60 protein-coding genes and 1 tRNA gene (1 of these 61 only partly in view) are annotated in these 54,996 nt (G+C 59.5%); 27 read left to right on the forward strand and 34 right to left on the reverse strand.

The features are described 5' to 3' along the window. Positions 1 to 93: 93 nt before the first annotated feature. The 8 genes from B1722_RS25190 to puuE all read right to left on the reverse strand — a co-directional run bounded on the left by B1722_RS25190 (position 94) and on the right by puuE (position 8,286). On the reverse strand, positions 94 to 879 hold the full coding sequence (locus B1722_RS25190) for an outer membrane protein OmpK (protein WP_041068818.1): 786 nt from the start codon (positions 877 to 879) through the stop codon (positions 94 to 96). Between the two features lie 373 nt (positions 880 to 1,252). Continuing rightward, entirely contained in the window at positions 1,253 to 2,038 is a 786-nt protein-coding gene (locus tag B1722_RS25195; RefSeq protein WP_086794739.1) for an outer membrane protein OmpK, read from the reverse strand. Between the two features lie 159 nt (positions 2,039 to 2,197). Next, positions 2,198 to 3,550 (reverse strand): nucleobase:cation symporter-2 family protein, encoded by a 1,353-nt coding sequence (locus tag B1722_RS25200; RefSeq protein WP_041068823.1) that lies wholly within the window; start codon positions 3,548 to 3,550, stop codon positions 2,198 to 2,200. Between the two features lie 192 nt (positions 3,551 to 3,742). Then, complete coding sequence (locus tag B1722_RS25205; protein WP_086794740.1) at positions 3,743 to 5,059, reverse strand: urate hydroxylase PuuD; 1,317 nt, start codon at positions 5,057 to 5,059, stop codon at positions 3,743 to 3,745. 51 nt (positions 5,060 to 5,110) lie between these two features. Next, positions 5,111 to 5,614 carry an ureidoglycolate lyase gene (locus B1722_RS25210; RefSeq protein ID WP_041068829.1) on the reverse strand — a complete coding sequence of 168 codons (504 nt, stop codon included), beginning with the start codon at positions 5,612 to 5,614 and terminating at the stop codon, positions 5,111 to 5,113. Positions 5,615 to 5,764: 150 nt separating this feature from the next. Next, a complete protein-coding gene (gene alc, locus B1722_RS25215) occupies positions 5,765 to 6,760 on the reverse strand; it encodes an allantoicase (protein WP_041068832.1) in 996 nt (331 codons plus the stop codon). Positions 6,761 to 6,847: 87 nt separating this feature from the next. Further along, positions 6,848 to 7,363, reverse strand: coding sequence for a 2-oxo-4-hydroxy-4-carboxy-5-ureidoimidazoline decarboxylase (gene uraD, locus B1722_RS25220; protein ID WP_041068835.1), 516 nt, complete (start codon positions 7,361 to 7,363; stop codon positions 6,848 to 6,850). After that, positions 7,360 to 8,286: an allantoinase PuuE gene (gene puuE, locus B1722_RS25225; protein ID WP_039769896.1), complete on the reverse strand. Its 927-nt coding sequence runs from the start codon at positions 8,284 to 8,286 to the stop codon at positions 7,360 to 7,362. Before puuE ends, uraD begins: the two co-directional genes overlap by 4 nt. Positions 8,287 to 8,706: 420 nt before the next feature. Here puuE and uraH point away from each other — a divergent pair, with 420 nt between their 5' ends. Further along, entirely contained in the window at positions 8,707 to 9,060 is a 354-nt protein-coding gene (uraH, locus tag B1722_RS25230; RefSeq protein ID WP_007913983.1) for a hydroxyisourate hydrolase, read from the forward strand. 183 nt (positions 9,061 to 9,243) lie between these two features. Here uraH and B1722_RS25235 read toward each other — a convergent pair whose 3' ends face one another. The 3 genes from B1722_RS25235 to B1722_RS25245 all read right to left on the reverse strand — a co-directional run bounded on the left by B1722_RS25235 (position 9,244) and on the right by B1722_RS25245 (position 12,071). Beyond that, a complete protein-coding gene (locus B1722_RS25235; RefSeq protein ID WP_003223174.1) occupies positions 9,244 to 9,870 on the reverse strand; it encodes a LysE family translocator in 627 nt (208 codons plus the stop codon). 89 nt (positions 9,871 to 9,959) lie between these two features. Next, entirely contained in the window at positions 9,960 to 11,309 is a 1,350-nt protein-coding gene (locus B1722_RS25240; protein WP_041068843.1) for an NCS2 family permease, read from the reverse strand. 315 nt (positions 11,310 to 11,624) lie between these two features. Continuing rightward, entirely contained in the window at positions 11,625 to 12,071 is a 447-nt protein-coding gene (locus tag B1722_RS25245; protein ID WP_041068928.1) for a MarR family winged helix-turn-helix transcriptional regulator, read from the reverse strand. A gap of 82 nt (positions 12,072 to 12,153) precedes the next feature. Here B1722_RS25245 and B1722_RS25250 point away from each other — a divergent pair, with 82 nt between their 5' ends. Continuing rightward, complete coding sequence (locus B1722_RS25250) at positions 12,154 to 13,320, forward strand: PLP-dependent aminotransferase family protein (RefSeq protein WP_086794741.1); 1,167 nt, start codon at positions 12,154 to 12,156, stop codon at positions 13,318 to 13,320. 165 nt (positions 13,321 to 13,485) lie between these two features. On the opposite strand, the gene B1722_RS25255 is transcribed toward B1722_RS25250, so the two are convergent. The 5 genes from B1722_RS25255 to B1722_RS25275 form a co-directional block, all read right to left on the reverse strand. Then, on the reverse strand, positions 13,486 to 13,857 hold the full coding sequence (locus B1722_RS25255; RefSeq protein ID WP_041068931.1) for a glutathione S-transferase N-terminal domain-containing protein: 372 nt from the start codon (positions 13,855 to 13,857) through the stop codon (positions 13,486 to 13,488). Between the two features lie 102 nt (positions 13,858 to 13,959). Further along, positions 13,960 to 14,505 (reverse strand): GTP cyclohydrolase I FolE, encoded by a 546-nt coding sequence (folE, locus tag B1722_RS25260; protein WP_003204506.1) that lies wholly within the window; start codon positions 14,503 to 14,505, stop codon positions 13,960 to 13,962. Positions 14,506 to 14,582: 77 nt separating this feature from the next. Continuing rightward, entirely contained in the window at positions 14,583 to 15,140 is a 558-nt protein-coding gene (locus B1722_RS25265; protein WP_041068854.1) for a Smr/MutS family protein, read from the reverse strand. 74 nt (positions 15,141 to 15,214) lie between these two features. Continuing rightward, entirely contained in the window at positions 15,215 to 15,535 is a 321-nt protein-coding gene (locus B1722_RS25270; protein ID WP_041068857.1) for a hypothetical protein, read from the reverse strand. 130 nt (positions 15,536 to 15,665) lie between these two features. Continuing rightward, positions 15,666 to 16,256 carry a cysteine hydrolase family protein gene (locus B1722_RS25275; protein WP_003223193.1) on the reverse strand — a complete coding sequence of 197 codons (591 nt, stop codon included), beginning with the start codon at positions 16,254 to 16,256 and terminating at the stop codon, positions 15,666 to 15,668. Positions 16,257 to 16,495: 239 nt separating this feature from the next. Between B1722_RS25275 and prmB the strand changes: the two genes are divergently transcribed. Then, on the forward strand, positions 16,496 to 17,404 hold the full coding sequence (prmB, locus tag B1722_RS25280) for a 50S ribosomal protein L3 N(5)-glutamine methyltransferase (RefSeq protein WP_086794742.1): 909 nt from the start codon (positions 16,496 to 16,498) through the stop codon (positions 17,402 to 17,404). Between the two features lie 157 nt (positions 17,405 to 17,561). Here the strand turns inward: prmB and B1722_RS25285 are convergent, their stop codons facing one another. Continuing rightward, the gene (locus B1722_RS25285) at positions 17,562 to 18,353 is read right to left on the reverse strand and encodes a hypothetical protein (RefSeq protein ID WP_047292952.1); all 792 of its coding nucleotides are present in this window, start codon (positions 18,351 to 18,353) and stop codon (positions 17,562 to 17,564) included. Between the two features lie 99 nt (positions 18,354 to 18,452). Further along, on the reverse strand, positions 18,453 to 19,406 hold the full coding sequence (locus tag B1722_RS25290) for an alpha/beta hydrolase (protein WP_086794791.1): 954 nt from the start codon (positions 19,404 to 19,406) through the stop codon (positions 18,453 to 18,455). A 130-nt stretch (positions 19,407 to 19,536) separates the two neighbouring features. On the opposite strand from B1722_RS25290, the gene aroC reads away from it, so the two are divergent. From aroC to mtnC, 5 genes are all read left to right on the forward strand, one after another. Further along, positions 19,537 to 20,628 carry a chorismate synthase gene (aroC, locus tag B1722_RS25295; protein WP_086794743.1) on the forward strand — a complete coding sequence of 364 codons (1,092 nt, stop codon included), beginning with the start codon at positions 19,537 to 19,539 and terminating at the stop codon, positions 20,626 to 20,628. 31 nt (positions 20,629 to 20,659) lie between these two features. Next, on the forward strand, positions 20,660 to 21,805 hold the full coding sequence (locus B1722_RS25300; RefSeq protein ID WP_086794744.1) for an MFS transporter: 1,146 nt from the start codon (positions 20,660 to 20,662) through the stop codon (positions 21,803 to 21,805). Next, entirely contained in the window at positions 21,802 to 22,428 is a 627-nt protein-coding gene (locus B1722_RS25305; RefSeq protein WP_041068872.1) for a methylthioribulose 1-phosphate dehydratase, read from the forward strand. The genes B1722_RS25300 and B1722_RS25305 overlap by 4 nt, the downstream gene beginning before the upstream one ends. A 92-nt stretch (positions 22,429 to 22,520) precedes the next feature. Further along, positions 22,521 to 23,066 carry an acireductone dioxygenase gene (locus tag B1722_RS25310; protein WP_041068937.1) on the forward strand — a complete coding sequence of 182 codons (546 nt, stop codon included), beginning with the start codon at positions 22,521 to 22,523 and terminating at the stop codon, positions 23,064 to 23,066. A gap of 4 nt (positions 23,067 to 23,070) precedes the next feature. Beyond that, complete coding sequence (gene mtnC, locus B1722_RS25315) at positions 23,071 to 23,754, forward strand: acireductone synthase (protein WP_086794745.1); 684 nt, start codon at positions 23,071 to 23,073, stop codon at positions 23,752 to 23,754. A gap of 171 nt (positions 23,755 to 23,925) precedes the next feature. Here mtnC and B1722_RS30205 read toward each other — a convergent pair whose 3' ends face one another. Continuing rightward, positions 23,926 to 24,204 carry a DUF3509 domain-containing protein gene (locus B1722_RS30205; RefSeq protein ID WP_086794746.1) on the reverse strand — a complete coding sequence of 93 codons (279 nt, stop codon included), beginning with the start codon at positions 24,202 to 24,204 and terminating at the stop codon, positions 23,926 to 23,928. Positions 24,205 to 24,581: 377 nt separating this feature from the next. Between B1722_RS30205 and B1722_RS25325 the strand changes: the two genes are divergently transcribed. The 10 genes from B1722_RS25325 to B1722_RS25370 all read left to right on the forward strand — a co-directional run bounded on the left by B1722_RS25325 (position 24,582) and on the right by B1722_RS25370 (position 33,904). After that, on the forward strand, positions 24,582 to 26,420 hold the full coding sequence (locus B1722_RS25325; RefSeq protein WP_086794747.1) for a long-chain-acyl-CoA synthetase: 1,839 nt from the start codon (positions 24,582 to 24,584) through the stop codon (positions 26,418 to 26,420). Positions 26,421 to 26,516: 96 nt separating this feature from the next. After that, on the forward strand, positions 26,517 to 27,035 hold the full coding sequence (locus B1722_RS25330; protein WP_041068881.1) for an ankyrin repeat domain-containing protein: 519 nt from the start codon (positions 26,517 to 26,519) through the stop codon (positions 27,033 to 27,035). Positions 27,036 to 27,238: 203 nt separating this feature from the next. Then, complete coding sequence (locus tag B1722_RS25335) at positions 27,239 to 27,769, forward strand: hypothetical protein (protein WP_047292960.1); 531 nt, start codon at positions 27,239 to 27,241, stop codon at positions 27,767 to 27,769. A 71-nt stretch (positions 27,770 to 27,840) separates the two neighbouring features. Then, on the forward strand, positions 27,841 to 28,032 hold the full coding sequence (locus B1722_RS25340; RefSeq protein ID WP_007960694.1) for a PLDc N-terminal domain-containing protein: 192 nt from the start codon (positions 27,841 to 27,843) through the stop codon (positions 28,030 to 28,032). A 237-nt stretch (positions 28,033 to 28,269) separates the two neighbouring features. After that, positions 28,270 to 29,145, forward strand: a complete 876-nt coding sequence (gene speE, locus B1722_RS25345) for a polyamine aminopropyltransferase (protein ID WP_041068886.1) — start codon at positions 28,270 to 28,272, stop codon at positions 29,143 to 29,145. Positions 29,146 to 29,401: 256 nt separating this feature from the next. Further along, positions 29,402 to 29,635, forward strand: coding sequence for a hypothetical protein (locus B1722_RS25350; RefSeq protein ID WP_041068889.1), 234 nt, complete (start codon positions 29,402 to 29,404; stop codon positions 29,633 to 29,635). Positions 29,636 to 29,849: 214 nt separating this feature from the next. After that, entirely contained in the window at positions 29,850 to 30,197 is a 348-nt protein-coding gene (locus B1722_RS25355) for a ribonuclease E inhibitor RraB (protein WP_041068892.1), read from the forward strand. A gap of 534 nt (positions 30,198 to 30,731) precedes the next feature. Next, a complete protein-coding gene (locus B1722_RS25360; protein ID WP_041068899.1) occupies positions 30,732 to 32,141 on the forward strand; it encodes a circularly permuted type 2 ATP-grasp protein in 1,410 nt (469 codons plus the stop codon). A 12-nt stretch (positions 32,142 to 32,153) separates the two neighbouring features. Further along, positions 32,154 to 33,104, forward strand: a complete 951-nt coding sequence (locus B1722_RS25365; RefSeq protein ID WP_007960702.1) for an alpha-E domain-containing protein — start codon at positions 32,154 to 32,156, stop codon at positions 33,102 to 33,104. Beyond that, the gene (locus tag B1722_RS25370) at positions 33,101 to 33,904 is read left to right on the forward strand and encodes a transglutaminase family protein (protein ID WP_041068903.1); all 804 of its coding nucleotides are present in this window, start codon (positions 33,101 to 33,103) and stop codon (positions 33,902 to 33,904) included. Before B1722_RS25365 ends, B1722_RS25370 begins: the two co-directional genes overlap by 4 nt. A 121-nt stretch (positions 33,905 to 34,025) precedes the next feature. Here the strand turns inward: B1722_RS25370 and B1722_RS25375 are convergent, their stop codons facing one another. Then, positions 34,026 to 34,847, reverse strand: a complete 822-nt coding sequence (locus B1722_RS25375) for a cytochrome c (protein ID WP_041068907.1) — start codon at positions 34,845 to 34,847, stop codon at positions 34,026 to 34,028. A gap of 584 nt (positions 34,848 to 35,431) precedes the next feature. Here B1722_RS25375 and B1722_RS25380 point away from each other — a divergent pair. From B1722_RS25380 to B1722_RS25390, 3 genes are all read left to right on the forward strand, one after another. Continuing rightward, positions 35,432 to 36,637 (forward strand): acetyl-CoA C-acetyltransferase, encoded by a 1,206-nt coding sequence (locus B1722_RS25380; RefSeq protein WP_086794748.1) that lies wholly within the window; start codon positions 35,432 to 35,434, stop codon positions 36,635 to 36,637. 24 nt (positions 36,638 to 36,661) lie between these two features. Further along, positions 36,662 to 38,806 carry a 3-hydroxyacyl-CoA dehydrogenase NAD-binding domain-containing protein gene (locus B1722_RS25385; protein WP_086794749.1) on the forward strand — a complete coding sequence of 715 codons (2,145 nt, stop codon included), beginning with the start codon at positions 36,662 to 36,664 and terminating at the stop codon, positions 38,804 to 38,806. 94 nt (positions 38,807 to 38,900) lie between these two features. Then, on the forward strand, positions 38,901 to 39,623 hold the full coding sequence (locus tag B1722_RS25390; RefSeq protein WP_041068915.1) for an amidotransferase: 723 nt from the start codon (positions 38,901 to 38,903) through the stop codon (positions 39,621 to 39,623). A 99-nt stretch (positions 39,624 to 39,722) separates the two neighbouring features. Here B1722_RS25390 and B1722_RS25395 read toward each other — a convergent pair whose 3' ends face one another. The 3 genes from B1722_RS25395 to B1722_RS25405 all read right to left on the reverse strand — a co-directional run bounded on the left by B1722_RS25395 (position 39,723) and on the right by B1722_RS25405 (position 42,458). Further along, positions 39,723 to 40,694: a magnesium and cobalt transport protein CorA gene (locus B1722_RS25395; protein WP_027613314.1), complete on the reverse strand. Its 972-nt coding sequence runs from the start codon at positions 40,692 to 40,694 to the stop codon at positions 39,723 to 39,725. A 134-nt stretch (positions 40,695 to 40,828) separates the two neighbouring features. After that, complete coding sequence (locus B1722_RS25400) at positions 40,829 to 41,551, reverse strand: 1-acylglycerol-3-phosphate O-acyltransferase (protein WP_041068918.1); 723 nt, start codon at positions 41,549 to 41,551, stop codon at positions 40,829 to 40,831. A 217-nt stretch (positions 41,552 to 41,768) separates the two neighbouring features. Further along, positions 41,769 to 42,458, reverse strand: coding sequence for a crotonase/enoyl-CoA hydratase family protein (locus tag B1722_RS25405; protein ID WP_086794750.1), 690 nt, complete (start codon positions 42,456 to 42,458; stop codon positions 41,769 to 41,771). A 295-nt stretch (positions 42,459 to 42,753) separates the two neighbouring features. On the opposite strand from B1722_RS25405, the gene B1722_RS25410 reads away from it, so the two are divergent. From B1722_RS25410 to B1722_RS25420, 3 genes are all read left to right on the forward strand, one after another. Next, positions 42,754 to 42,843: transfer RNA gene (locus B1722_RS25410), tRNA-Ser, on the forward strand. Positions 42,844 to 43,037: 194 nt separating this feature from the next. Further along, entirely contained in the window at positions 43,038 to 43,256 is a 219-nt protein-coding gene (locus B1722_RS25415; protein WP_086794751.1) for a hypothetical protein, read from the forward strand. 29 nt (positions 43,257 to 43,285) lie between these two features. Beyond that, positions 43,286 to 44,047: a hypothetical protein gene (locus tag B1722_RS25420; protein WP_140396048.1), complete on the forward strand. Its 762-nt coding sequence runs from the start codon at positions 43,286 to 43,288 to the stop codon at positions 44,045 to 44,047. Positions 44,048 to 44,201: 154 nt separating this feature from the next. Here the strand turns inward: B1722_RS25420 and B1722_RS25425 are convergent, their stop codons facing one another. The 8 genes from B1722_RS25425 to B1722_RS25460 form a co-directional block, all read right to left on the reverse strand. Continuing rightward, positions 44,202 to 45,386, reverse strand: coding sequence for an Arm DNA-binding domain-containing protein (locus B1722_RS25425; RefSeq protein ID WP_086794753.1), 1,185 nt, complete (start codon positions 45,384 to 45,386; stop codon positions 44,202 to 44,204). Between the two features lie 265 nt (positions 45,387 to 45,651). Then, entirely contained in the window at positions 45,652 to 45,900 is a 249-nt protein-coding gene (locus tag B1722_RS25430) for a hypothetical protein (RefSeq protein ID WP_086794754.1), read from the reverse strand. A gap of 65 nt (positions 45,901 to 45,965) precedes the next feature. Next, positions 45,966 to 46,259, reverse strand: a complete 294-nt coding sequence (locus B1722_RS25435) for a hypothetical protein (RefSeq protein ID WP_086794755.1) — start codon at positions 46,257 to 46,259, stop codon at positions 45,966 to 45,968. A 15-nt stretch (positions 46,260 to 46,274) separates the two neighbouring features. Further along, on the reverse strand, positions 46,275 to 49,070 hold the full coding sequence (locus B1722_RS25440; protein WP_086794756.1) for a toprim domain-containing protein: 2,796 nt from the start codon (positions 49,068 to 49,070) through the stop codon (positions 46,275 to 46,277). A gap of 2 nt (positions 49,071 to 49,072) precedes the next feature. Continuing rightward, positions 49,073 to 49,306: a hypothetical protein gene (locus B1722_RS25445; protein WP_086794757.1), complete on the reverse strand. Its 234-nt coding sequence runs from the start codon at positions 49,304 to 49,306 to the stop codon at positions 49,073 to 49,075. A 74-nt stretch (positions 49,307 to 49,380) separates the two neighbouring features. Then, entirely contained in the window at positions 49,381 to 49,746 is a 366-nt protein-coding gene (locus tag B1722_RS25450; protein ID WP_086794758.1) for a hypothetical protein, read from the reverse strand. Continuing rightward, complete coding sequence (locus B1722_RS25455; protein WP_086794759.1) at positions 49,743 to 50,222, reverse strand: YmfL family putative regulatory protein; 480 nt, start codon at positions 50,220 to 50,222, stop codon at positions 49,743 to 49,745. Before B1722_RS25455 ends, B1722_RS25450 begins: the two co-directional genes overlap by 4 nt. Positions 50,223 to 50,251: 29 nt before the next feature. Continuing rightward, the gene (locus B1722_RS25460; RefSeq protein WP_025111111.1) at positions 50,252 to 50,464 is read right to left on the reverse strand and encodes a DNA-binding protein; all 213 of its coding nucleotides are present in this window, start codon (positions 50,462 to 50,464) and stop codon (positions 50,252 to 50,254) included. Positions 50,465 to 50,547: 83 nt separating this feature from the next. On the opposite strand from B1722_RS25460, the gene B1722_RS25465 reads away from it, so the two are divergent. Both B1722_RS25465 and B1722_RS25470 read left to right on the forward strand, forming a co-directional pair. After that, positions 50,548 to 50,898, forward strand: a complete 351-nt coding sequence (locus B1722_RS25465) for a helix-turn-helix domain-containing protein (RefSeq protein ID WP_086794760.1) — start codon at positions 50,548 to 50,550, stop codon at positions 50,896 to 50,898. Positions 50,899 to 51,000: 102 nt separating this feature from the next. Next, positions 51,001 to 51,186: a hypothetical protein gene (locus tag B1722_RS25470; protein ID WP_025111113.1), complete on the forward strand. Its 186-nt coding sequence runs from the start codon at positions 51,001 to 51,003 to the stop codon at positions 51,184 to 51,186. A 40-nt stretch (positions 51,187 to 51,226) separates the two neighbouring features. Here B1722_RS25470 and B1722_RS25475 read toward each other — a convergent pair whose 3' ends face one another. The 3 genes from B1722_RS25475 to B1722_RS25485 form a co-directional block, all read right to left on the reverse strand. Then, positions 51,227 to 51,484 carry an ogr/Delta-like zinc finger family protein gene (locus B1722_RS25475; protein WP_081794887.1) on the reverse strand — a complete coding sequence of 86 codons (258 nt, stop codon included), beginning with the start codon at positions 51,482 to 51,484 and terminating at the stop codon, positions 51,227 to 51,229. A 74-nt stretch (positions 51,485 to 51,558) separates the two neighbouring features. Then, complete coding sequence (locus B1722_RS25480; protein WP_176393388.1) at positions 51,559 to 52,428, reverse strand: phage portal protein; 870 nt, start codon at positions 52,426 to 52,428, stop codon at positions 51,559 to 51,561. Further along, a complete protein-coding gene (locus tag B1722_RS25485; protein WP_086794762.1) occupies positions 52,340 to 54,382 on the reverse strand; it encodes a terminase large subunit domain-containing protein in 2,043 nt (680 codons plus the stop codon). Before B1722_RS25485 ends, B1722_RS25480 begins: the two co-directional genes overlap by 89 nt. A 162-nt stretch (positions 54,383 to 54,544) precedes the next feature. Here B1722_RS25485 and B1722_RS25490 point away from each other — a divergent pair, with 162 nt between their 5' ends. Then, positions 54,545 to 54,996 carry the beginning of a GPO family capsid scaffolding protein gene (locus B1722_RS25490; protein ID WP_086794763.1) on the forward strand. The gene runs 472 nt beyond the window's last position, so the window shows 452 of its 924 coding nt (coding positions 1–452); it begins with the start codon at positions 54,545 to 54,547; the stop codon falls past the right edge of the window.

Below are 54,996 nucleotides of genomic sequence, written 5' to 3' on the forward strand. Positions count from 1 at the left end.
GTTTGAGATTCTAGGGTTGCTGAGCAACATAGAATCTCCCACATTGGAACTCGGTCGAATGTGGGAGCGAGCCTGCTCGCGAAGCTTTTAAGATCAGAAGTGGAACTTCACCAGGAAGCTGGTCACGTTCTGATTGGTGGTGAAGCCACGGGTGTCGTCGATCCCGTACTTGTCTTTCCAGTAGTCGTATTCAACACCGACGTACAGCTGCTTCTCGCCGAAATGCAGCGCCTTGCCCAGGTCGTATTTGACCTGTGGGTTGAAGTGCAGGTTGGCGTGGTATTCGCCTTTGCTGTTGACGTCGTTGTCGACCACCCAGTCCATGTAACCGTCGATCAGCACGTTCGAGCTGCCGACCGGGATGGTGTAGGACCAGACCGGCGTGATCTGCCAGACGTTATCACCCGGACGCGAGCCGTCGGTGTGGCGCTGGTAGAAGTTCAGCTGGAAGTAGTCGAAACCCGGGATCGCCAGGTCGAAGCCAGGACCGATCAGGTACGACTCGACGTCGCCTTCACCGAACTCGTAAGTCATCGCCAGCAGCACGTCTTTGATCGGACCGAATTCGAGCTTCTGGTCGAGGACTTTGCCCAGCGAGATGCGCGGCTGGAATTCACCGTAATAGGTGTTGTTGCCGACGCCACCGTCTGGCTTGCCGTTGTAGAAGATCTTGTCGATGAACAGGAAGTTATCCCCGTACTTCCAGGCATCGGCGTGCTCGAAGGTGACGGTCTGCTGGATCGCCGGGTTGACCTTGAAGTCTTTGCCGTAGAGGTAGGTCAGGCTGTTGTTCTGCCATTGCAGCAGGCCGTCGGCCATGGCCTGGCCGCCGGCCAGCATCGATCCCGCGAGCATCAGGCTGGTGCACATACGTTTCATTCGGTTGCTCCCAAAGTAGGTGTTCCACGTTTATTTTTTTAAGATCGGCGCTCTGGTGTGGCGCCTTTTTTCGTTGCTGAAAAAGTCATCCGATCGGTCAGCTTCGCTGGTGATAGCAAGAGCTGGGCCAACGCTTTCGAAAAGCAAAAAAACGCCCGTTCGGCTGCTGAAAAACAGTCGATTGCGCGTGTTTTCGGGATGCCTCGGTACTGACCGGGGCCGGGATAAGTTGGCTTGTCGGTCAGGAATTAAATCCGGGCTTTTTTTTAGACCGAATTCAAGAGGCCGCGGAGAATACTGACTCCTCGGCCAGCTCTCAAGTGCCCCGCAACAGAGCACCGACGACAGGTATGGGGCACGGTTGCGGGCCATCTCAGAAGTGCACCTTCACCAGCAGGCTGGCGGTGTTCTGGTTGGTGTCGAGGTTGTGGCTGCTTTCGACACCATATTTGTTCTTCCAATAGCTGTATTCGGTGCCGACGTACAGCTGCTTCTGGCTCCAGCCCAAGGCTTTGCCGAGGTCGTATTTGATCTGCGGATTGATGTGCAGGTTGGCGTGGTAAGTGCCGCGCGAGTTCTGATCGTTGTCGACCACCCAGTCCAGATAGCCATCGATCAGGAGGTCGGAATTGCCCAGCGGCACGCTGTACGACCAGCCCGGAGTGATCTGCCACACGCCGTCGCCGGGGCGCGGGCCTTCTGTCTGGCGGCGGAAAATGTTCAGGGTCACGTAGTTGAAGCCGGGCACTTTCAGGTCGAAGCCGGGGCCGATCAGGTAGGCCTCGCTGTCGCCTTCGCCGTACTCGTAGGTCATCGCCAGCAGCACGTCCTTGATCGGCCCGAACTCGATTTTCCGGTCGAAGATCTTGCCAAACGAGAAGCGCGGGGTGAATTCGCCGTAGAACGTGTGCGGGCCTTTGTTGCGGTCTTCCTGGCCGTTGTAGAAGATCTTGTCGACGAACAGGAAGTTGTCGCCGTACTTCCACTTGTCGGCGTGCTCGAACGTCACCGTCTGCTGGATCGACGGGTTGATCGCGAAGTTCTTGCCGTACAGGTAGCTCAGGCTGTTGGTCTGCCACAGCAGTAAATCGCCGGCCATGGCCTGACTCGCGGCCAGCAGGCCGCCACTCAACAGAACGTTGGTTTGCGTGCGAATCATCGGTTGCTCCCTCTTGTTTTTATTGTTGAGGCAGGGTGTTGCACAATCCCTGTGGGGGCGAGCTTGCTCGCGAAAGCGGTGTGTCATTCAACAGTGATGTTGACTGACATGGCCTCTTCGCGAGCAAGCTCGCTCCCACAGGGATAATCGGTAATGCTGTTAATGCGCGTGGCAGTCGTTGATCGCGGCGCGTTCGGCGCCGCCGAGGATGTTGAACAGCAGGTTCAGCGTCAGTGCGCTGAGCGTGGCCATGGCGATACCGCTGTGGGTGATCGGGCTCATCCACAGCGGCAGATGCGCGAAGAACTCCGGACGCACCACCGGGATCAGGCCCATGCCGATGCTCACTGCCACCAGCAACTGGTTGCGACGGTCACCGATGTCGGCTTCCTGAAGAATCTTGATCCCGGTGGCAGCGACCATGCCGAACATCGCAATCGCCGCTCCACCCAGCACTGCCGGTGGAATCGATGCGACGAGGAACGCCGCTTTCGGCAGCAGGCTCAGCACGATCAGCAGACCACCAGCGACGATGGTCACCGAGCGGCAGCGCACGCCAGTCATCTGCACCAGGCCGATGTTCTGTGCGAACGAGGAGTGGGTGAAGGTGTTGAAGAAACCGGCGACGAACGAGGCCCCGGCATCGCACAGCAGGCCGCGACGCAGCATGCGTGGGCAGACTTCCTGACCGGTGATCTTGCCCAGCGCGAGGAACATCCCGGTGGACTCGACGAAAATGATCACCACCACCAGACACATCGACAGGATCGGCGCCAGTTCGAATTTCGGCATGCCGAAGTGCAGCGGGGTGACGAACTGAACCCATGGCGCGTTGGCCATGCCGCTCAGGTCGACCATGCCGATGGCGCCGCAGAGCACGTAGCCCAGGCACATGCCGATCAGCACGGAAATATTGACCCAGAAGCCGCGCATGAAGCGGTGGATCAGCAAAATGGTCGCCAGCACCAGCGCGGCGATGGCCAGATAAATCGGTGAGCCGAACTGCGCCGCAGCGGCCCCGCCACCGGCCCAGTTCACGGCCACGGGGAACAGCGACAGACCGATCGAAGTGATGACCGTGCCAGTCACCAACGGCGGGAAGAAGCGCACGACTTTGGACATGAACGGAGCGATCAGCATGCCGAAGAATCCGGCGGCGATGGTCGCACCGAAGATCCCTTGCAGACCAATACCGGGCATGCCGGCCATGGCGACCATGCTGCCGACCGCCGCGAAACTGGCGCCCATCATCACCGGCATGCGGATGCCCATCGGGCCGATCCCGAGCGACTGGACGATGGTGGCGATACCGGCGACCAGCAGGTCGGCGTTGATCAGGAAGGCGATTTCTTCACGACTCAGGCCAGCGGCCTGTCCGATGATCAACGGCACCGCGATGGCACCGCCGTACATCAGCAGAACATGTTGCAAACCGACCAGGATCAGTTGCAAAAGGGGCAAACGCTGAATGGCGGGTGCGTCGGGGATGCGCGCTTTGGACAGCTCGGACATGCAACACCTCGGATCTTTTTTATTCTTGTGATTAACAGCTGCCGGGTGGCTCACAGCTGTTTCTTTGCATCAGGTCTGTGGCGAGGGAGCTTGCTCCCGCTGGACTGCGTAGCAGTCCCTGCTCTTCAGGCAAAGAGAGGGGCCGCTTCGCGACCCAGCGGGAGCAAGCTCCCTCGCCACAATTTGTGTTGCTTAGTTGGTCTGGGCTCCCTGGGCGATCCATGCACCGATCAGGTCACGTTCCTGCTGGGTCATCTGCGTGATGTTGCCCAGTGGCATGATCTGCGTGGTGATGGCTTGCGCCTGGATCCGCGCCGCGTTCTGACGGATCTGCTCGGGGGTGTCGAACATCACACCGGCCGGTGCCGCGCTGAACAACGGGCTGGTCGGTTTGGCCGAGTGGCAGACCGCGCAGCGTTCCTGGATCACGTTGTGCACCTTGTCGAAGGCCGGACCGGCGTTGGACGCTTGCGCCGGTGCCGCAGCCGAGGCTGCTGCTGGCGCTGCAGGTGCCGCCGCTTCAGCCGGTTTCGCGCCGCCGCCCAGTGCCGTTTCCGGCAGCGGTTGGTACTCGATTTTCGCGGGTGCCTTGGCCACGTCCGGTGCGGTCGGCATCGGCGCCGGGCCGGTGACGTACGCCAGGGTGATCATGCCCACCGCTGCCACGGGCAGGGTCCAGGCAAACTTGTGGCTGTCGTGACGGGTGTTGAAGTAGTGACGCACCAACACCGCCAACACCGCGATCCCGGCCAGGATCAACCAGTTGTACTGGCTGCCGTAGGTGCTCGGGAAGTGGTTGCTGATCATGATGAACAGCACCGGCAGGGTGAAGTAGTTGTTGTGACGCGAACGCAGCAGGCCTTTGGCGGGCAGCGCCGGGTCCGGCGTACGGTTCTCGGCAATCGCCGCCACCAGTGCACGCTGTGCCGGCATGATGATGCGGAACACGTTGCCGACCATGATGGTGCCGATGATCGCGCCGACGTGCAGGTACGCACCACGACCGCTGAACACCTTGCTGAAGCCATACGCCGCGCCGATGATCAGCACGAACAGGATGAAGCCGAGCAGGGCGGGTTTCTTGCCAAGGGCCGAATCGCAAAGGAAGTCGTAGATGAACCAGCCGGCGATCAGCGAACCGATGCCGATGGCCACGCCTTCAGGGCCGGTCAGGCCGCTGCCGGGTGCCACGAGGTAGAGCACGGGATTGGAGTAGAACACCACGCACAGCAGCGCGATCCCCGACATCCAGGTGAAGTAGGCTTCCCATTTGAACCAGTGCAGGTTCTCCGGCATCGACGGAGGGGCCAGTTTGTATTTTTCCAGGTGATAGATACCGCCGCCGTGGATTGCCCACAGATCACCGGCAAGACCGGTTTTCGGGTTGACGCGGTTGAGGTTGTTCTCCAGCCAGACGAAGTAGAACGACGCGCCGATCCAGGCCACGCCAGTGATCATGTGAACCCAGCGCACGCTCAGGTTCAGCCATTCCAACAGATGTGCTTCCACAGTCTTTACCTCTCGCCTGTCACCCTTGTTGTCGAGTGATCAGACCTTCTCTTATTGGTGGGGGGCGAGGATCAAACGCTCATCCTCTTTGAAAAAATGCTCATCGCAGTTATTGCCTGTGCCACTGCGATCAACCACCAGGAAGTCATCCCGCTTTTCGATCGTCAGCACCGGGTGGTGCCAGACGCCGCGATGGTAATTGATGCCCTGCCTGCCGTTGGTGACGAAGGCGCGGACCAAGCCTGATACAGGTACATCGCCAAGTGGCGCGACCACGATCAGAAAGGGGTTGCCGAGCAGCGGGATGAAAGCCTGGCTGCCCAGCGGATGGCGTTCCAGCATGCTCACGGTCAGCGGCATGTCCTGCGCGTCGGCGCGGAAGATGCTGATGATCGCGTTGTCCTCAGGCGTAGCGGTTTCGACCGTCGCCAGTTTGTGGAAGCGCATGGTCGAACCGTTGTTGATCATGAAGTGGTCGCTGCCGTCGGTTTCGATCACGTCACCGAAGGGGGCGAAGGCTTCTTTGGTCAGCGGTTCAATCTGTAGTGTGCGCATGCTGTTCTTTTCCGAATTCTGTGTTGTTCAACTTTTAAGTGCGTCTTGCGCGATCCCTGTAGGAGCTGGCGAAGCCTGCGATCTTTTGATTTTGCTTTTAAGATCAAGATCAAGAGATCGCAGCCTGCGGCAGCTCCTACAGGCTCAGCATTACTTCGCGACCTTGCCGAGTACGCGCAGGCGACTCACACCACCGTCCGGGAACACGTTCAGGCGGATGTGGGTGATTGGGCCCAGTGCCTTGATCTGCTCGACGAAGGTGTGTTCGGCGTGCATTTCCAGCTTCTGGCTCGGCAGCAGTTCGCGCCAGAACAGCGACTGGGTTTCGATCTGGCTGTCGGTGCCGCCTTTGACGAACGCGCCCTGGATCGAGCAGGTGTCCGGGTAGTTGCCCTTGAAGTGCAGGGTGTCGACGATGATTTTTTCGATCTCGCCCGGATGGCCCAACGCGACGATCACCCAGTCATTGCCCGGGGTGCGACGACGTGCTGTTTCCCAGCCGTCGCCCATGTTGATGCCACGGCCTGGGTTGAGGATGTTGCTCATGCGGCCGAAGTGTTCGTCGGAGCAGGCGAGGGCGCGGCCGCCGTTGAGGGCTGCAGCCAGATCGACTTGCTCGTTGTCGCCCACCGCGGACCAGTCGCGGAACGGAATACCGTACACGCGCAGACGGGCCACACCACCGTCCGGGAAGATGTTGAAGCGCAGGTGACTGAACGCTTTGTCGCTGCTGATTTCATGGTAGTGGTGGCTGTTGCCCTGCAGCTCGACGGCCGACAGGACTTCAGTCCACTGGGTGTTTTCGTCTGGCTCGCCCGAGGCCAGGAAGCATGCTTCCAGCGAGGCCGATGGCGGGAAGTTGCCGGTGAAGAATGAAGTGTCGATGTCCACGCCTTTGATCGAACCTGGTACACCCAGGCGGATTACCGCGCTGTCGTAGCCTTCGAAGCGCTTGCGGCGCGATTCCCAGCCATCCATCCACTTGCCGTTGTCGTCGAACACACCCTCCTTCCACACGGCCGGGGTCGGCTGAAACAGACGATTGGCGTCTGCGAACCAGTCATCGGTGACCGAGATGATTTTGGTGCCCAGACGGGCATCGGCCAGGTTGACGAACTTCTCGAAAGGTACGGCGTAAGCTTTCATTCTTCTTGTCTGCCTTTAATAAGTTGGCTGGGGATGCTTGCAAGGCCCTGGGCATTCTCCGCGTCTGACATGCTCGGGCCAGGCTTGCTAAAGAGTCAGTAAACGGAACAGGGCGATCTTGTTGATCTCCGCCAGCGCGCATTTGAATTCGGTGTCGACCGAGTTGTGAATGCGCGTTTCGAACGCCGCGAGGATCTGATGCCGGTTGCTGCCTTTTACCGCCATGATGAAGGGAAACTTGAACTTGGCCTTGTAGGCGTCGTTCAGCTCGGTGAAGCGCTGGAACTCTTCGGCCGTGCATTGGTGAATACCGGCGCCAGCCTGTTCATGGGTGCTGGCTTCGGTCAGTTGGCCCTGGACGGCGGCTTTGCCGGCCAGGTCCGGGTGAGCGTTGATCAACGCAAGCTGGCTGGCGTGATCGGCGCTCAACAGGATGTCGCTCATGCGCTGGTGCAGGGTTTCGATCTCGTCGATCGAAGCGTCCACGCCCAGGTCGTAGGCCTTCTCGGCCACCCATGGCGAATGTTCGTAGATGTCGGCGAAGGCTTTGACGAAGGCGTCGCGACTCAGGGTCGACGGTTGCAGGGTTTGAAAGCGGCTCATTTGGCGGCCCCTTGGTACGGGTGGGTTTCGTGCCAGTGGCGCGCAATATCGACGCGACGGCTGAACCACACCTGTTCATGACTTTTGGCGTATTCGATGAAGCGCTTGAGCGACGCCAGACGCGCCGGACGGCCGATCAGGCGGCAGTGCAGACCGATCGAAAGCATCTTCGGCGCTTCGGCACCCTCGGCGTAGAGCACGTCGAATGCGTCTTTGAGGTATTCGAAGAAATCGTCGCCCTTGTTGAAACCCTGCACCTGGGTGAAGCGCATGTCATTGGTGTCGAGGGTGTACGGGATCACCAGGTGCGGCTTGCCGGTCGGGTTGTTCGGTTCCCAGTAGGGCAGGTCGTCGTCGTAGGTGTCGCAGTCGTAAAGGAAACCGCCTTCTTCCATCACCAGCCGACGGGTGTTCGGGCCGGTGCGACCGGTGTACCAGCCCAACGGGCGTTCGCCGGTAAGTTCGGTGAGGATGCGGATCGCTTCGAGCATGTGCTCGCGTTCCTGCGCCTCATCCATGTACTGGTAGTCGATCCAGCGGTAGCCGTGGCTGCAGATCTCGTGGCCGGCTTCGACCATCGCGCGGATCACGTCCGGGTGGCGCTGGGCAGCCATGGCGACGGCGAAGATGGTCAGCGGAATGTCGAATTCCTTGAACAGTTTCAGGATCCGCCAGACGCCGGCACGGCTGCCATATTCGTAAAGCGATTCCATGCTCATGTTGCGCGCGCCTTGCAGCGGCTGGGCAGCAACCATTTCGGAAAGAAAGGCTTCGGATTCTTTGTCGCCGTGCAGGATGTTGCGCTCGCCGCCTTCTTCGTAGTTGAGTACGAAGGACAGCGCGATGCGCGCGTTGCCCGGCCAGTGTGGGTGAGGAGGGTTACTGCCGTAACCGATCAGGTCGCGTGGGTAGTCAGCGCTCACTGCAGTCTTCCTTCTTATTCGTTGACAGGTTTGTGTAACGGCCTGCGCAGGCTGGCGTCACAGCGATGGGCTGATTGTATACAACTTTATTCGCAATTTGTAAGCCTGAATTTTCGCATTTTTCACCGACTGTCATCTTTTGCTGCTAATGGCGTAAGCCTGCAAGAAACCTGCCTGATCAGTCAGCTAATGGCTGTGAGGTTCAATACTCAGGCGCCTGAGGGGCAGATCAAGGTGAAACACCCGAATGGCGGGGGTGGTGCGAAAAATGTCGTTTTTATTGTGTACAATTTTTTTGAAAAATGTCTTAATCAGTCGCTCGCCGCAACTTTTCGTGCTCCGAATCGGTGCGGTCTCCTTTTACCTGACTTCGGGAGGCGCGAAGTCTGACTGCTCTTTGCGGCCAGGCGCGCAGAATCAATGGGACGTTTGACAACACACGTTTTGGACGCTGCACACGGTTGCCCGGGCAGCTCGATCAAGGTCGAGCTGTACCGCGTTGAAGGTTCGCATCTGGAATTGGTCGCCAGTGCCGTTACCAACAGCGATGGCCGGGTCGATGCGCCGCTGCTGCAGGGCGATGACTACCGCACCGGGGTCTATCAGGTGCAGTTCCACGCCGGCGATTACTACCGCGCCCGTGGCGTGCAACTGCCGGAACCGGCGTTCCTCGACGTGGTGGTGCTGCGTTTCGGCATCTCCGCCGAGCAGGATCACTACCACGTGCCACTGCTGATCTCGCCTTACAGCTATTCCACCTACAGGGGCAGCTGACCCCCAAGCAGCTGCCCCCACCGGGAAGCGACTGCGCATATAGCTTCTTTGGTCTTTCGCCCGCTCACACTGCGGGCTTTTTTTCGTCTGCCTTAAAGTCAAAAGATCGCAGCCTGCGGCAGCTCCTACAGTTTGGAATGCAATCCCCTGTAGGAGCTGCCGCAGGCTGCGATCTTTTGCTCTTTAACGGCTCAACAGCGACGCAGCGCCCGCACCACTGAACAACCCGGCACTCACCCGGTTGAACCAGCTCTGCCCCTTGCCGCTACGCAGATAGCGCGCCGCACCATGCGCACCCAGCCCGTAAGCCAGTTTGCAGCACAGGTCGAGCACCACCCAGGTCGCGATCATGATCAGCAGTTGCGGCAGGAACGGTTGTTGCGCGCTGAGGAACTGCGGCAGAAACGCGGCGAAAAACAGAATGTCCTTTGGATTGCTGGCGCCCAAGACGAAAGCCCGACCAAACAGGGTGCGGAAACGTGGCACCGGTGCGGCCTGCGGCACTTCGGCGCCCACCGCTGGCTGACGCGATTGCTGCCAGCTCTGCCAGGCGAGGTAGAACAGGTACAGCGCACCGACGATTTTCAGGGCGCTGAACAACTGTTCTGACGCCAGCAACAGGGCGCCCAACCCCAGCGCCGACGCACTGAGCAGGCAGATCGAGGCAATCACGCCGCCGAGAAACGCCGGATAAGAGCGGCGCAAGCCGTAGTTCAGACTGTTGCTGATCATCAGCAATGACAGCGGCCCCGGAATCAGGATCACCACCAATGCAGCGCCGCTGAACAGCAGCCAGGTTTCCAGACTCATCACTTTGCTCCTTTTTTGTTGTACTCAAGAATGTGCAAAAGCCCCACCCGCGAGGGTGAGGCTGGTTTGACGCTTGAACCGCGTGACGCTTACAAGAAGATGAACTTGGCGATGAAGATCGCGCAGAGCACCCACAGGCTGACGGAAATTTCCTTGTACTTGCCGGTACCGGCTTTCAACGCCACGTAGGTGATGAAGCCCAGCGCAATGCCGTCGGCGACCGAGAAGGTCAGCGGCATCATGATCGCGGTGACGATCGCCGGGATGGCGTCAGTGGCTTCATCCCATTCGATGTGCGCCATGCCGCCCATCATCAGCATCGCGACGTAAATCAGTGCACCGGCGGTGGCATAGGCCGGAATCATCCCGGCCAGTGGTGCGAAAAACATCGCGGCTATAAATAGCACACCCACGGTGACTGCGGTAAGACCAGTCCGACCACCAGCGGCTACGCCAGCGGCACTTTCCACATAGCTGGTAACAGGAGGAACACCGACCACCGCGCCGAAAACACTGGAGGCACTGTCGGCTTTCATCGCGCGGGAGAGGTTTTCGATACGCCCGTCAGCGTTGACCAGATTGGCCCGCTGGGCGACGCCCATCAGCGTGCCGGCGGTGTCGAACATGTGTACGAAGAGGAAAGCCAGGACCACGCTGATCATGCTGACGTTGAACACGCCCGCGACGTTCATCGCCATGAAGGTCGGCGCCAGGCTTGGCGGGGTCGACATGATGCCGGAGTAGTGCACGATGCCCAGGCCCCAACCGGCGAGGGTCACGGTGATGATGCTGATGAGGATCGCGCCGAAGACTTTGTGGTAGCTGAGGATCGCGATCATCAGGAAGCAGATCGCCGCCAGCAGCGGGCCGGGTTCACGCAGGGAGCCGAGTTTGATCAGGGTGGCCGGGCTGTCGACGACAATGCCAGCGGTTTTCAGACCAATCAGCCCGAGGAACAGGCCGACGCCAGCGCCCATCGCAAAGCGCAGGCTGACCGGGATGCTGTTGAGCAGCCATTCGCGAATCCGCGAGAAGGTCAGGATCATGAACAGCACACCGGAAACGAACACCGCACCGAGCGCGGTTTCCCAGTTGTAGCCCATGGTGCCGACCACGGTGTAAGTGAAGAAAGCGTTGAGGCCCATGCCCGGCGCCAGGCCCACCGGCCAGTTGGCGTACAGGCCCATCAGCAGGCAGCCGAGTGCGGCGGCGATGCAGGTGGCGACGAAGGCTGCACCGTGATCGATCCCGGCATCGGCCATGATGTTCGGGTTGACGAAGATGATGTAAGCCATGGTGATGAAGGTTGTCAGACCGGCAATCAGCTCGGTCTTCACCGTGGTGCCATGCAAGCTGAGTTTGAAGATGCGCTCCAGCACGCCTGTGCGTAAGGGCGGCGAGAGTTCCAGCGTCGATGCTTCGGATTTGCGGCTTTCCACAGCGAGTACTCCTCAAGAGTTTTATTGTTATTTCCAGGGCCGGACCCATGAGGGGTGGCAGCAGCCCTTTGAGGCATACGCGAATTTGTTGACCATGCGGTCAGGAACTCGCACGCAGTGGATTATGCTTTTGTGTACAAATAAAGCAAATATTGTTTTTGGTTTTGTTTACGAAAGGTCAGGCGATAGAGATATATCGCCTTCAGAGGCCCCATCGCTGGCAAGCCAGCTCCCACAGGGTTGGTGGGTTTCTTCACATCTGTGTACGCCGTTGCCCTTGTGGGAGCTGGCTTGCCAGCGATGAGGCCGGTCCAGTCAATCCAGATGTGACTGAGTGCCCCCAAGCGCCATATTCACCGCCAACCACCCATTCACCGCCGCCTCCCCAGCCTCGGCAAACACCCGCTCGAGCAACTTCACCTGCTCACGGCGCAACGCTTGCTCGAACTTCGCACCCTCTACGGTCAGCTCCAGCAAGCGCTTACGCTTGTCCGCCTCCGACGCCACGCTGTCCACCAAGTGCATTTCCTGCAGCTGGCGCAACGGCATGTTCAGCGCCTGCTTGCTCACGCCGAGCAATCCCAGCAACTCCTTCACGCTCAAATTCGGATAACGCGCGATGAAAAACACAATCCGCTGATGCACCCGGGACAGGCCGCGACGTTCGAGCATTTCGTCGGCCTTGGCGGTGAACGCCTGATAGCCGAAGAAAAACGCTTCCATCGCCTGCTGCTGGCTGGCGGGGTTTTTAAGGTCAAGCATGTTGACGTACTCGCTCAAGCTGTCGTAGTTTCAGTCAACCAGTTTGACTCATTTTTCCCAGGCCTCGCTACCGGTGACTCCCATGGCTTTTTCCGAACGTGTTTCGCGCCTTAAAAGTTCTCTGATCCGTGAAATCCTCGCCGCCGCCCAGCGTCCGGAGGTGATGTCGTTTGCCGGTGGCCTGCCCGCCGAAGCCATGCTGCCGAAAGTCGAATGGGCCGACATGCCGCTGGCGCTTGGTCAGTACGGCATGAGCGAAGGCGAGCCGGCGCTGCGTGAAGCGCTGGCGGCGCAGGCGCGAGCGTTGGGTCTGGCGTGCACGGCGAGTCAGGTGCTGGTGGTCAGCGGTTCCCAGCAGACCCTCGATCTGGCCGCCAAGTTGTACATCGACAGGGGTACCGAAATTCTTCTGGAAGCCCCGACCTACCTGGCCGCGTTGCAGAACTTCCAGCTGTTCGGCGCCGATTGCCTGACCGTGCCGCAAGAGTCCGACGGCCCGAACCTGGCGCAGCTACGCAGTCGTCTTGAGCAACACCGCCCGGCATTCATCTACCTGATCCCGACGTTCCAGAATCCGTCCGCCGTGCGTTACAGCGAAGCCAAGCGCGCTGCCGTCGCCGCGCTGCTGGATGAATTCGGCGTGACCCTGATCGAAGACGAGCCGTATCGCGAACTGACGTTCGATGGCGGCAGCGCCAAACCGATTGCGGGGCGTTTGCAGAAAGCCAGCTGGATCTACACCGGCACCGTGTCGAAAACCTTGCTGCCGGGTTTGCGCGTCGGCTACCTGATCGCCAGCCCGGACCTGTTTCCGCACCTGCTCAAACTCAAGCAATCGGCGGATCTGCACACCAACCGCATCGGCCAGTGGCAGGCATTGCAATGGATCGGCAGTGAAAAATATCAGCAGTACCTGGGTGAGTTGCGCGGCTTCTACCGGCAGCGCCGCGATGCGTTTCAAGCGGCGCTGGAAACGCACTTTGCCGATCTGGCGGACTGGAACGCCCCGCAGGGCGGGCTGTTTTTCTGGCTGACGCTCAAGCAACCGCTGGATACGCGAACGCTGCTCAACGAGGCGCTGGCCAATGACGTGGCGTTCATGCCGGGCGAGCCGTTCTTTCCCGAGCCGGATAAAAACCTCGGGCACCTGCGTTTGAATTTCAGCCACATCGACCCGGCGCGACTGGATGAAGGGTTGAAGCGGTTGGCGGCGGTGGTGAGGCAGGCGCAACTAGACAAAGCAGCCTGAAAAAAATAAACCGGCTCGAGGGCCGGTTTATTTTTGTCTGAGTAATGTGTTGTTCTTGCGGGCCTCATCGCTGGCAAGCCAGCTCCCACAGGTTATGTGAACGCTACAGATCACTGTGGGAGCTGGCTTGCCAGCGATGGGGCCATAAGCAACACAACATCAATATCAGACTGCAGCAAACCGCTTATCCAGATAATCAATAATCACCTTGGACTCATACATCCAGGTCGTCTGCCCATTCTCTTCAATGCGCAGGCACGGCACCTTGATCTTGCCGCCCTGACTCAGCAGGGTCTGGCGATCCTGTTCGTTGTTCTTCGCGTCCTTCAGTGCGACCGGCACATTCAGGCGACGCAGGGTGCGGCGGGTTTTCACGCAGAACGGGCAGGCGTGGAACTGATACAGGGTCAGGCCTTTGGCGGCGGCGTTGACTTGTGCCTGTACTTCGGCCGGGCGCTGTTTCTTGCCCGGACGGGTGATGAAGTCGATGAAGATGATCAGTTGGCCAAGGCCGACACGAAGCGCTTTTACGAACACGTTGAAAGCCTCACGGTGCAAAGAGAGAAGGGCGCGCAGCTTACCCGATTTTTCACGGACGAAAAAAAACCGGCGATCAACGCCGGTTTTTTCTGCAGCCGATTACTTGATCAGGCTGAGGAACTCGCTGCGAGTCGCCGCGTTTTCGCGGAACTCACCGAGCATCACCGAAGTGATCATCGACGAATTCTGTTTCTCGACACCGCGCATCATCATGCACATGTGCTTGGCCTCGATCACCACGGCCACGCCCAGCGCACCGGTGACTTGCTGCACCGCGTCGGCGATCTGACGGCTGAGGTTTTCCTGGATCTGCAGGCGGCGGGCGTACATGTCGACGATCCGCGCGACCTTCGACAGGCCCAGCACTTTGCCGCTCGGAATGTACGCGACGTGGGCCTTGCCGATGAACGGCAGCAGGTGGTGTTCGCACAACGAGTACAGCTCGATGTCCTTGACCAGCACCATTTCGCTGTTGTCGGAGCTGAACAGGGCACCGTTGGTGACCTCTTCGAGCGTCTGTTCATAACCGCGGCAGAGGTACTGCATGGCTTTGGCGGCACGCTTTGGCGTGTCGAGCAGGCCCTCGCGGGAGACGTCCTCGCCCAGTTGGCCGAGAATCGCGGTGTAATTCTGTTCCAGGGACATGAAACTACCTGTGGGGATTTTCGCAAAGGGCAAGGGTACGGTGGCGGACACAACCCTGCAAGTTCGGTGTAACGCGATTATTCGTCGCGGCCTTCCATCATGGTGCGTTTGAGCATCACGTACACCGCACCGGCACCGCCGTGTTTTGCCTGACATGAGCAGAAACCGAGCACTTGTGGATGCTGGCGCAGCCACGTGTTGACGTGGCTTTTGATCATCGGCCGCTTGCCGTCCAGGCGCACGGCCTTGCCGTGGGTGACGCGCACGCAGCGGATTTCGAATCGGGTTGCTTCGGCGAGAAACGCCCAAAGCGTCTCGCGGGCCTTTTCCACGTTCATGCCGTGCAGGTCGAGGCTGCCTTCGAACGGGATCTGCCCGATCTTGAGCTTGCGCATCTGGCTTTCCTGCACCCCGTCGCGGGCCCACATCAACTCGTCTTCGGGGCCGACGTCGATCACGAACTGATCGGACAGGCCATCCACGGTGGTGTTGTCGGTGCGCACAGTGGCGGACTGGCGCAGCTTGGCAATGTGCGCGCGGTCAGCCTTGGGTTTGCCGGTGTCGGCGCGGTCGTGCTTGATCGGCTTGACGCCTTGGATCGCACTTTTGAACAGGGAAAAATCGTCGTCTTGCATGTCAGCCTCCGCGAAGGGCGGCCAGTTTACCCAAGTCGAAACAAAACGGCCCGGCAAAAAGCCAGGCCGTGCAGTCAGTCGTGTTTTTTCATCAGGTGCGGGGACATGTTCAGTTCCCGCGATTGCCGGGCGCGACGCCGGCATCGACGCCACAGGGCCACGCCGAAGTACAGGAACAACAAGCCGACCGCGAGAATGATCGCGGAACCCATCGGCGTGGCATTCAAGTCGCCGAGCGCCGGCGGGCGTCCCAGCAGGCTGGCGGCACCGGCCATCGCCAGCAGCACACCGAACGTCGCCAGCATGGCGGCGATCGCTGCGCCGAATCGAAAACGCCAGTTGCTTTGGCCTTTGGGCCGCAAGCGGCGTGCGTCAAATCCATCGGATAACTTCATTCCGACCTTCCTCAATGGGTATCGGCCCTTCGACCGGGAGTTGACCGGGTTGTTCCTGAGGCTAAGGCAATTGAAGCAAATGCGAGGCTTTTGCGGATGAGCGGCGCGGTGAGCCGCTCATTCGCAGAGATCAGATCAGATCTTGAGTCAGTGCAAGGGTGGCGAAGTTGTCGGCCATGATCGCCATTTCCGCTTCCTGTACCACGGCGGCGCTGAGCACGCGGCCCTTGAACGGCAGGTCGCGGGTGGCGCAGGCGTCTTCGACCAGCGTGCAACGGAAACCCAGGTTCTTCGCCGCACGCACGGTGGTGCTGACGCTGGAGTGGCTCATGAAGCCGCAGACGATCAGGTCCAGCGAGCCGAGGTTCTGCAGACGGTCCAGCAGTTCGGTACCGTGAAACGCACTCGGCAGCAGTTTGCCGATGATGGTTTCATCGCCCTGTGGCTCAAGGCCGGGGATGAATTCGCCACGTTCGCCCTGTGGGTCGAACAGGCCACCGACGGTGCCGAGATGACGCACGTGCACGATCGGCCGACCGGCTGCACGGGCCGCAGCGACCAGTTGTTTGATGTTCGCGACGGCCGCGTCCATGCCGCTCAGGGCCAGCGGGCCACTGAGGTACTCTTTCTGGGCATCGATGATGACCACGGTGGCATGGCTCAGTGTGGCCGCTGCGTAACCGCGGCCGCTGAGTTGAAACATCGTTTTTGGAACGGACATTCTGGGGCTCCTTGGGGTGGGGCTTTTGCGGCATTGTCCTCTGGCTGAGCGCTTCTGTGAACCGCTACCATCGTAGGCGCCGTCGTTACTGGCCTGCAGCCTTGTCAAGTTACACGTTCTGTTCAATAGCTGATGCAAAAATCAGAAAGGTCCTACTGTCGCTCCGCTGATTTTCCTGCGTCGTCGGCGGGCGTTTTGGCTGGTAGAATCGCCAGTCGTTTTTTCTGGAGTTCTGCCCCGTGATCACTTCCCGACTTCGTACCCTGCGCGACCACATCCGTTGGGCCGTCAGCCGCTTCCATGGGGAGGATCTGTTTTTCGGCCATGGCACCGACAATGCCTGGGATGAAGCCCGGCAGTTGGTCCTCGGTGCCTTGCACCTGCCATGGGAGATCGCCGACAGCTACCTCGACTGCGCGCTGGAAGACGACGAGCTGGTCAACCTGCAACGCCTGCTCAAGCGCCGCATCGAAGAGCGCATCCCGACCGCGTACCTGCTGGGCGAAGCTTGGTTCTGTGGCATGTCGTTCATCGTCGATGAGCGCGTACTGATCCCGCGTTCACCGATTGGCGAGCTGATCGAAAACCGTTTCGCACCGTGGATCGGCGACGAGCCGGCACGCATTCTCGACCTGTGCACCGGCTCCGGCTGCATTGGCATCGCCTGCGCCTACGAGTTCCAGAACGCTGAAGTGGTGCTGGCCGATCTGTCGTTCGAAGCGCTGGAGGTGGCCAACCAGAACATCGAGCGCCACGGCGTCGATGAGCGTGTGTACACCGTGCAGGGCGATGGGTTTGACGGGTTGCCAGGTCAGCGTTTCGATCTGATCGTGTCGAACCCGCCGTACGTTGACGCAGAAGATTTCGCCGACATGCCGGACGAGTACCAGCACGAACCGGAGCTGGGCCTGGCCTGTGGTGATGACGGCTTGAACCTGGTGCGACGGATGCTCGCCGAAGCGGCGGATCACCTGACCGAGAAGGGTCTGCTGATCGTCGAGGTGGGCAACAGCCAGGTGCACGTCGAAGCGCTGTACCCGGAAGTCGATTTTGCCTGGCTCGAATTCGAGCGCGGCGGGCATGGTGTGTTCATGTTGACGGCGGAGCAGTGCCGCGATCATCAGGCCTTGTTCGCCTCCCGCGTCTGACCTGACTGACTGTGGCGAGGGAACTTGCTCCCGCTGGTCTGCGAAGCAGACTCAAAACATGCAATGACGGTGCACCAGACATACCGCATGTGCATGTTTTACGACTGCTTCGCAGCCGAGCGGGAGCAAGCTCCCTCGCCACAGGGCAGCGCTGATTTCAGCGGTGTGTGGCAATCCAGATCAACAACCCCGCCTGAAACACCGCAAATGCCACCAGGCAAGTAATGGTAAAACGCAACCCGGCGTCTTCACGCTTGAACTTGCTGACCTTCTCTTCCTGCTTCTTCAGCTTCACTTCCTGCTCGGCCAGGTTCTGCTCGGCCTGTTGCAGCATCTGCGCCGCTTCGAGAATCTCGACGATCTGCAGCTTCTCGCTGTTCCAATCGCCCAGCAAGTCACCGACCTGCACCTCTTTGACGCTGCCCTTCAAATGCTGGGCGTCGGCGTAGACCACGTCAAAACCATGCACGCGCAAGAAGTGATCGCGACGCAGGCGGGTGTCTTCGTTCAGCGCGTCCTTGTTGTTCAGGTCCATGCCGTCGACGGTGTAGGCGGGCCAGCGTTTTTTCGCCCAATTGATGCCTTGCGCGGCCAGGAAGCGACCGATGCCACGGTTCAGCGGTTCGATCTGCAAGCCGCTGTCGGGGCCGAAATGCACACGCTTGCTGGTGTGATTGACCCACACATCGAGATGGTTCTGCTCTTTGCGCACGCGCTGGCCGGGCAGTTTGATCGCCATGCGCATCAGGCTGTGCTCTTTGCTGTTGCGCTCGGCATAGCCGAATTCGACAAAACGCAACGGCCGGCCACCGGTGTGACGGTCAGTCTGCAGCGGGGCCAGGCGGAGCATCTTGTGGTGCTCGACGCTGACGTCCGCCCATGGCAGCTCGACCGCTGGCGGTGCGTCTTTTTCAGCGGTGGTGTCGGGTGAAGTCTGGGTATCAGTCATAACGGCGAGATCCTGTCCAAGCCCTGCTTGTCGCCAGCCGGTTCGCTGGCGACAAAGGCTTATCGGCCGTTTTTTTCAGGACTGGAGGGTAAACACCGTTTAACGGCTGCGAAGTCCGTCAATAAATTCGATGAGTTTGCCGCCCAGCTCCGCCGCCAGTGGCAAATTCGGGTCCTTGTAGGAGGCCAATTGGCGCTTCACATCGGCAGCGACGATGCGCATGACGTGGTTCATGCCGTCGATTACCACCAGTTCGGCATTGGGATTGGCCGCTTTGAGCGCCTGTGCATCGCCGACGCCGACCTGCATGTCGTTGCTGCCCTGAACGATCAGCGCCGGCATCTTCAACTGTGCAAATGCCTTGGCCGGATCCTGACGGAACAGCGAAATCAGATACGGCTGCACGCTCGGGCGGAAGATCGGTTGCAACGGCGCCGGCACGTCGGCATCGGTGTGACCGGCCTTGAGGCTGTCGAGAATCTGGTTGCTGCGCAACATCAACGGTGGCGGCAGGCTGCGCGCCAGTTGCTCGCGGATCACCTGATCCACCGGGCGCGCGCTGCCGGACAGCGAAATCAGCGCAGCGGCGTCGGCACGCGGGGCGGCGAGGGTGGCAATCAGTGCACCTTCGCTGTGACCGAGCAGAATCAACGGGCCGAAACGCGGATCACTTTTCAGCTTCTGGCTCCAGGCTACAGCATCGTTGACGTAGGCCTCCACCGACAGATTGCGCTCGTCAGGCGTGGCCGCGAAGCTCGCAGCGACACCGCGCTTGTCGTAGCGCACGCTGGCAATGTTGTGTTTGGCCAGCACCCAGGCCAGCCGCTTGAGACTGTCATTGCGCCCGCCATCGGGGTTATTGCCGTCGCGATCTGTGGGACCGGAGCCGGCAAGGATCAGGACAACCGGCACCGGGCTGTCGGATTTTGGCAGCAACAGCGAGCCGAAAAGCTCACCGTTGCCGGTGTCCAGAGAGATCGGGCGCTGCAGGACAGTCGCATGGGCAAAACCGGTCAACAGGGTAAGACTCAAGATCAGAACTCGCAGCATCATCACGCCATCATTCGCCAAGGTGCCGGTTGGACTCACCAACACCACTAAGGTTCGAGGATGAACTACTCGGTTAGCCTGCGTATACTGGCGCGCATCACGAATTCGGGTTTGATTTCACGGAGCGTCCTGCATGTCCGGCAATACCTACGGCAAGTTGTTCACTGTCACCACCGCTGGCGAGAGCCATGGTCCGGCGTTGGTCGCCATTGTCGACGGCTGCCCGCCGGGCCTGGAGATCTCCCTCGAAGACCTGCAGCGCGACCTCGATCGCCGCAAGCCGGGCACCAGCCGCCACACCACCCAGCGCCAGGAAGCCGACGAAGTCGAAATCCTTTCCGGCGTGTTCGAGGGGCGCACCACCGGTTGCTCGATCGGCCTGTTGATCCGCAACACCGACCAGAAGTCCAAGGACTACTCGGCGATCAAGGATCTGTTCCGCCCGGCGCACGCCGACTACACCTACCACCACAAATACGGTGAGCGCGATTATCGCGGCGGCGGACGCAGCTCGGCGCGCGAAACGGCCATGCGCGTGGCGGCCGGGGCGATTGCGAAGAAATTCCTCGCCACCCAAGGCATTGTCATCCGAGGCTACATGAGCCAGCTCGGTCCGATCGAAATCCCGTTCAAGACCTGGGATTCGGTGGAACAGAACGCGTTCTTCAGCCCGGACCCGGACAAGGTGCCGGAGCTGGAAGCTTACATGGACCAGTTGCGCCGCGATCAGGACTCGGTCGGGGCGAAGATCACCGTAGTCGCCGAAGGCGTGATGCCGGGCCTCGGCGAGCCGATTTTCGACCGCCTCGACGCTGAACTGGCGCATGCGCTGATGAGCATCAACGCGGTGAAAGGCGTGGAAATCGGCGCCGGTTTCGCCTGCGTCGCTCAGCGCGGCACCGAGCATCGCGATGAACTGACCCCGCAAGGTTTCCTCAGCAACAACGCCGGCGGCATTCTTGGCGGGATCTCGTCCGGTCAGCCGATTGTGGCTCATTTGGCGTTGAAGCCAACGTCGAGCATCACCACCCCGGGCCGTTCGATCGACATTCACGGCAACCCGGTGGACGTGATCACCAAGGGCCGCCATGACCCGTGCGTCGGCATCCGCGCCACGCCGATTGCCGAAGCGATGATGGCCATCGTGTTGATGGACCACCTGCTGCGTCACCGTGGGCAGAACGCCGACGTGCGCGTCAGCACCCCGGTGCTGGGTCAGCTTTGATGGTTGATCGCCAAGCCGTCGCGGCCTGACCGTGGCGGCGCTCCCGTACTGGCGGCTGTCCAGTTTCTATCTGTTCTACTTCGCCTTGCTCGGTTCGACAGCGCCGTTTCTGGCGCTGTACTTCGATCATCTCGGCTTCAGCCCTGCGCGGATCGGCGAGCTGGTGGCGATCCCGATGCTGATGCGCTGTGTGGCGCCGAACATCTGGGGCTGGCTCGGCGACTACACCGGCAAACGCCTGGCCATCGTGCGCTTCGGTGCGGTGTGTACGCTGCTGACGTTCTCGCTGATTTTCGTCAGCAAGACCTACGCCTGGCTGGCGATGGTCATGGCGTTGCACGCGTTCTTCTGGCACGCGGTGCTGCCGCAGTTCGAAGTCATCACCCTCGCGCACTTGCAGGGGCAAACCGCGCGCTACAGCCAGATTCGCCTGTGGGGCTCGATCGGTTTCATCATCACCGTGGTCGCGCTGGGGCGCTTGTTCGAATGGCTGAGCCTCGACATCTACCCGGCGGCGCTGGTGCTGATCATGGCCGGCATCGTCCTCAGCAGCCTGTGGGTGCCGAACGCGCAACCCCCGCAAGGTAACCGGCCAAGCGGCGAAGGTTTCCTTAAGCAGTTGCGCAGCCCTGGTGTGCTGGCGTTTTACGCCTGCGTCGCGCTGATGCAGATGAGCCACGGCCCGTATTACACGTTTCTGACCTTGCACCTTGAACGCCTCGGTTACACACGCGGCACAATCGGCATGCTCTGGGCCGTGGGCGTGGTCGCCGAGGTGCTGATGTTCATGGCGATGAGCCGGATTCTCGTGCGCTTTTCATTGCGTCGGGTGCTGATGGCGAGTTTTCTGCTGGCGGCGCTGCGCTGGTTGCTGCTAGGTTCGTTCGCCGAATTCCTCTGGGTACTGTTGTTGGCCCAGGTGCTGCACGCGGCTACCTTCGGCAGCTTTCATGCGGCTGCCATCGCGTTCGTGCAACGTAGCTTCGGTGCGCGTCAGCAAGGTCAGGGTCAGGCGTTGTACGCGGCGCTGGCCGGCACCGGTGGCGCGCTGGGCGCGTTGTATTCCGGTTACAGCTGGAATGCCCTCGGCGCGACATTGACCTTTAGTATTGCCAGTCTCGCGGCGCTCGCTGCTGCCGTTATCATTGCCACACGTATGCAAGAGGACAGGCCATGAGCCTTACGCGTGAACAGCTCGCCCAGCAGATCGTCGACGCCGGGCGTTTTCTTTATGGTCGCGGCTGGTCGCCGGCCACCAGCAGCAATTACTCGACGCGCCTGTCGCCGAGCGAAGCGCTGCTGACCGTGTCCGGCAAGCACAAGGGCCAGTTGGGCCTGGACGATGTGCTCGCCACGGATCTTTCCGGCAACAGCCTTGAACCGGGCAAAAAGCCGTCCGCCGAAACCCTGCTGCACACCCAGCTCTATAGCTGGCGCGCGGAAATCGGTGCGGTGCTGCACACCCATTCGGTGAACGCCACGGTCCTGTCGCGGCTGACACCGCAAGACTTTATCGAGTTCGAAGACTACGAACTGCAAAAAGCCTTCAGCGGCATCTCCACCCACGAATCGCGGGTGCGCGTGCCGATCTTCGACAACGATCAGGACATTGCGCGCCTCGCCGCCAAGGTGCAGCCTTGGCTCGACGCCCATCCCGATTGCGTCGGTTATCTGATTCGCGGCCACGGCCTCTACACCTGGGGCGCGCAGATGAGCGATGCCCTGCGGCAGATCGAGGCTTTTGAATTTCTGTTTGAATGCGAGTTGAAAACCCGCAGCGTCATGAACCGCCAAGGCTGACTTCACCCGAAGCCGCCCATTTGCCTGATGAAATGCACTGCCCGACCGGTCTGCAAGAACCGGACGGCAAGGCCGTTACCGAGGAATTGCCCATGAGCAGCCTGTCCGTTTATCACGTATCCAGCCCCGAGATTCCGAACAAGGTGCTGACCCATTTCGAAGACATCGCCTCGACGCTCGCCGAGCAGGGCGTACGCTTCGACCGCTGGCAAGCCGCGACGAAGATCCAGCCCGGTGCCAGCCAGGAAGAGGTGATCAGCGCCTATCAGGAGCAGATCGACAAGCTGATGACCGAGCGCGGTTACATCACCGTCGATGTGGTCAGCCTCAACAGCGATCACCCGCAAAAAGCCGAGCTGCGCGCCAAGTTCCTTGAAGAACACCGCCATGGCGAGGACGAAGTGCGCTTTTTCGTTGCCGGTCGTGGCCTGTTTACCCTGCACATCGACGATTATGTCTACGCGGTGTTGTGCGAGAAGAACGACCTGATCTCGGTGCCGGCCGGTACCAAACACTGGTTCGACATGGGCGAGCACCCGCACTTCGTGGCGATTCGCCTGTTCAACAACCCGGAAGGCTGGGTCGCCAACTTCACCGGCGAAGACATCGCCGGGCGCTTCCCACGTCTGGAGGACTGAGCCGATGCCGATCAAAGCCATTGTCACTGACATTGAAGGCACCACCAGCGCGGTGAGTTTCGTTTTTGATGTGCTGTTCCCGTATGCGGCCAAACACCTGCCGGATTTTGTTCGGCAGAACGCCGAACGTGCCGATGTGGCTGAGCAACTCGACGCCGTGCGCCGCGACAGCAATGCACCGCAGGCCGATGTTGAACGGGTTGTTGAAATTCTCTTGAGCTGGATCGAGGAAGATCGCAAAGCCACGCCGCTCAAAGCCTTGCAAGGCATGGTCTGGGCCCAGGGTTATCACGCCGGGCAGTTGAAGGGCCACGTGTACCCGGATGCCGTTGAAGCGCTCAAGCGCTGGCATCAGGCCGGTTATCAACTGTTTGTGTATTCGTCCGGTTCGATCCAGGCGCAGAAGCTGATCTTCGGCTGCTCCGAGGCGGGAGATCTGACACCGCTGTTCAGCGGGTATTTCGACACCACCTCGGGGCCCAAGCGTGAGGCGCAGTCTTACACCAACATTCAACAGGCGCTTGGTGTCGAGCCGCAGGACATTCTGTTTCTGTCCGACATCGTTGAGGAGCTGGATGCCGCTCAATCGGCAGGCCTGAAGACCTGCGGCCTGGCGCGCGAGGGTGGGGAGCTGGGAAGCCATATCACCGTCGACAGCTTCACCGGCATCGAACCCGAAGCCTTCTAACCACACAAGTCCCTGTAGGAGCTGCGGAACGCTGCGATCTTTTGACTTTGATTTAAAAGATCAAGATCAAAAGATCGCAGCCTTCGGCAGCTCCTACATAAGCATTGCGTACAAACAAAAGGCCGTGGAGCAGATGCTTCACGGCCTTTTTTGTTTAATGCGTTTACATTTTTACAGCGAGTGATACGTCGGCAGGGCAAAACGCTGCTGGCTTTGCAGCATTGCAATCTGCGGCAGTTCACTGGCTTCTTTTGCCAGGTCACGACGGATGGCGCTGATTGCCCACGACAGTTGGTCGGCGTTGTGCATTTGCTGGTAGGTCAAGGCGCGCTTGAACACTTTGCCTTCGCTGCTGCGTAAGGTCAGCAAAATCCCGCCATCAGGACGCGGTGCAGTGGTGACGTTGAAGTTGGAGAACAGGGAGGTAAATTTTTCTTGAATCAGGCTCATGTCTTTCAGCTCCGTATGCACTTGAAGGGCAAGCATGCAGAGGAGATTGCAGCGATTGTGCCAGCATTTGAAAAATAAAAAATCCTTTAAAATCAATGGTTTAAAAATAATGAAATTTGCACGGGTCGTGCAAACTGCATGAATGGCCATCGTGCATCCTGCATTTTGCGGGATTCTCTTCAGTTGGACGGAACCAAATGGCAAAGGCGCAATCTCCGCTGCCAGGCATGAGCGGGCGGATACAAAACATTGCAAAAACCGCGTGTACAGCTTGAGAAGCGCTGTCGTATTTTCGATCCCGACCTTGCCCGCAACGCAGGTCATGCCACGGCCCGAACAATAAGAAACCGGCCAGCCAGGTCGAACGGGGAACTGCCATGAGTCACGCGCCGAGCGACACGATTACCTGGAGCATGATGCTCCGCAAACTGCCGACAATCGCCAAAGCCATCCCGCGGGTGGTCAAGGGCATGAAAGTCGCCAACGTCACGGATCCGACCCAAACGTGTGGCCTCGGCTGGACCTTCGAGCAGGCAACCCTGCGTAACCCTGAAGGTCTGGCGATCCTGCAGGACAACGTCTTGCTGACTTACGCGCAGGTCAACCAATGGGCCAATCGCATCGCCCACTATTTGAGTGCGCAGGGTATCGGCAAGGGCGATGTGGTCGCGGTGTTCATTGAAAACCGGCCGGAACTGCTGGTGACCATTCTGGCGCTGGCCAAGCTCGGTGCCGTTAGCGCATTGCTCAACACCTCGCAGACTCGCGATACGCTGATTCACAGCATCAATCTGGTGGCACCAGTGGCGATCGTGCTCGGTGAAGAATTGCAGCCGGCGTTTGCCGCGATCCGCGAGCAGGTGTCGATCCCGGCGCAGCGCACCTGGTTTATCGCTGACCGCGACACCTACAGCCACCCGGGCATTGCGCCCGAGGGCTACCTCAACCTGATCAGTGCCAGTGCCGATGCGTCCGGTGACAACCCGCCCAGCAGCGGCGAAGTGTTCTTCAACGATCCGTGTTTTTACATCTACACCTCCGGCACCACCGGTCTGCCCAAGGCCGGGGTGTTCAAACACGGTCGCTGGATGCGCAGTTCGGCCAGCTTCGGCATGATCGCCCTGAACATGACGCCCGACGACGTCGTCTATTGCACTTTGCCGCTGTACCACGCCACGGGGCTCTGCGTGTGCTGGGGCTCGGCGATCAACGGTGCTTCCGGGTTCGCCATCCGCCGCAAGTTCAGCGCCAGCCAGTTCTGGCCGGACGTGCGTCGCTATAACGCGACCACCCTCGGGTATGTCGGCGAATTGTGCCGCTATCTGGTCGATCAACCACCCAGCGCCGATGACAGCCGTCACGCCGTGCGCAAGATGATCGGCAACGGCTTGCGTCCCGGCGCCTGGGCCGAGTTCAAGACCCGGTTTGCCGTCGAGCACATCTGCGAGCTGTACGCGGCGAGTGACGGCAATATCGGCTTCAGCAACATTCTCAACTTCGACAACACCATTGGTTTCTCGCTGATGGCCTGGGAACTGGTGGCATACGACCACGACAGCGGGCAGCCGCTGCGCAGCGCCAACGGCTTCATGCGCAAGGTCGGCAAGGGCGAGCAGGGCTTGCTGCTGGCACGGATCGATGAAAAGGCCCCGCTGGACGGTTACACCGACCCAGAGAAAACCGCCAGAGTGGTGCTACATGATGTGTTCAGCAAGGGCGACCGCTTCTTCAATACCGGCGACTTGCTGCGCAATATCGGTTTCGGCCATGCGCAGTTTGTCGATCGCCTCGGCGATACCTACCGCTGGAAGGGCGAAAACGTCTCGACCACGGAAGTGGAAAACCTGTTGTTGCAGCATCCGCACATTTCCGAGGCGGTGGCCTACGGTGTGGAAGTGCGCAACACCAACGGTCGCGCCGGGATGGCCGCCATTACGCCCGCCGAGTCACTGGCGACCCTGGATTTCACTGAATTGCTCGCATTCGCCCGTCAGCGCATGCCGGCCTATGCGGTGCCGCTGTTCCTGCGGGTGAAGGTGAAAATGGAAACCACCGGGACGTTCAAATACCAGAAGACCCGTTTGAAAAACGAGGGCTTCGACCCCGCCCAGACGGGGGATGACCCAATCTATGCCTGGTTGCCCGGCACTCAGACTTACGTGCAGGTGACGGATCAGGTGCTGACCGATATTCATCAGGGCAAGTACCGCTATTGAGATTGGCTATGGCCGGACTTGAGAAAAAGGGGGTGACAGCTATCGTCGCGCTCGGGAAACTGTCGGCTTTGCGAATAACCGAAAGTGGAGTTGCCCATGTCTGACCAAAGCCGCCAGATGACCCCTGAAGAAGCTGCCGAATTCACCGAGCAGGTTTTCAACAAGGCGCGCGAAGGTGATGCGCTGATGCTTGATCGGCTGATCAGCGCCGGTTTGCCGGTGAACCTGAAAAACAGCAAGGGCGACACGCTCTTGATGCTCGCCAGTTACTACGGCCACGTCGACGCGGTGCAGGTGCTGCTCAAGCACAAGGCCGACCCGGAAATGCGCAACGGCAACGGCCAGAGCCCGATTGCCGGTGCCGCGTTCAAAGGCGATCTGGCGGTGGTCAAGGCGCTGGTGGAGGCGGGCGCCGAGATCGAAGGTTCGTCCTTTGACGGGCGCACGGCGTTGATGATGGCGGCGATGTTCAACCGCGTTGAAATCGTCGATTACCTGATCGGCAAAGGCGCGGATCCGCAAGCCAAAGATGCCAATGGCATCACCGCGCTGGATGCGGCGCGGACCATGGGGGCGGTCGATACCACGGCGCAGCTGGAAAAACTGCTGGCCTGAGGCTGTCGAGATTCTGTGGCGAGGGAGCTTGCTCCCGCTCCAGTGCGTAGCGCTGGTAAAAATGGTGAGGCCACTGTTTTTGGGCCGCTTCGCGCCCCAGCGGGAGCAAGCTCCCTCGCCACATTGTTCTGTGTGCAGCCGGAGGTCGCAATGCGCTATCCTTCGCGCCCTCGAAATTCACCTTCGCCACAGGATCCGCCGTCATGAAAGCCGCACTCGTCGAACTCATCAGCAAAATCAGCTCCGGCTGCATGGGCGAGGACGAGATCCTGAACGTGGCCGACGAAGCGGCGCAGGCCTACGCCGATGCCGATGCGTTCCTCGCGGCCAACCCGGACATCAACTACGACGACACCTTCCCGATTCCGCTGGGGGAGTGGGTGGTGGTCGGCAGCCTGCCGGACACCGTGCTGTTCCAGGCCGACACCTACGTTGACCTGTTCGCGCAGATCGTCGCCTCGTTTGGCCCGGGCGTCGAATTCAACCTCAAGCCCAAGCAACTGGCCAAGACCGAGGCACTGACCGCACTCAACCGCATTCAGGTGCAGATGAGCAGCCTGAACAAGGAAAACGGCGGTTACACGCTGATGAACTTCAGTCAGCTGCTCGATGACGAGCTGCAAGTGGTGCTGGTCTACGGCAACGACGTGCCACGAGTGCTGGAGCTGTGTGCCGAAGTCGGCATCGCGGCGGCGCCGTCCCTGGAAGCGCTGAAAGTCGCCGTTCACGTCTGAACGCAATAAAAGGGAACCCTTCGCGCGACCGTCTATCCTAAAAGTGCATGCCACTAATCTGGAGTGACACCATGGGTTCCACGTTCAACGGGCTGATTGGCCTGATCATTCTTGCCCTCGACATCTGGGCCATTATCAACGTACTGAAAAGCGGTGCCGAGACCGGGATGAAAATCCTCTGGGTCCTGCTGATCATCCTCCTGCCGGTGCTGGGCCTGATCATCTGGGCGATTGCCGGGCCGCGGGGCAATGTGCGGGTCTGACCACAACTTTGAATGCACCCCATAACCTGTGGGAGCTGGCTTGCCAGCGATAGCATCGCAGCGGTTTCACTGAGAGTCCGCGTCGTCTGCATCGCTGGCAAGCCAGCTCCCACAAGGTTATGTGGATTGTCGATGAACAGAGGTTCGACCTGTCATCTTAGGCAACGTAGAATGCGCGCCTTTCCCGGGCAATCGTCCCCACGATCGACGCCCGCGCATTCATCGGAGCACTTGACCATGACCGTCACCAAGACCAGCGAGTACCTGGAAACCCTCTACGAAGGCTACGGCCAGCGTTTTCGCATGGAAAAACTGCTGCACGAAGTGCGCACCGAACACCAACACCTGGTGATCTTCCAGAACCCGCGCATGGGGCGGGTGATGGCGCTGGACGGCGTGATCCAGACCACCGAAGCCGACGAATTCATCTACCACGAAATGCTCACCCACGTGCCGATCCTCGCCCACGGCACCGCCAAGCGCGTACTGATCATCGGCGGCGGTGACGGTGGCATGCTGCGCGAAGTGACCAAACACGCCAGCGTCGAGCACATCACCATGGTCGAGATCGACGGCACCGTGGTCGACATGTGCAAGGAATTCCTGCCGAACCACTCCAAGGGCGCCTATGACGATCCACGCCTGAACCTGGTGATCGACGACGGCATGCGTTTCGTTGCCACCACCACAGAAAAATTCGACGTAATCATCTCCGACTCCACCGACCCGATCGGTCCGGGCGAAGTGCTGTTCTCGGAGAACTTCTACCAGGCCTGTCACCGTTGCCTGAACGAAGGCGGGATCCTCGTGACCCAGAACGGCACGCCGTTCATGCAGATCGACGAAGTCAAAACCACCGCCGGTCGCCTGCGCAGCCTGTTCCCGGACTGGCACTTCTATCAAGCGGCCGTGCCGACCTACATTGGCGGTTCGATGACCTTCGCCTGGGGCTCGACCAACCCGGCCTACCGCAAGCTGAGCCGTGAAACCCTGCAGCAACGCTTCATCGGCAGCGGCATCGTCACCCGCTATTACAACCCGGAAATCCACATCGGCGCGTTCGCGCTGCCACAGTACGTGCTGCAGGCGATCAACAAGCCAAGCAACGACTGACCAGGCCGATGGATTCCTTGTGGCGAGGGAGCTTGCTCCCGCTTGAGTGCGCAGCACTCACAAAGTCTGCGATCTCAAAATATTTTGGGGCCGCTTCGCAGCCCAGCGGGAGCAAGCTCCCTCGCCACACAATTTTTCCAGCCATGAAAATGATGTTTTTTTCATGTTCGTGCGCCGCAATCCTTTTGAACGATCAATCTCGCCAAAAGTCGAGATAGTAGTAAGCCCATTTGCGGGTTTGATCGAGGAGGCACCGATGCAAAAGTGGAAAGTCACTTTCGTGGACGATCATGGTGAAATTGTCGATGAGGTGTTCGAGCGCGCGGAATGCCCCAGTGACGACGAGGCTGCACGCCTGATCAAGGAACGGCTCCTGCCGGTGGCCGCCAAACTGGATCTGAACGATCTGGAAGGGCGAACCCCTGATGCTGGCGTCAAAAGCCTCGAAACGCAGAACAGCATCAAGATCCGCAGCATCACTCCAATCTGAAAATCTTCCTTTCATCCGCAACAACCAGGCCTTGGCAGCAGCTCTATCTTGGGGCTACTCTGCAAGCGAGATCAGCGAACGAATCGCTAAGGTCTGGTCTTGTCAGCTACATGCTTGTTTCCCGCCGGCAACCGGTTTGCCGATGTACTTCTGGCCTGTAAGGCCCGGGGCGGGAATACGGAAAGTCTATCCATCTATCCGAGGGGGACGTTTCATGAGCACAGCCTATCAAGAAGACATCAGCAGCAACGTACTGCGCCGCATGAAAGAAGGCGGTTTCGACTTTTCCCGGTTCCATCCCATCGAGTTCTACGCCATTTTCCCGGACGAGGAGCGGGCGCGCAGGGCGGCGGGCAAATTTCGTGGTGAATCCATCAATGCCCAGGTCAGTGCGCGCGAAGATGGCGCCTGGTCACTGGAACTGAGCAAAGTGATGCACGCGACCTATGACGACATTGGCGATTTCGAGCAGGGCTTTTCTGCCGTGGTCGAGCCGCTGGGCGGCATCATCGAAGGCTGGGGCGTCAAGCAGGAGGTGCGCAACCGCCATCGTCTGAACTGATCTCTGGTTTCAGGTATTGAGCAACGGCTGACCTTCGGGTTGGCCGTTGTCGTTTTCAAGATCAAAAGATCGCAGCCTCCGGCAGCTTCTGCACCAATCACCTGCAGGAGCTGCTGGAGGCTGCGATCTTTTGCTTTTTACTTTCAAAACATTTCAGAAAGGCAAAAAAAAGCCACCGGAGAGGGTGGCTAAAAGGGAAGACCGATAAGGAGAGGAAACCGGTCAGGGTTACGGCCTGCGGGGACTGCGCGGGCAGTCCGGATCAGTGGAGCTGAAGTCTTCAGTGGGAACGTTTTCAGCGAATGCGCCGATTATCCGCAGCCCGGCGCAAGCAGTGAAATCAACTCTGACTATGCTGGTGATAGGCGATGCAGTGCGTCGCAATGAAGCGGGGGCAATCCTGTTGGAGCATTTGCCGCACAGGAATGGTGCGGTGCTTGCGGCTTGATTATCCAACCGATTGAAATCAAAGCGTTTATGCCGATGGCACGGGCCTTGCGAAGGCCTGTAGGTCCGGGTGACAAGGAGTACGGCATGATCCGCACCTATTTTGATGAAATGTACGATGCCGGCGGCCAGGTCCGCCCGCATTACCGGGAGTTCGCCCGCTGGCTTGCCGACACGCCTGACGAGTTGCTGGCGCAACGGCGGCGCGAGGCCGACCTGCTGTTCCACCGGGCCGGGATCACCTTCACGCTCTATGGCGACGAGCAGGGCACCGAGCGCCTGATTCCGTTCGACACCATTCCGCGCAGCATTCCCGCCAGCGAGTGGCGGATCGTCGAGCGTGGCTGTATCCAGCGGGTCAAGGCGTTGAACATGTTCCTCGCCGACCTCTATCACGAGCAGCGCATCATCAAGGCCGGGATCATTCCCGCCGAACAGGTGCTGGCCAACGAGCAGTACCAGTTGGCGATGCAGGGCCTGGACCTGCACCGCGATATCTATTCGCATATTTCCGGCGTTGATCTGGTGCGCGACGGCGACGGCACCTACTACGTGCTCGAAGACAACCTGCGTACCCCGAGCGGCGTCAGCTACATGCTTGAAGACCGCAAGATGATGATGCGCCTGTTTCCCGAGCTGTTCGCCGCCCAGCGCATCGCGCCCATCGATCACTACCCGAACCTGTTGCTCGACACCCTGAAAAGCTCCAGCCCGATCGACGACCCGAGCGTGGTGGTACTGACGCCGGGGCGCTTCAACAGTGCGTTCTTCGAACACGCCTTTCTGGCACGAGAAATGGGCGTCGAGCTGGTGGAGGGCGCGGATCTGTTCGTGCGTGACGACAAGGTCTTCATGCGCACCACCGACGGGCCGAAAGCGGTGGACGTGATCTACCGGCGTCTCGATGACGCTTTCCTCGACCCGCTGGCGTTCCGCCCGGACTCAATGCTCGGCGTACCGGGACTGCTGTCCTCCTATCGCTCGGGCAACGTGGTGCTGGCCAACGCTATCGGCACCGGCGTGGCGGACGACAAGTCGGTGTACCCGTTTGTCACCGACATGATCCGCTTTTACCTCGACGAAGAGCCGATCCTGAAGAACGTGCCGACCTGGCAGTGCCGCAATCCCTCGGAACTTTCCCACGTACTGGCCAATCTGCCGGATCTGGTGGTCAAGGAAACCCAAGGCTCCGGCGGTTACGGAATGCTGGTGGGGCCGGCGGCGACGGCGGCGGAAATCGATGCATTCCGCGAGCGGATCAAAGCCAAACCCCACGCGTACATCGCGCAGCCGACGTTGTCACTGTCGACCTGTCCGACCTTTGTCGAAAACGGCATTGCACCACGCCATATCGACCTGCGTCCGTTTGTACTGTCTGGCCGCGAAACCCGGGTCGTGCCCGGCGGTTTGACCCGTGTCGCCCTGCGTGAAGGCTCCCTGGTGGTGAATTCCTCCCAGGGTGGCGGAACCAAGGACACCTGGGTGGTCGAGGATTGAAGGAAGCTTGCCATGTTAAGTAGAACTGCCTCGGATCTGTACTGGATGTCGCGTTACCTGGAGCGGGCGGAAAACCTCGCGCGGATGCTCGATGTCAGTTATTCGCTGTCGCTGATGCCGCAGGACGGTCGCGGCGACGGTCTGCACGAGCTGGCCATGCCGCTGCTGATTACCGGCACCCTCGACGATTACCTGGAGCGTCACGGCGAACTGCACGCCGAACGCTTGCTGCACTTTTTCGCCCTCGATGCGGCCAACCCGGCGAGCATCTACAGCTGTCTCGGCGCGGCGCGGGCCAGTGCGCACGCGGTGCGTGGACGAATCACCGCAGACATGTGGGAGAACATCAACGCCACCTGGCTGGAGATTCGCGGCATTGCCGAGCAGGGGCTCAGCCGTTACGGCATGAGCCGTTTCTGCGAGTGGATCAAGGAGCGCTCGCACCTGTTCCGGGGCGCGTCCTACGGCACGATCATGCGCAACGATGCGTTCCGCTTCATTCGCCTGGGCACCTTCATCGAGCGTGCAGACAACACGCTGCGCCTGCTCGATGCGCGCTACGAAATGGCTGGCGATCAGGCCGAGGCCGTCAGTGACGGCACCGCCCACGCTTACTATCAATGGAGTGCGCTGCTGCGTGCGCTGTCGTCCTTCGAGGCCTACACCGAAATCTACCGCGACGCCCCCGGCGCCCGGCATGTCGCCGAGCTGCTGCTGTTGCGCGCCGACGTGCCGCGTTCGTTGCGTGCCTGCACCGAGGAAATCGACCAGATCCTCGCCCAGTTGCCAGGGGCCAACGGCCGTCCGGCGCAACGTCTGGCCGCTGAGATGGACGCGCGTCTGCGCTACACCGGCATCAACGAAATCCTTGCCGAAGGTCTGCACGCCTGGCTCACCGAATTCATCCCGCTGGTGCGCCAGTTGGGCAACGCGATTCACAGTTCTTACCTGGAGGCTGCATGAGACTTTCCATTAGCCACGAGACCACCTATCACTATGAAGATCAGGTGCGGGCGAGCATCCAGTATCTGCGCCTGACCCCGCACGACAGCGAGCGTCAGCACGTATTGAGCTGGCAGCTTGACCTGCCGCGACCGGTGCGCGCGCAGCTCGATCCGTTCGGCAACATCCTGCATGTGCTGACCATGGATGAACCGCACGAAGCGATCATCATCGGCGCCCGCGGCCAAGTGGATATCGACGAGTTGCGCGAGGCCGAGCATGAGAGTCAGTCGGCGCTGCCGTTCCTGCGCTTCACTCGCCTGACCGAGGCGGACGAAGCGTTGCGTACGTTTGCCGAAAAATCCTGCAAGCGGCGACGCGACCGCACCGCCCTGATCGATCTGATGCACGGCTTGAATCAGCACATGACCTACACGCCGGGCTCCACCGAAGTCGACACCAGTGCCGCCGAAGCCTTCGCCGGGCGCGCCGGGGTTTGCCAGGACCACACTCATGCCTTTCTCGCCTGTGCACGCAGCCTGGGGATCCCGTCACGCTACGTTTCCGGCTATCTGTACAGCGAGGACGCCGAGCACCTGGCCAGCCATGCCTGGGCCGAAGCATGGCTGGACGACGCCTGGTACAGCTTTGATGTGACCAACCAATTGGCCCGCCCGGAGCGCCATCTGAAACTGGCGGTGGGCCTGGATTATCTGGATGCCTGCCCGGTGCGCGGCATGCGCCGGGGAGGGGGGAGCGAGCAGATGCATGCGAAGGTGTTGGTGTCGCCGACGCCAGTCATTTCCGTGCAGCAACAGTAGATCCGGGATACCGCTATCGCTGGCAAGCCAGCTCCCACAGGTTTTGCGCTGACTCTGAATCCGCGGTAATCCTGTGGGAGCTGGCTTGCCAGCGAAGAGGCCGGTGATATCACCGCAACGCTTATGGCTTGATCTTCCGCCCAGCCATGTGCTGCAAATAGCCGATCAGTAACTGCAAATCCCCCTCCGGCAACACCTCCGCCGAAAACCCCGGCATCTTCGCCTGTGGCCACTGGCGCAAACTCTGTGGATCACGAATGTAGCGCTTGAGGAAGTCCGCGCCGAAATACTCGGTCGGGTTGTACGGAATGTTCAGGTCCGGCCCGAACTGCGCATCGCCCGCACCGTTCAAGCGGTGGCAGGCCAGGCAGTTCTTCTGGAACAGCGCAAAACCCTGATTCACCGGGTCATTCGCTTTCAGCGCGGGATCCGGCAACAGGGCAGGGAAACGTTCGGCCACTGGCGCCATGCGCTTGATGCTTGCCACCTGGAACGGCCATTGTTCCGGGCTGATATTGCCGGCCTGCGGGTCGGTCCATACCAGATAAAACGGCCCTGCGCTGTGCTTGCCTTCGGACAGCGGCGGCCACGGCTGCGCCGGGTCTTCGATCGCCAGCCAGGCCCGTGCGCTTTTGGTATTGAGCAACGGTGCAGCGCTCAGCTCGGCGGCAAAGCCGTCCAGCGCCACCGCTTGCAGATGATCGTCCGGTTTGATGCCCGTGAGCAGCGCCGCGACCGGGACGGCGCGATAAGTCATGTCCTTCTTGTAAGACACATCATTTTTGATGGTCAGGGTTTGTACCTGAGGGTGCTTGAGCAATTCCTCGGTCTGCCAGGTGTGACGAGTTGCGCCCAGCTGCAGATCCAGCTGTGCGGCAGACAAGGGCATGCTCAGCAGCATGGCCCAGAACATAATGAGCGTTTTCAAATGATCGCCGTCCATGTCGTAGGAGTGCGCAAAGGTTGGCACAGCCACGCTGGCCCGGGAAGCGTGCCAGTCACATTGTTGATGGCAATGAAATGCACCCGGCCGTTGAGTCAGCCGATGACCTTGGTCAGGTTCGGCAAAATCAGCAACAGCGTGGTGGCGAAAAGAATGAGCCCGGCTTGACGAACTTTCGGTTGTTTGAACATGGCTTGACCGCCTTTATTGTTATTTCCTGATGTTTGCCTGCATATCCATGACGGCAAACGCTGCACTTCCTGTAGAAGAACGTCGGCCCCGGCAAAACCCGACGACCCTGACGTACATGTAATACCTTAGAGCCCGCGTCACGCGCGGCTTAGATCCATTTCGTATGTATTTGCTGCTGCTGGCAATAAAAAAGACATGAGGCGTATTGCCAGCTTCTGCGCCGACCGCTTGCTAGACAACTCGCCGACCTGAACCGGTTCACCTGAGGGTGGATGACCGTCCGTCTGAGCGTGCGCGTCAACATCATTGAGCGCTGTGGTCATTGAATCCTCGACGGCGCGGGACAACAGTGAGACCACGAAATTCACTCACCGCACAGGTTCGAGGACGTCATGACCCAAGCTTTGATTTTCGATGCGCTACGTACGCCCCGTGGCAAAGGCAAGGCCGATGGCGCGCTGCACAGCGTCAAACCGGTGAATCTGGTCGCGGGGCTGTTGACCGCGCTGCAGAGCCGTACCGCGCTGGACACCAGCCAGGTCGATGACGTGGTACTCGGTTGCGTCACGCCGATTGGCGATCAAGGTTCCGATATCGCCAAAACCTCGGTGCAGGTGGCGGATTGGGACGTCAGCGTCGCCGGTGTGCAGATCAACCGCTTCTGCGCCTCCGGTCTGGAAACGGTGAATCTCGGCGCGATGAAAGTCCGCTCCGGTTTCGAAGACCTGGTGGTGGTCGGTGGCGTCGAGTCGATGTCGCGGGTGCCGATGGGCAGCGACGGCGGCGCCTGGGCGCTGGATCCGCAGACCAACCTGCACAGCCACTTCACCCCGCAGGGCGTTGGCGCGGATCTGATCGCCACCCTTGAGGGCTTCAGCCGTGAGGATGTCGATGCCTATGCGTTGCACTCGCAGCAAAAAGCTGCACGTGCCCGGGCCGACGGTTCGTTCAACAAGTCGTTGGTGCCGGTGCAGGACCAGAACGGCATTATCCTGCTCGACCACGACGAATTCATTCGCGCCGAATCGACGATGGAAGGCCTGGGCAAACTCAAGCCGAGTTTCGAAATGATCGGCCAAATGGGGTTTGATGCCACGGCGCTGCGGGTTTACAGCCACGTCGAGCGAATCAACCACGTACATACGCCGGGCAACAGCTCCGGGATCGTCGACGGTGCGGCGCTGATGTTGATCGGCTCCGAAGCCAAGGGTCGTGCGCTGGGTTTGCAGCCTCGGGCGCGTATCGTCGCCACGGCGGTGACCAGTACTGACCCGACAATCATGCTCACCGGCCCGGCGCCGGCCACCCGCAAGGCGCTGGCCAAGGCCGGTTTGCGCGTGGAAGACATCGACCTGTTCGAGGTCAACGAGGCGTTTGCTTCGGTGGTGCTCAAGTTCATCAAGGACATGGCGGTCGACCCGGACAAGGTCAACGTCAACGGCGGCTCGATCGCCATGGGCCATCCGCTGGGCGCCACCGGATGCGCGATCCTCGGCACCTTGCTCGATGAGCTGGAAACCCGGCGCCTGCGTTATGGCCTGGCGACGCTGTGCGTCGGCGGCGGCATGGGCATTGCCACCATCATCGAACGCCTTTGAGCCCCGAATTCAAGGAATCTTGTTATGAGCGAAGCCATTCGTTACGAAAAAGGTCAGGACGCCATCGTCGTGCTGACCATCGACATGCCGGGCCAGAGCGCCAACACCATGAACGCCGTATACCGCCAAGCTATGGGCGCCTGCGTTGCGCGGCTGGTGGCGGAAAAAGACAGCATTGCCGGGGTGATCATCACCTCGGCGAAGAAAACCTTCTTTGCCGGCGGCGACCTCAATGAGCTGATCAAAGTCGGTAAACCCGAGGCCAAAGCGTTCTATGACATGGTGCTGAGCCTCAAGGGGCAATTGCGCACCCTGGAAACCCTCGGCAAACCGGTGGTCGCAGCGATCAACGGTGCCGCACTCGGCGGAGGCTGGGAAATCTGCCTGGCGTGCCATCACCGGGTGGCGCTGGACGATGCGGCGGTGCAACTCGGTCTGCCGGAAGTGACCCTCGGACTGTTGCCGGGCGGCGGCGGAGTGGTGCGTATGGTGCGCATGCTCGGTATCGAAAAAGCCCTGCCGTATCTGCTCGAAGGCAAGAAGATCCGCCCACAGCAGGCGTTGCAGGCCGGTCTGATCGATGAGTTGGCGGCGGATCGTGACGAGTTGCTGGCCAAGGCGCGCGCCTGGATTATCGCCAACCCGAGCGCGGTGCAGCGCTGGGATGTGAAGGGCTACCAGATTCCCGGCGGAACGCCGTCGAATCCGAAGGTCGCGCAGATGCTGGCGATTGCGCCGTCAATCCTGCGCAGTAAAACTCAGGGCACGCTGCCCGCGCCGGAGAAAATCCTCTGCGCGGCGGTGGAGGGCGCGCAGGTCGATTTCGACACCGCGCACCTGATCGAAACCCGTTACTTCACCGAACTGACCACCGGGCAGATCTCGAAAAACCTGATCGGCACCTTCTGGTTTCAGCTCAACGAAATCAATGCCGGCGGTTCGCGGCCGCAGGGCTTTGAGCCCTATGTCACGCGCAAGGTCGGTGTACTAGGTGCGGGCATGATGGGCGCCGGGATCGCCTTCGTCAGTGCCTCGGCTGGTATCGATGTGGTGCTCAAGGACATCAACCTGGCGGCGGCCGAGAAGGGCAAGGCCCACTCGGCGGCATTGCTGGACAAGAAAGTCGCCCGTGGGCAGATGACGGCTGAAAAACGCGAGGCGGTGCTGGCGCGGATCCAGGCCAGCGAGAGCGATGCCGATCTGGCGGGTTGTGATCTGATCATCGAGGCGGTGTTCGAAGACCGTGAACTGAAGGCTAACGTCTCCTCTGCAGCGCAAAAGATTGTCGGTCCTGACGCGGTGATTGCCTCCAACACGTCAACGTTGCCGATCACCGGGCTGGCGACGGCGGTACCCGATCAGAGCAAGTTCATCGGTCTGCATTTCTTCAGCCCGGTGGACAAAATGCCGCTGGTGGAAATCATCAAGGGTGCGCAGACCAGTGCTGAAACCCTGGCGCGCGGTTTCGACTTCGTCCTGCAGATCAAGAAAACCCCGATCGTGGTCAACGACAGTCGTGGCTTCTTTACCTCGCGGGTGTTCGGCACCTTCACCAACGAAGGCATCGCCATGCTCGGCGAGGGTGTTAGCGCGCCGATGATCGAGACCGAAGCGCGCAAGGCCGGGATGCCGGTCGGGCCGCTGGCGATCTCCGACGAAGTTTCCCTCAGCCTGATGAGCCATATCCGTCAGCAAACGGCCAAGGACCTGCAAGCGGAAGGGAAACCGCTGACAGAGCATCCGGCGTTCGCTGTGATTGACTTGCTGCTCAACGAATACAAACGCCCGGGCAAAGCCGCCGGCGGGGGCTTCTATGATTACCCGGCGGGAGGTCAGAAGCATCTGTGGCCGGAGTTGAAGACGCGTTTCGAGCAGGCCGACGGGCAGATTTCGCCAAAGGATGTGCGTGATCGTCTGCTGTTTGTGCAGGCTCTGGAGACCGTGCGCTGCGTAGAGGAGGGTGTGTTGACTTCGACGGCAGATGCCAACGTCGGCTCGATCTTCGGCATTGGATTTGCCCCATGGACCGGCGGCGCATTGCAATTTATCAATCAGTACGGCGTGCAGGACTTCGTCGCACGCGCGCAGTATCTGGCTGAGCAGTACGGCGAGCGCTTTGCGCCACCGGCGTTGTTGCTGGAAAAAGCCGCGAAAGGCGAGTTGTTTTAAGTGATCGGCTGAGCGCTGCGGGGCTTGCCTTGCCGGGGTGTTTCAAGGCAGGCTCTGGGTGTTCATTATTCCCATCACGTGTCAGGTATTTTTTATGTCGTTACGCATCTGCATTCTGGAAACCGACATCCTGCGTCCGGAACTGGTCGATCAATATCAGGGTTACGGGCAGATGTTCCAGCGCCTGTTCTCGCAGCAACCGATTGCCGCCGAGTTCACCGTGTACAACGTGATGCAGGGCGAATACCCGAGCGACGACCTGACCTTCGATGCGTACCTGATCACCGGCAGCAAGGCCGATTCGTTCGGCACCGACCCGTGGATCCAGACTCTCAAGCAATACCTGCTGACTCGCTACGAGCGTGGCGACAAGCTGCTCGGCGTGTGCTTCGGCCATCAACTGCTGGCGCTGTTGCTGGGCGGCAAGAGTGAGCGCGCCACTCAGGGCTGGGGTGTCGGCACCCACAACTACAAACTGGCGGCCAAGGCGCCGTGGATGAGCCCGGTGCGGGAAGAGCTGACGTTGCTGATCAGCCACCAGGATCAGGTCACGGCGTTACCGGAAAACGCTACGGTCATTGCCTCCAGCGATTTCTGCCCGTTTGCCGCGTACCACATCAACGATCAGGTGCTGTGCTTCCAGGGCCACCCGGAATTTATCCACGACTATTCGCGGGCGCTGCTGGATCTGCGCCAGGACGCGCTGGGTTCGCAGATCTACTCGAAAGGCGTGGCTAGCCTGGAGCAGGAGCACCATGGCACCACGGTGGCGGAATGGATGATGCGGTTTGTGGCGCACAAGCCTGAGGCTGCTTGATAGCAGATCAAAAGATCGCAGCCTGCGACAGCTCCTACAGGGTGTACACCATCCCAATGTAGGAGCTGCCGCAGGCTGCGATCTTTTGCTTTTGCTTCCCTACAACCACCCCGACCTCTTGAAACTCGCCCACAAACTCACACACCCCACCGTAATAAACCCCAACACAGCGAAATAGCCGTAATGCCAGCTCAGCTCCGGCATGTTCTGGAAGTTCATCCCGTAAATTCCCGCCACCGCCGTCGGGAACGCCAGAATCGCCGCCCACGCAGCAAACTTGCGTTGCACCACACTTTGCCGTGACGCCTCCAGCAACACGCCGATCTCGATGGTCTGACTGGCAATGTCCGCCAGCGTCGTCAGGTCTTCCATCTGCCGCGTGACGTGAATCTGCACATCGCGGAAGTACGGGCGCATGTTCTTGTCGATGAACGGGAAGCTCAGTTTCTGCAGCTCCTCGCCGATCTCTACCATCGGCGCTGCATAACGGCGCAGGCGCAACACATCGCGGCGCAGGCCGTGAAGTTTCTGGATGTCATGCTCGTTCAACGCACTGCACAGCACGTTGCGCTCCAATTCATCAATCTCGGCATGAATCGCTTCGCCGACTGGCTGGTAGTTTTCGATCACGAAATCCAGCAGTGCATAGAGGACGAAATCTTCGCCGTGCTCGAGCAACAGCGGCCGCGCCTCACAGCGCTGGCGGACATGCGCATAGGACGCCGAGTGGCCGTTGCGGGCGGTGATGATGTAGCCCTTGCCAGCGAAGATATGCGTTTCGATGAACTGCAAAATCCCATGCTCGCGGATCGGCGAGTAGGTGACGATAAACAAGGCGTCACCAAAGGTTTCCAGCTTTGGCCGGCTGTGTTTTTCCAGGGCATCTTCGATGGCCAGTTCGTGCAGGTTGAACTGGCGTTGCAGATTGGCCAGCTCCTGAGCGTCCGGCTCTTCCAGGCCGATCCAGACAAAATGCCCGGTTTTTGCGGCCCAGGCGGCGCCTTCGTCAAGCGTGATATTGGTGACTTTCTTACCGGCGCTGTAAACCGCAGCAGCAACAACTCGACCCATGGTGGTGGTTCACTTCTTCTTGGCAGATGGCAGGGAATACAAGGCTTCAGCTTAGCCGTGTCGCTGCTTGAGAGTCAGTGAAATCTGCACAGTTCACCCGGCAAAAGAAAACCCGCACGAGGCGGGTTGGTTTTTCACGCAGCTTGCAGCTGCTGATCCATCGCGGCGATGCACTCGCGCATCTGTTCGCGGCATTGGGACATGAGCATGGGCATGTCATCCATGGTCAGCCCGGCTGTAGGAATCGCCGGCAGCGAGCGTATGAGAATTTTCCCGCTGCGCCAGCGGTTCAGGCGCATGTGCTTGATGTAGCTGCTGACGCACACTGGCACGATCGGTACACCGGCGGCGATCGCCATCTGGAACGCACCTTTCTTGAATGGCAGCAGTTCTTCACCGAGGTTGCGCGTGCCTTCCGGGAACACCCAGATCGACGTGTCTTCGTGTTGCAAAGTGTGGGTGGTGGTGAGCATCGACTTGCGCGCCTTGTGCGCGTTCCCACGATCAATCAACACGTTGCCTGCCAGCCAGAACAGTTGCCCGAACAGCGGCACCCATTTCAGGCTCTTCTTGCCGATGCACACAGTCCGGCGGGGTACCACGTTGCCGAACACGAACAGGTCGTAGTTGGACTGATGGTTGGCCACGATCACGCAGCTGTCGGGCTTGTTCATCAACGGGCCGACTTCAGCCCTCACACGCAAACGCAAAATAAACATGGCCGGTAGCGCGTAGAGGCGGGCGCACAGTCGGCTGTTGTCCGGGTTGAACGGACGGCACAGCCCGAGGATCACGCCCAGCACGCCGGCCAGAATAAAGTGCAGGCCCATCAATAACATACGAAACACAAACAGCATTTTCAGGCCCCACCGGGACAAAAGGTGGCGCAGTGTACGGATGTGCACTGTTTTCGGCAATTGTTGCTATAGAGTGCGGAGATAGGCGATGTTTAAGCGCATGTTTCCGAGTTGATTGTCAGACCCGTGCTAGAGCAGTCGACGCTCGATCAACCAAACGCGCAAGAAAAAGCCCGACACGACGGTCGGGCTTTTCTTCGGCTCGGGAAGCGTGGGTTTAACCCAGATGCTCCTGATCCTGAATGATCGCGTTGTCGAGGGCTTCGAGCAGTGCCTTGCGCACTTTGAGCTTGGTGTTCTTGTGCGCGTTCATGTTGATCTTCTTCAGCTGACGCGCTGCTGCCAGGGCTGCGCCTTGCAGCTCTTCGGCAGTCACCACTTTGTCGAGGAAACCGGCATCCACCGCGCTTTTCGGATCAAACATCTCGCCGTTGATCACCGAACGGTGGAACGCCGAGCGACGCAGGCGATCACGGGCCAGCTCAATGCCGGCGTGGTGCATGGTCATGCCGATCTGCACTTCGTTCAGGCCGATGCTGAACGGGCCATCGACGCCGATGCGGTAATCGGCAGACAACAGCAGGAACGCGCCTTTGGCCACAGCGTGACCAGGGCAGGCGACAATCACTGGGAACGGATGAGAGAGCAGGCGGCGGGCGAGGGTCGAGCCAGCAGTGACCAGCGCCACGGCTTCTTTAGGCCCGGCGGTCATCACCTTCAAGTCGTAGCCGCCCGACAGAATTCCCGGCTGACCGGTAATGATCACGATGGCACGATCAGTCTTCGCCTGATCCAGCGCCGCGTTGAACGCCGCAATCACGTCCGGGGAAATGGCATTGACCTTGCCGTTGTTCAAGGTCAGGGTCGCGATACCGTCTTCGAGGTGGTAGGCAATCAACTCACTCATGACGCTATTCCTTGTAAGAAAGATGGGCAGACGTTACCCACCACCGCAGGCCAGGTAAAGCGCCGTGACTGACCCGCCAGTCACCGTTTCCGGCCGCGCCCGGCGTAGCACGCCGTTCTGCTTCTATATAGAAGGGTGGCCGTCACCAGAGATTGTCCGGTTTGCCATCGCCCTGGGTGGGTCGAAACGCCTTTATTTCTTAAGCGCATGAAAACTCTGAAAAAAAGTTTGCCATCAGAAAAGCTTTCGACTACATTAGCGCGCCTCGACAGACAGAACATGTTTGAAGAGATACGGTGAAGTGTCCGAGTGGCTTAAGGAGCACGCCTGGAAAGTGTGTATACAGGAAACTGTATCGAGAGTTCGAATCTCTCCTTCACCGCCAAATTCAGTAAACGCAAACCCCTGATTCTCCTAGAGAAAGTCGGGGGTTTGTGGTTTTTGGCGTCTGAAAAAAGGCCATATGGGACTGAGATGGGACTGGAGCGCCATTTTGGTGCGCAAAATGGCGGGCGACTGACCATTGCCAGCGGCCCGATGATCTAGGCTTCTGCGAACCGAACTCCAAGGAAGGCTGCTATGCCAAATAACTCAGATTCCAACATTGCCACTGCAGATGCGCTCACGTTGCTACTGCACAACCAGCATGCGCTTGGGGCGGCAATAGAGGAGTTTACTAGGTGGCTTTCAGAAAATGGCGTAGAGACGGTTGCGGAAAACGCGGTCGTGGCCATGGAAACGCTGGATACCAACGCGAAAGCGATTGAAGATGCGATTCTGCGACTTCGACAACTCTAGATGGGATTCCGTTTCCTATGACAGAAAGCATGCATTACGAACAAGCGTTGAATTACATGGAGCGCATCGTCAATGTGCTTTCCTTGCGCGTTCCTGCCCCCAGACCTGTCTCTTTTAAGAAATCTTTCGTCTATCGGCATGTAGAGAAAACCGTACATCAGGCGTTGGTACAGAAGCTTGCGCGGCTGGTGAGTAGTCTCAACGCCGCAAGGTTGCTGTTGGAAGCTGGGTTTGTTCAAGAACAGGCCTCTCTACAACGTATTCTCGATGAAATCACCGAAGACATTTCTTTCTTGGCACTCTCCGTAATAAACGGAGAGTCGACTCCCATACATGAGCAATATCTGGAGAATTTCTTTCAGGAAGAATTTGATCCCGGCGCAGAGTCTGTTTCATCGTCAGACAGAGGAATGATTCCCCGGAAAAAAATTCGTGCCTATTTGGATCGGTGCGTGAGTGGCCCAAAAGGCAGCAGCAAGCACCTGGAAACTGCCAGAACGCTCAGCAAGGCTTATTCGGGTTACATCCACGCAGCCTCACCCCAGATCATGGATATGTATGGGGGAGCATCGCGCGGATTTTTTATGCGAGGCATGCACGGTACTACGAGGCAAGCTGAACATCGTGCTGACTTTTGGAATTATATGTATCGAGGTCTCATGGCCTGCGGCTTCTCAGCGATGGCATTCGGTGATCAGGAGTTATTTAATTCAATTCGCGATTATGAGGCTAGCTTTCAGAAGGCTACAGGCACCAACTTCCAGTCCAATGATTGGTCAACGCTGGATTAGACAGTTACAGATAGTTCCGTCCTATGTTCAATCGGCCCCCACACATGGTTATGGTGTGGGGGCCTTTTTCTGGCAGCGTGGAAACCAGTCTCCCCCAGGCTGGCTTACCACTCCCTGACCTTCTGGCTTCGCGAAAGTGGTGGACTCAGTGGGTTCAACGCAGCGCTGTAACCGGTGACAGCTTCAAGGCCATTTGCAGCATCCCTACCACGTCGGGTCCGTCTTCATTGATCCACGTCCCGTAGTGTTGACGGATCATGTTCCCGTTGGTGTGGCCCATCTGTTCGGCGATCCAGTCGATCGACGCCACACCAGTGGTCAGCAGCTGACTGGCGTACGTATGCCGACACTGCCCTGGTCCACGATACCTCACCCCGGCCGCGAGCAAGTGCGCCTTGAAGAAGCGGTCGCGGACCACGAAGTCGTTGGCGTGCGGTAGACCGCTTTTACTGTTCAGGAACACGAAATGCAGTTTGTGCTGGCGCACTGTCTTGTTGTCCCGCTCGACGACCTCCACGGTTTCCGCCTGGCGTCGGCGAGTCAGCGCATCAATCTTCTGCAGCGCTTCCCATGCCGGTGCCAGCAGGCGCACGCGGCGCGTTGATCGGCGGGTTTTGGTCACGCGGTAGGCGCCGCGCACCTTGGATCGGCGAAAGGTCACGGTGCCTTGCGCCAGGTCGACATCCTCCCAAGCCAGGGCGATCGTCTCCGACACCCGAGGGCCGGCCCATAACATGAACTGCACCATCAACAGCTCGTGCGTACGGCTGGTCGGAGTGTCGAGGATCTGGTTGATCTCGGCCCGGGTGAATGGGTCCGGGGCCTCCGGATCCGGCAGGCGCACCATCAAGCCTTCGGTTGGGTCGTGGGCGACTTTCATGCGCGTGCGGTACAGACGGAACACTTGGCGCACGTTGCTGATGATGTCGCGGATGGTCTTATTCTTCAGGGTTTTCGACAGCGTGCCCTGTATCCATTCCTGCAGGTCCAGATGATCGATCTGGTTGATCTGTGCCTTGCCCCAGCGCGGCCGCACATGTACCTCGGCCTTGTTGGCATACCCTCGGTAGCTCGACGCGGCAACGCTGTTGGCCTTGATCTTCAACCACAGGTCCAAGTAGTGGCCAAAGGTGTTTTCGACCAGCTTTGAGGAATTTGGAAAATGCCGGGCATAGTCAAAGGTGCCGGTCTGGATTTCGTAATCGATGATGCCGAGCAGGCGTTTGGCCTGGGCCACGGTGGCCGGCGTGTTGCCTCCGGGAATCGATTCCCGGCATTTCTCCCCGTTGTGTTGAAAGTAGATTCTCACGGAATTGCCGCGAGCTTCGACGCCACTCATGTAAACCCCTAACGCTGTACTCGTGTATCGACAGTCTGACGATCGGAAACAAAAAGGCCCGTTTCCGGGCCAAGTATCTGCAGGCGCATCTTCTAGTGGACGCGGTTATCGCTTGGGCGGGTGATGGCGCCGGTGGGCATTGAGTAACTGGCGCTGCCGGCTGCACTTGGCATGGTTGCCTTGCACCCGCCACTTGCCGCACAGGTCGCACACGCTGGTGTGGTCCAAGTTCCAGGGAAAGCGCCGCGCGGAGATTGCTGGGTCGTTAGACATGGCGTGAGTCACCCTGTGTTGCGGGAATGGCGAGCAGCCGAGTGACCACTGCCGCATCCGTTGCGCTCAACTCGCCTAGGGTACGGGCCATCTGGCTTAGGCTTTCCAGGCGCGTGCGTGATTCCGGGGTTTTGTGCACCAGGTAGCCGATGACGGCCGCGCCGATCAGCGCGGTGGCCACCAGGTGGCGCGCTGGTGTGGTAGCCTGCGTGCCGCTGCTGCTTAGGTTCTGTACTTGCATGTTTGAGTCCTCTGTAGTGGTCGGGTGTCGAGGAGCTGCAACTCCTCGACACTGTTTTTCAAAGGTCAGTCCTTTCGGGCCAGGTGAACCACCAGGCCGTCAAAATCCGGCAGGTGTTCGACACAGGACTGCCATTCCAGAACCTTCAAAATCTGTTGCCGGCTGCAGTCGTCGACCAGGATTTCGCGCTGGCCACCGGCGGCGCGGACTTCCAGGATCTGCAGCAAACCTTCTTCGCCATAGGCACCGGCCTGGATGATCGGCGCGCTTTCGCCGACAAACGCCAATCGATCCTGAACGGCCTGCAGTTTGTTGGTTTTGCCGTCGCCGGCGTTGCCCATAAACACTTGAACTTGCATCGGTGTAGCCTCCTTTTACGCTTTGAAGATCCAGCACTTGACCGTCGTCGGACGGCCCGGCGCCAGTGGGGTTTTGGCGTTCAGCGCCGCGCGTACCGCGCTGTGCACGGCCTTGTTGGCGTCCAGAAATTTGTGCGAACGGGATTCTTTGAGCAGGTCGCGCAGGGTCGCCACGTCGGCCAGCTTCTGTTTGTGTTCGGCGGCGCGTTCGCTGAATTCGTTGAGGTTGATCGCGATGACGCCAGGGTCGCTGCTGTGGTCGACCACCGGGTCTTCGCTGAGCGATTGCAGGTAGTCGTACACCTCCCAAAACTCGGCCACCGCCGGATGGTCGGAGCTGATCGAAGCCTGGCGTTCGATGGCCATGCGCACGATCTGGCGCTGGGTGGCGGCAACCTGGGGTTCGTCCAGTTTCAGGACCAGGCGCAGGGCATCGAGCAGCGACAGCAGCTGCGCATGGTTCTTGCTGATTCGCTCGACGCGGATGTACCCACGCAGGTCGTACCCGCAACTGCTGCAGTTGCCTTGTTCGTTGGGATACTCCGTACCGCAGGCAAAGCAGTGGGTGTGCAGGCGGCGCAGTCTGGCTTCGTGTTCGGGCATGCGTTGGGCGAACAGCTCGAGCACAGCTGATTCCTTACCGACGGCCCGAATCAGGAAGTGGCTCAGCGTGCCGCCGTCCAAGGCGTTCAGCTTGTCCGCTGCAGCGCGGCTTTGCGGTGTCACTGTCGGCCGGATGAAATGCAGCTTGACGATCCGAGTCATGATCGCCTCATGGGCGACCACGGCCGCGTTCTGGCTGATGGCGATCGTCCCGCGAAACGGCGGTTCGTAGGTTTCGTTGCCGGCGGTCTTCACACCCTTGGTGGCCAGCGTGCCCCCGCCGTAGAAGTCTTTGAGCTCGTCCCATTCGAAGGTCTTGGCGTGGGATCGATCATCGCCGTGGCGATCGGCTTCCAGAAACACCACCGGCATGCCCGACACCTGGCCCATCAACCGCGAGCGACCGGCTTTCGTCGACTTCATTGGGTCAAAGCCTTCGTAGCCTTCACGGCCGAGCAGTTTCCACAGCAGGTTGAGCAGGGTGGTCTTGCCGGCGCCGGCCTCGCCGGTGGCTTCCAGAAACGGAAACGACTGGTAGCGTGCACGGATCTGCTCGCAGAACAATGAGCCGAAAAAGAACACCAGTGCCACCAGGCCCTGGGCACCGAAGCAGGTCCACAGCAGCGGCAGCCAGGCTTCATTGAAGTCCTTACCATCGCGCTGTAGTTTGATTGGGACGCCTTTTTGCAGCGTCTTCAGACGCAGCTTGCCGAACTCGAAATAGTCCTCGCTGTTGACCTTGTAGGTCGTGCCATCCTTGATCGCCAAGTCGCCATAGACGTAGCAGCCGTATTCCTTGCTGTAGCCCACGTAGTCGATCGTCGACACGGTTTTGATGCCGAACAGTTGGTCCTTCATCAGCTTGTCCAGCTGCTGACCGCTGCCGGTATACATGGCACCGGCTGCCATCCCGAGCAGGCGTTTTTTGAATTCACTGGCCGCTGACAACTGCCCGCTGGTGAAGGTGTTCTTCACGCTTTCGGAGTCGTGCGGGAAATCGACGCGCAGGTAATACCAGGACTCGTCCGTCACTTCGTTGCGCTGGAAATACAGGGCTTGCGGGTAGCAGTTGGCAATCTCGACTACGCTGCCCGATTGCTGCAGCGCTTTCTCGCGCTGCTGTGCCTGGTTGAGCAACTGATCGTCGTGATTCTCGCTGTCCTCGATGTCTTGCATCGCCCGGTTGAATTTCTCCATGTCCAACTTGAACCAGTACAGGCGACTACCGAAGCCCAGGTGGAATTCACCACGCTTGTTCCAGTCGTACATGAGCAACGCTTTTTCGGCCGCGCTTTCGGCAAGCAGCAGGGCGCCCAGGTGACGCGCCTGTTTCAAATCAGCCGCGATCTGGTCGGCGCGTTGGCTCTCGTCTTCGATGAAACTCCAGCGCTGATGCAGATCGTTCCAGTCGGTCTTGCGGCCGTCACGCAAAGGGATCTGCGCCGCCTCACAGACGAACCCCAGCGCTCGCGCCTGCTTCGCCCAGCGTTTGGTGTAGGCGTGGGCGCCCGACTCGTTGTCGAGCGCCCAGACCAGCTTGGGCAACCTGCCGTCGCGGTCACGGGCGAGGGCTCGCAGTGATTCTTCAGGGAATGCATTCGAGGACATGGCCGACACCGCGACGATGTCGTTGTGCACCAGGGCGATCGCGTCAAAGATGCCCTCGACAATCCAGACTTCTTTCGCTTCCAACAGGTCCACGCACGGCGGGCACCACCAGACGCCGCGATAGCTGTCCTTGGATTTGAACCGGGCTTTCATCTTGCCGAAGCGATGCGGCCGATCGATCAGGCGTTCCCACCAGCCGCCTTTGTCCAACGCGAAGCGCACGGTTGCGCTGCCGGCGTTGTGCTCTGGGGAGTAAAAGCTTTCCTGGGTGAACCAGCCCTGGATCAGCTCGATGCGAAAGCCCCGGGCAAACTCAAGGTAGGCCCGGGCGGTGGCATTGGGGTGTTGGTCGGTGGCCGGCGCACGCTTGCTCCAGTCTTCGAACAGGTCTTCGTACAGCTCCTTCACGTGCAGGGTATGCGCGCATTTTTCAGGTCTGCCGCAGATCACCAACCACGGAGCATCAAAACGGGTGTACAGCGTTTTCTGACGGCACTTGGGGCAGGTGCCGCCGCGCATGTAGTCAGCATTTGCCCGTTGCTTGAGCCCGTAATCGGATTTCAGGCGTTCGATCACGTCGCTGCGCAGTTGCTCTTTCATGGTTACTTCGCTTTCTTGAGGCAGAGGGAGAGGGCGCCGATCAGATGTTTCTGAGCAGCCATCACGGGGCAGTTGGCGAGAATTGACCCGTGGCGCAGACCATCGGGAATCAGGCGGAACTGGTCTGCGTACCAGAGTTCGTTGAAGCTGAGACGGTACTGCTCGCGCAGGTTGGCCAAGAGCGCTTGAGCCTCTACAGGCGTCAGTTTTGCGTTGATGTTCAGGGCGTTTTCCATCGTCAAACCTCAATTTCGGGCGCAGCTCACCCAAACCCACGGCAATGGGGATCGGGGATTTTGTTGGTTAGGTGTTAGGAAGCGGTGATGCGAAAGCGCCCGTTATCGGGAGCAATGAGGATGCGTTCGTAGATCAGGCTGACTGGGATTGCCCAGGCGTTGCCGGTGGCGGTATCGAAAATCACGGTGTGCGTTGATGTGCTGTTGATGACATCCAGTCGCTGCCGATCGCCGACCGCTGCCATTTCACTGTTGGCCAGATGCACCAGCCGTTCGGCGTGCTGCATTGTGGCGTTGTAATCCGTCACAAGGTGCTGAACAGCGCGTTTGAACAGTTGCTGGTCGTCGCCCAGATGTTCGCACTGATGACGCTCAAGAAAAGAAAAGGCCGCGGTTTTGAGCATGTCCTGATATTCCTGTACGGCCGGCAGATTGTTCATTGGCTTTTCCCCGGTTTGGCACGGTACAAGTCGATAGCGGCCAGCACTTCGGCGTGTCGTGCGGCCATGTGGAGGTTGTGTGCGGCAAGGATGTGTTCGGCTTCTTCCACGCTGATAGAGCCGTCTTCCAGTGCTTGGGCTATCGCCTGGTCAACGCAACCGCGCTTTGCCGATACCTGCACCGATCGAGCATACAGTTCGACGTTGTCCAGTTTCTCCGGGTCGGCGACGGCTACAAACAAGCCGCCATACATCTGCGCCACGTAGTTCGGAAAGTGGTGGGTGCCGCTGGCTTGCTCCAGCATGTAAATCTGCAAATCCGTCAATGGACTGCAGCCGGCATTCTCGTAGGCGTGGTTGTCGAATTTTTTGACTTTCATTCCCAAGCGAGCTGCTGCGCCTTCGCGTCCCTCGGGAAAGCTGCGAATGATCTCGCGCATCGCTTCCTTGCGTGTCTCTAGAACAAGGCTTTTCATCTTCTACTGTTCCCTGTTGGTCCGTACCGTTACTGTTCGATTACGCCGTCTTTGATCCCGAGTAGTACGGCGGCGCGATGTGCCTCTCCCCGGCGACAATGGCTCTGGCCACTCAGCACCGCATAAACGGTGCTGGGGTTTAGTCCGTGCAATTTCGCGAAGTCTTTCGCTGATTGACCTCGCTTCTCCAAGCCCTGTCTTGCTTGCTGGCGGGCTTGATCGTTGATGTTTGTGTTCGGCATAGTGCAATTCCGTGCATTTTCATGTGTCGGGAATGCAGAATGATGCACATAAGTGCATTTGTAAACATCGGGAATGAAAAATTTTGCACGATTCTGAAAGCATCGGCTCGCGATTGCGGGAAGAGAGAAAGAAAAGCGGGCTGACTCAGGATCAGGTTGCCGAGGTTCTTGGTATTTCGAAACGCACCCAAGCTAACTACGAAGCAGGCAGCAGCGATGCCCCGGCGTGGTATCTGAGTAAGGTTATGCGCGAGCCAGGTTTTGACGTGCATTACATCCTGAGCGGTCAGCACACGACAGCTACGGAAGCTTCGCTTTCCGAAGTTGAGAATCTGCTTGTGACGCAATACAGAACCATCACGCCAGGTGATCAAGAAGCAATCCGCCGATTTCTGAAAGCGATGGCGGACGACGCTGCCCGTCAGAAGAATTAACTCGCAACATAACCTTGTATGACATTGGTCGCCCCCGCGTTCTAAAGCCGACGCTCATCCCGTCAATGCTGATTCAGCCATGCACTTTATGGAGTAGTCAGCATGTTGGATCGCATCAAAAAAGAACCTCTTTGCTTGGGATTTGCCGAGTTCGAATGGCACAACTTGAGCAAAGCGGAACGCCGCCTCATTGGCCTATACCGGTCATTGAGTGAAAAGGAGCAAGGTCAGCTTCGTCGGCTATCTGAAATTCTTGCCATCAATCCTGAAGAGTCAGCCAACAGCTGATGTCTTGATCGCCGACGTTTCGGTGTCGGCGATTGACCTGTCACGCAACTGCCTGCGCCCCGAGCTGCTCGAACAATTCCCGCTGTTTCGCCCTGGGCATTTCCCGAAGACGATCAAATAGCAATCGGTCAAAGGTTTGCGCTGATGGACTCAGCGTGTGGGAAAACGTCAAATGGGCTACCCATGTATGCCCGCACTGGACGTCCAGGCACTGGCAATAGAGCGTCACGAAATCTGGCGATTGCGGCTTGCTATCCCGGATTAATCCCTTGTTTCCACACTTACATGTCACTCGCATATGTCCCTCCCCAGGGGCAGCTGATCGCCACCATACTGCCACAATTCGTAGTGGTAATCTCTCCGAAAGGTTTTTCATGTAGTGGTATCCACTACATCTGGCGCAGTTTTCCAGCTAAAGCGCCTGTCTTCGCGTAACCGGTAATTGAGCTGATCGAACAGCTGGCAAATCGGTCGAATCTCGTTGCTGGTGTACACGCGATCGATCTTTTCAATGTCGCCAAATCCGCCGGTGTTTTCCGGGATGATGCCGGCCAGCGCAGGGTTCATTCGCCAGGCTGCAATGACGTCGTTCCGGGTGATGTTCTTCACCTTCTCCAGTTCGTCTTTCGCCTGAAAGTCACCCACGGGAATGATCTGAATCGCGTTCTCTTTGCCATTGGGGATGTTGACGAACATCGATCGGAAGTTGCCCACGCCCTTGCTCGCGCTGATCTGGGCGCGCAGTTCTTCTTCGTCCTCTTCCGTCAGATCGGGATCGTTGGTGTAGAAGATGTAGCCGGCGTGCGCGCCGTTGCTGTAGTAGCGCCGGCGGAAGAGGGTAGCGGCCTCATTCAGCAGCAGCGCCTGCAGGCCGCCCAGATAGTCTGGAATCCCGTAAATGTTCTGTTCCACGTCGTAGTCCAGAACGTGGGAGATTTCGTGCGCCTCGAACTCCATCTCCTTATTGTCGGGGAGCAGCATCACGAAGCCGCCGTCGACCTTCACGCGCATGTTGATCGCTGGCAGGTGCTGCAACTCCAGCACTTGGCCGAATGCGTTGGTGTCGTTGTAGAAGTACGCTTCGCCGAACACCATGTAGTCCAGGCCGGCGCGCCCCATCGTCTCTGTGCTGCAGCCAGCCGAGGCGATGAACTCACGCAGCAGCAGGTTGCGCTTGAACTTCGGAATGGCGCCGTGGTGCGCGTTGGCGCGCAATAGCTTGGCCAGACCAGCCCGGGACACTGGCGGCTTGTAGATCTTGCCGTCGTCGCTGGGAAACACGCCCACGTACTCGCCGATATTGCCGGACAGAACCTGCTCCGGCTCCCCGAACGTAAACGAGCGCATCGGCTGCTGCTGTGGTTGGGCTACGTGGTGCTTTCTGCGTTTGCGGTTGGCCATGGCTGCTCTGGTTGCTCGTGACGTAGCGGCTACGGCGCCGCTTGTTGGTGTTCAAAGGTTCGTTGGACAGGGCGTGCATCACCGCCCAGGCAATGTCGGCGTGGCCGGTGGCCTCGGTGCGGGATGCGCTGTAAGTGATCTGGCCGCTGTTGGTGGCGCCGCGCTTGATGGTCAGGAAGGCCTGGGCGATATCCGTCCATCCGGCATCCCACTCAATGCGACTGCCTTGAATCGTGTCCTGGGCTTTGAGCACCAGGGCGTTTTTCGCTTCCAGGCTGTAGTGAATCGGTGTCGCCTTGGCGTAGAAGTCGCGCACCAGGTCGAAAACGCCGTAACCCACGCCGGTGACATCGATGCCGATGTGCTGCACGTTAAAGCGCTCGGTCAGCTTCTTGACCTGCGCGGCCTGGTAGGTGAACGAATGGCCCCGCCAGCTGTGCTTCTCCAGGATCCGGAACTTCGCCCCGGGTTCGAGCGGCGGCGCAATGACCACGCAGGTGGCGTCGTCGCGAGTGCGGCTCGGGTCGTACCCCAGCCAGACCGGGCTGTTGCCGAACGGGCGATCCAGATCCGGGTTGTAGTCCTCCCACAACGACAGATCCGAGTAGCAGCGCTCCAGATCCTTGAGACTGAACGCGCTTTGAGTGCTGTCGATGAATTTGCAGTAGAACAGCTGCTGGAATTTGTCCTCGTCGTACTCCAGCTGCAGCTGCTCGAGGTCGAACAGATCGCAGCCGCCGGCGATCGCATCGTCCAGGGTGATCGTCTTGCGCCACTGGCCGTCCGGGCACAGCGCGCCCTGCGTGTAAGCCGCTTCACTCGGCCACACGCCGCCGGCTTTCTTGCCGCGCTTGCTGTTGCGGAACTCTTCGCCCGACCAAAACGGGTACGCCTGGTGCGATACGGCGCTGGGCGTCGAGAAATAGGTTTTGCGCCATTTCTTGTGGGTGCCCATGGCGCTGGCGACGGTGCTGAGCTTTTCGAAGTCGCGAATCCAGAAATATTCATCCACGTAGACGTGGCCGTGATACCCCTGGGCTGTGCTGCTGTTGGTGCTGAGAAAGCGCAGCTCGGCGCCGTTGCTGAGGGTGATCGGGTTGCCGGTCAGTTCAATGCCGAACCACTGCTGGGCAAACTGGATGATGTAGCTGCGGAAGATCTCGGACTGCGATCGGCTGGCTGACAGAAACACCTGGTTGTCACCGCTTAACACGGCGTCCATGAACGCTTCGCCGGCGAAGTAGTAGGTCAGACCGACCTGACGGCTCTTGAGGATGTTCCGGATACGGCGGGTCAGCGGGTTCTGTTTCGCCTCGAACAGCTCTTTCTGGTAGCCGTACATTTTCGAGATGAACTTATCCAGGAAGTCCACTTCGGTCAGGCCGCTGATGTCGTTCTTCGCCTTCTTTTCGCGCTTCTTGCCGCCGCCCTCGCCACGCTCACGGCGTTGACCAGGCTGACGCTCGGAAGGCTCGTCCGGACGATCTGATGGCGCTGCCGGCGCAGGTTTGGCCGCGAGCTTTTTCAGACGCTCCAGCAGGCTCGTCAGCCGCTCCAATTCTTTCAGCTCGGCGTCCGTCAGAGGATCGACCTTCTCCAGAATTAGGGTGATCCGCCGGTTGACGGCGCTCAACGGTTCTTCGTCCGTCAGCATCTCGTCCCAGCCGCCTTGGCGGATCCAGTAGTAGACGATTCGGATGTTGGGCAGCTTCAAATGCGCCTGGATTTCCTTCACCGAACAGCGGCGCAGGTAGAGGCGTTTTGCGGCTTCTTTGACTTCGGTCGGGTAGTTCATGGGCCGCAGTCTATGCGGCGAAAACGCCGGAAACGCGAGCTGAAAGGAGGCGTTATTCGTAGAGTTTTTTTCTACGAATCGTGCCGAAGCAAAGCGTTTGTTTGGGGGATTTCGGCTCCCTATCGTGGCGGCTCATTCAACGATTGAGCGCAGTTATTACTCATGCCCCGTTCCCTTGTCTCCTACTGGAAACGTGTTGCCACCAGCGGCCCGACCGTCGATGGCCGCGAGATCCTTCCCCAGGAACTGCGCGACATCGCCGAGACCTACACACCTGCCAAGTACACGGCGGTGATCTGGTGCGACCACGAACGCTGGCCAGGTTCGCACGGCACCGTGTTCGCTGTGCGTTTGGTGGAAGAGGGCGAGGATCTGGAGCCTGGTCAAATCGCACTGGAAGCGCAGCTAAAGCCGAACGACCGCCTTCTGTACCTCAACGACCAAGGCCAGAAGCTGTTCAGTAGCATCGAGATCACCCCGAATTTCGCCGGCAGCGGCAAAGCCTATCTGACCGGTCTGGCGGTGACTGATTCGCCGGCGAGCCTCGGTACGCAAGAGCTGTATTTCTCCAATCGCACCAGCCGCGCCGCGTACTACGCAGCCTCGCAAGAACT

Origin of the sequence: Pseudomonas sp. SCPG-7, assembly GCF_002156405.1 — a bacterium.
GTDB lineage: Bacteria > Pseudomonadota > Gammaproteobacteria > Pseudomonadales > Pseudomonadaceae > Aquipseudomonas > Aquipseudomonas parakoreensis.

Excerpts from the sequence above, each read along its gene's own strand:
- B1722_RS25265 (WP_041068854.1), bottom strand. The coding sequence starts at position 15,140 with ATGCAAGACGACGATTTTTCCCTGTTCAAAAGTGCGATCCAAGGCGTC.
- B1722_RS25245 (WP_041068928.1), bottom strand. The coding sequence starts at position 12,071 with ATGCTTGACCTTAAAAACCCCGCCAGCCAGCAGCAGGCGATGGAAGCG.
- mtnC (WP_086794745.1), top strand. The coding sequence starts at position 23,071 with ATGCCGATCAAAGCCATTGTCACTGACATTGAAGGCACCACCAGCGCG.
- B1722_RS25325 (WP_086794747.1), top strand. The coding sequence starts at position 24,582 with ATGAGTCACGCGCCGAGCGACACGATTACCTGGAGCATGATGCTCCGC.
- folE (WP_003204506.1), bottom strand. The coding sequence starts at position 14,505 with ATGTCCCTGGAACAGAATTACACCGCGATTCTCGGCCAACTGGGCGAG.
- B1722_RS25355 (WP_041068892.1), top strand. The coding sequence starts at position 29,850 with ATGAGCACAGCCTATCAAGAAGACATCAGCAGCAACGTACTGCGCCGC.
- B1722_RS25485 (WP_086794762.1), bottom strand. The coding sequence starts at position 54,382 with ATGAACTACCCGACCGAAGTCAAAGAAGCCGCAAAACGCCTCTACCTG.
- B1722_RS25380 (WP_086794748.1), top strand. The coding sequence starts at position 35,432 with ATGACCCAAGCTTTGATTTTCGATGCGCTACGTACGCCCCGTGGCAAA.
- B1722_RS25285 (WP_047292952.1), bottom strand. The coding sequence starts at position 18,353 with ATGACTGATACCCAGACTTCACCCGACACCACCGCTGAAAAAGACGCA.
- B1722_RS25385 (WP_086794749.1), top strand. The coding sequence starts at position 36,662 with ATGAGCGAAGCCATTCGTTACGAAAAAGGTCAGGACGCCATCGTCGTG.
- speE (WP_041068886.1), top strand. The coding sequence starts at position 28,270 with ATGACCGTCACCAAGACCAGCGAGTACCTGGAAACCCTCTACGAAGGC.
- uraD (WP_041068835.1), bottom strand. The coding sequence starts at position 7,363 with ATGAGCCGCTTTCAAACCCTGCAACCGTCGACCCTGAGTCGCGACGCC.
- B1722_RS25370 (WP_041068903.1), top strand. The coding sequence starts at position 33,101 with ATGAGACTTTCCATTAGCCACGAGACCACCTATCACTATGAAGATCAG.
- B1722_RS25425 (WP_086794753.1), bottom strand. The coding sequence starts at position 45,386 with ATGAGTGGCGTCGAAGCTCGCGGCAATTCCGTGAGAATCTACTTTCAA.
- B1722_RS25195 (WP_086794739.1), bottom strand. The coding sequence starts at position 2,038 with ATGATTCGCACGCAAACCAACGTTCTGTTGAGTGGCGGCCTGCTGGCC.
- B1722_RS25435 (WP_086794755.1), bottom strand. The coding sequence starts at position 46,259 with ATGCAAGTTCAAGTGTTTATGGGCAACGCCGGCGACGGCAAAACCAAC.
- B1722_RS25445 (WP_086794757.1), bottom strand. The coding sequence starts at position 49,306 with ATGGAAAACGCCCTGAACATCAACGCAAAACTGACGCCTGTAGAGGCT.
- B1722_RS25405 (WP_086794750.1), bottom strand. The coding sequence starts at position 42,458 with ATGAGTGAGTTGATTGCCTACCACCTCGAAGACGGTATCGCGACCCTG.
- B1722_RS25330 (WP_041068881.1), top strand. The coding sequence starts at position 26,517 with ATGTCTGACCAAAGCCGCCAGATGACCCCTGAAGAAGCTGCCGAATTC.
- B1722_RS25475 (WP_081794887.1), bottom strand. The coding sequence starts at position 51,484 with ATGCGAGTGACATGTAAGTGTGGAAACAAGGGATTAATCCGGGATAGC.
- B1722_RS25200 (WP_041068823.1), bottom strand. The coding sequence starts at position 3,550 with ATGTCCGAGCTGTCCAAAGCGCGCATCCCCGACGCACCCGCCATTCAG.
- B1722_RS25210 (WP_041068829.1), bottom strand. The coding sequence starts at position 5,614 with ATGCGCACACTACAGATTGAACCGCTGACCAAAGAAGCCTTCGCCCCC.
- uraH (WP_007913983.1), top strand. The coding sequence starts at position 8,707 with ATGGGACGTTTGACAACACACGTTTTGGACGCTGCACACGGTTGCCCG.
- B1722_RS25335 (WP_047292960.1), top strand. The coding sequence starts at position 27,239 with ATGAAAGCCGCACTCGTCGAACTCATCAGCAAAATCAGCTCCGGCTGC.
- B1722_RS25365 (WP_007960702.1), top strand. The coding sequence starts at position 32,154 with ATGTTAAGTAGAACTGCCTCGGATCTGTACTGGATGTCGCGTTACCTG.
- B1722_RS25360 (WP_041068899.1), top strand. The coding sequence starts at position 30,732 with ATGATCCGCACCTATTTTGATGAAATGTACGATGCCGGCGGCCAGGTC.
- B1722_RS25420 (WP_140396048.1), top strand. The coding sequence starts at position 43,286 with ATGCATTACGAACAAGCGTTGAATTACATGGAGCGCATCGTCAATGTG.
- B1722_RS25290 (WP_086794791.1), bottom strand. The coding sequence starts at position 19,406 with ATGATGCTGCGAGTTCTGATCTTGAGTCTTACCCTGTTGACCGGTTTT.
- B1722_RS30205 (WP_086794746.1), bottom strand. The coding sequence starts at position 24,204 with ATGAGCCTGATTCAAGAAAAATTTACCTCCCTGTTCTCCAACTTCAAC.
- B1722_RS25350 (WP_041068889.1), top strand. The coding sequence starts at position 29,402 with ATGCAAAAGTGGAAAGTCACTTTCGTGGACGATCATGGTGAAATTGTC.
- B1722_RS25455 (WP_086794759.1), bottom strand. The coding sequence starts at position 50,222 with ATGAAAAGCCTTGTTCTAGAGACACGCAAGGAAGCGATGCGCGAGATC.
- B1722_RS25450 (WP_086794758.1), bottom strand. The coding sequence starts at position 49,746 with ATGAACAATCTGCCGGCCGTACAGGAATATCAGGACATGCTCAAAACC.
- B1722_RS25375 (WP_041068907.1), bottom strand. The coding sequence starts at position 34,847 with ATGGACGGCGATCATTTGAAAACGCTCATTATGTTCTGGGCCATGCTG.
- B1722_RS25270 (WP_041068857.1), bottom strand. The coding sequence starts at position 15,535 with ATGAAGTTATCCGATGGATTTGACGCACGCCGCTTGCGGCCCAAAGGC.
- B1722_RS25390 (WP_041068915.1), top strand. The coding sequence starts at position 38,901 with ATGTCGTTACGCATCTGCATTCTGGAAACCGACATCCTGCGTCCGGAA.
- B1722_RS25250 (WP_086794741.1), top strand. The coding sequence starts at position 12,154 with ATGGCTTTTTCCGAACGTGTTTCGCGCCTTAAAAGTTCTCTGATCCGT.
- B1722_RS25470 (WP_025111113.1), top strand. The coding sequence starts at position 51,001 with ATGTTGGATCGCATCAAAAAAGAACCTCTTTGCTTGGGATTTGCCGAG.
- B1722_RS25340 (WP_007960694.1), top strand. The coding sequence starts at position 27,841 with ATGGGTTCCACGTTCAACGGGCTGATTGGCCTGATCATTCTTGCCCTC.
- B1722_RS25275 (WP_003223193.1), bottom strand. The coding sequence starts at position 16,256 with ATGTCCGTTCCAAAAACGATGTTTCAACTCAGCGGCCGCGGTTACGCA.
- B1722_RS25415 (WP_086794751.1), top strand. The coding sequence starts at position 43,038 with ATGCCAAATAACTCAGATTCCAACATTGCCACTGCAGATGCGCTCACG.
- alc (WP_041068832.1), bottom strand. The coding sequence starts at position 6,760 with ATGAAAGCTTACGCCGTACCTTTCGAGAAGTTCGTCAACCTGGCCGAT.
- B1722_RS25190 (WP_041068818.1), bottom strand. The coding sequence starts at position 879 with ATGAAACGTATGTGCACCAGCCTGATGCTCGCGGGATCGATGCTGGCC.
- B1722_RS25305 (WP_041068872.1), top strand. The coding sequence starts at position 21,802 with ATGAGCCTTACGCGTGAACAGCTCGCCCAGCAGATCGTCGACGCCGGG.
- B1722_RS25440 (WP_086794756.1), bottom strand. The coding sequence starts at position 49,070 with ATGAAAGAGCAACTGCGCAGCGACGTGATCGAACGCCTGAAATCCGAT.
- B1722_RS25235 (WP_003223174.1), bottom strand. The coding sequence starts at position 9,870 with ATGAGTCTGGAAACCTGGCTGCTGTTCAGCGGCGCTGCATTGGTGGTG.
- B1722_RS25430 (WP_086794754.1), bottom strand. The coding sequence starts at position 45,900 with ATGCAAGTACAGAACCTAAGCAGCAGCGGCACGCAGGCTACCACACCA.
- aroC (WP_086794743.1), top strand. The coding sequence starts at position 19,537 with ATGTCCGGCAATACCTACGGCAAGTTGTTCACTGTCACCACCGCTGGC.
- B1722_RS25395 (WP_027613314.1), bottom strand. The coding sequence starts at position 40,694 with ATGGGTCGAGTTGTTGCTGCTGCGGTTTACAGCGCCGGTAAGAAAGTC.
- B1722_RS25310 (WP_041068937.1), top strand. The coding sequence starts at position 22,521 with ATGAGCAGCCTGTCCGTTTATCACGTATCCAGCCCCGAGATTCCGAAC.
- B1722_RS25400 (WP_041068918.1), bottom strand. The coding sequence starts at position 41,551 with ATGCTGTTTGTGTTTCGTATGTTATTGATGGGCCTGCACTTTATTCTG.
- B1722_RS25460 (WP_025111111.1), bottom strand. The coding sequence starts at position 50,464 with ATGCCGAACACAAACATCAACGATCAAGCCCGCCAGCAAGCAAGACAG.